General features: G+C 66.6%; 60 protein-coding genes and 1 tRNA gene (1 of these 61 running past the window's edge). 27 read left to right on the top strand and 34 right to left on the bottom strand.

Translation table 11 applies throughout. The features are described 5' to 3' along the window. The first annotated feature begins 28 nt into the window (after nt 1-28). The 8 genes from ACN0RJ_RS13685 (at nt 29) to rarD (ending at nt 7,116) form a co-directional block, all read left to right on the top strand. Nucleotides 29-370: a hypothetical protein gene (locus ACN0RJ_RS13685; protein ID WP_417724627.1), complete on the top strand. Its 342-nt coding sequence runs from the start codon at nt 29-31 to the stop codon at nt 368-370. A 129-nt stretch (nt 371-499) separates the two neighbouring features. Beyond that, entirely contained in the window at nt 500-838 is a 339-nt protein-coding gene (locus ACN0RJ_RS13680; protein ID WP_417724626.1) for a sarcosine oxidase subunit delta, read from the top strand. A gap of 25 nt (nt 839-863) precedes the next feature. Further along, on the top strand, nt 864-3,908 hold the full coding sequence (locus tag ACN0RJ_RS13675; protein ID WP_417720462.1) for a sarcosine oxidase subunit alpha family protein: 3,045 nt from the start codon (nt 864-866) through the stop codon (nt 3,906-3,908). Further along, nucleotides 3,901-4,467, top strand: a complete 567-nt coding sequence (locus ACN0RJ_RS13670; RefSeq protein WP_417724625.1) for a sarcosine oxidase subunit gamma — start codon at nt 3,901-3,903, stop codon at nt 4,465-4,467. The genes ACN0RJ_RS13675 and ACN0RJ_RS13670 overlap by 8 nt, the downstream gene beginning before the upstream one ends. A gap of 199 nt (nt 4,468-4,666) precedes the next feature. Continuing rightward, on the top strand, nt 4,667-5,266 hold the full coding sequence (locus ACN0RJ_RS13665; RefSeq protein ID WP_417724624.1) for a superoxide dismutase: 600 nt from the start codon (nt 4,667-4,669) through the stop codon (nt 5,264-5,266). A 191-nt stretch (nt 5,267-5,457) separates the two neighbouring features. Next, entirely contained in the window at nt 5,458-5,679 is a 222-nt protein-coding gene (locus tag ACN0RJ_RS13660; RefSeq protein ID WP_417720465.1) for a hypothetical protein, read from the top strand. Beyond that, nucleotides 5,679-6,134 carry a host attachment protein gene (locus tag ACN0RJ_RS13655; protein WP_417724623.1) on the top strand — a complete coding sequence of 152 codons (456 nt, stop codon included), beginning with the start codon at nt 5,679-5,681 and terminating at the stop codon, nt 6,132-6,134. Before ACN0RJ_RS13660 ends, ACN0RJ_RS13655 begins: the two co-directional genes overlap by 1 nt. Before the next feature lie 70 nt (nt 6,135-6,204). Beyond that, nucleotides 6,205-7,116, top strand: a complete 912-nt coding sequence (gene rarD, locus ACN0RJ_RS13650; protein WP_417724622.1) for an EamA family transporter RarD — start codon at nt 6,205-6,207, stop codon at nt 7,114-7,116. Here the strand turns inward: rarD and ACN0RJ_RS13645 are convergent. Then, entirely contained in the window at nt 7,059-7,610 is a 552-nt protein-coding gene (locus ACN0RJ_RS13645) for a TIGR00730 family Rossman fold protein (RefSeq protein WP_417720468.1), read from the bottom strand. The two genes, rarD and ACN0RJ_RS13645, sit on opposite strands and share 58 nt — an antisense overlap. Before the next feature lie 111 nt (nt 7,611-7,721). On the opposite strand from ACN0RJ_RS13645, the gene ACN0RJ_RS13640 reads away from it, so the two are divergent. The 5 genes from ACN0RJ_RS13640 (at nt 7,722) to ACN0RJ_RS13620 (ending at nt 15,188) form a co-directional block, all read left to right on the top strand. Next, nucleotides 7,722-9,443, top strand: a complete 1,722-nt coding sequence (locus tag ACN0RJ_RS13640; protein ID WP_417724621.1) for a LysM peptidoglycan-binding domain-containing protein — start codon at nt 7,722-7,724, stop codon at nt 9,441-9,443. Nucleotides 9,444-9,533: 90 nt separating this feature from the next. Then, nucleotides 9,534-11,345: an ABCB family ABC transporter ATP-binding protein/permease gene (locus tag ACN0RJ_RS13635; RefSeq protein ID WP_417724620.1), complete on the top strand. Its 1,812-nt coding sequence runs from the start codon at nt 9,534-9,536 to the stop codon at nt 11,343-11,345. Nucleotides 11,346-11,551: 206 nt separating this feature from the next. Further along, a complete protein-coding gene (locus tag ACN0RJ_RS13630) occupies nt 11,552-13,696 on the top strand; it encodes a malate synthase G (protein ID WP_417724619.1) in 2,145 nt (714 codons plus the stop codon). A gap of 148 nt (nt 13,697-13,844) precedes the next feature. Next, nucleotides 13,845-14,273, top strand: coding sequence for a GlcG/HbpS family heme-binding protein (locus tag ACN0RJ_RS13625; protein ID WP_417720472.1), 429 nt, complete (start codon nt 13,845-13,847; stop codon nt 14,271-14,273). A gap of 138 nt (nt 14,274-14,411) precedes the next feature. Further along, on the top strand, nt 14,412-15,188 hold the full coding sequence (locus ACN0RJ_RS13620; protein ID WP_417724618.1) for a gamma-glutamyl-gamma-aminobutyrate hydrolase family protein: 777 nt from the start codon (nt 14,412-14,414) through the stop codon (nt 15,186-15,188). A 77-nt stretch (nt 15,189-15,265) separates the two neighbouring features. Here the strand turns inward: ACN0RJ_RS13620 and ACN0RJ_RS13615 are convergent, their stop codons facing one another. The 3 genes from ACN0RJ_RS13615 to ACN0RJ_RS13605 form a co-directional block, all read right to left on the bottom strand. After that, on the bottom strand, nt 15,266-17,962 hold the full coding sequence (locus ACN0RJ_RS13615; RefSeq protein ID WP_417724617.1) for a Hint domain-containing protein: 2,697 nt from the start codon (nt 17,960-17,962) through the stop codon (nt 15,266-15,268). A gap of 207 nt (nt 17,963-18,169) precedes the next feature. Next, a complete protein-coding gene (locus ACN0RJ_RS13610; RefSeq protein ID WP_417724616.1) occupies nt 18,170-20,401 on the bottom strand; it encodes a molybdopterin cofactor-binding domain-containing protein in 2,232 nt (743 codons plus the stop codon). A 3-nt stretch (nt 20,402-20,404) separates the two neighbouring features. After that, nucleotides 20,405-20,863 carry a (2Fe-2S)-binding protein gene (locus ACN0RJ_RS13605; RefSeq protein ID WP_417724615.1) on the bottom strand — a complete coding sequence of 153 codons (459 nt, stop codon included), beginning with the start codon at nt 20,861-20,863 and terminating at the stop codon, nt 20,405-20,407. A 91-nt stretch (nt 20,864-20,954) separates the two neighbouring features. Here ACN0RJ_RS13605 and ACN0RJ_RS13600 point away from each other — a divergent pair, with 91 nt between their 5' ends. After that, complete coding sequence (locus ACN0RJ_RS13600) at nt 20,955-21,542, top strand: TetR/AcrR family transcriptional regulator (protein WP_417720477.1); 588 nt, start codon at nt 20,955-20,957, stop codon at nt 21,540-21,542. 145 nt (nt 21,543-21,687) lie between these two features. Here ACN0RJ_RS13600 and kynU read toward each other — a convergent pair whose 3' ends face one another. Beyond that, the gene (gene kynU, locus ACN0RJ_RS13595) at nt 21,688-22,881 is read right to left on the bottom strand and encodes a kynureninase (protein ID WP_417724614.1); all 1,194 of its coding nucleotides are present in this window, start codon (nt 22,879-22,881) and stop codon (nt 21,688-21,690) included. Continuing rightward, entirely contained in the window at nt 22,878-23,624 is a 747-nt protein-coding gene (locus tag ACN0RJ_RS13590) for an SDR family NAD(P)-dependent oxidoreductase (protein WP_417724613.1), read from the bottom strand. The genes kynU and ACN0RJ_RS13590 overlap by 4 nt, the downstream gene beginning before the upstream one ends. Before the next feature lie 354 nt (nt 23,625-23,978). Between ACN0RJ_RS13590 and ACN0RJ_RS13585 the strand changes: the two genes are divergently transcribed. Continuing rightward, complete coding sequence (locus ACN0RJ_RS13585; RefSeq protein WP_417720480.1) at nt 23,979-25,553, top strand: Re/Si-specific NAD(P)(+) transhydrogenase subunit alpha; 1,575 nt, start codon at nt 23,979-23,981, stop codon at nt 25,551-25,553. Nucleotides 25,554-25,568: 15 nt separating this feature from the next. Beyond that, nucleotides 25,569-27,002, top strand: a complete 1,434-nt coding sequence (locus tag ACN0RJ_RS13580; RefSeq protein ID WP_417720481.1) for an NAD(P)(+) transhydrogenase (Re/Si-specific) subunit beta — start codon at nt 25,569-25,571, stop codon at nt 27,000-27,002. A 173-nt stretch (nt 27,003-27,175) separates the two neighbouring features. Here the strand turns inward: ACN0RJ_RS13580 and ACN0RJ_RS13575 are convergent, their stop codons facing one another. Beyond that, nucleotides 27,176-28,780, bottom strand: coding sequence for a DUF1217 domain-containing protein (locus ACN0RJ_RS13575; protein ID WP_417724612.1), 1,605 nt, complete (start codon nt 28,778-28,780; stop codon nt 27,176-27,178). 190 nt (nt 28,781-28,970) lie between these two features. Here ACN0RJ_RS13575 and ACN0RJ_RS13570 point away from each other — a divergent pair, with 190 nt between their 5' ends. Continuing rightward, nucleotides 28,971-29,723 (top strand): heme-dependent oxidative N-demethylase family protein, encoded by a 753-nt coding sequence (locus ACN0RJ_RS13570; RefSeq protein WP_417724611.1) that lies wholly within the window; start codon nt 28,971-28,973, stop codon nt 29,721-29,723. Here the strand turns inward: ACN0RJ_RS13570 and ACN0RJ_RS13565 are convergent. The 5 genes from ACN0RJ_RS13565 to ACN0RJ_RS13545 all read right to left on the bottom strand — a co-directional run bounded on the left by ACN0RJ_RS13565 (nt 29,709) and on the right by ACN0RJ_RS13545 (nt 34,306). Then, complete coding sequence (locus ACN0RJ_RS13565; protein WP_417724610.1) at nt 29,709-30,656, bottom strand: hypothetical protein; 948 nt, start codon at nt 30,654-30,656, stop codon at nt 29,709-29,711. The two genes, ACN0RJ_RS13570 and ACN0RJ_RS13565, sit on opposite strands and share 15 nt — an antisense overlap. 148 nt (nt 30,657-30,804) lie before the next feature. Further along, nucleotides 30,805-31,629: a lytic murein transglycosylase gene (locus tag ACN0RJ_RS13560; RefSeq protein ID WP_417720485.1), complete on the bottom strand. Its 825-nt coding sequence runs from the start codon at nt 31,627-31,629 to the stop codon at nt 30,805-30,807. 110 nt (nt 31,630-31,739) lie between these two features. Beyond that, the gene (locus tag ACN0RJ_RS13555; protein ID WP_417724609.1) at nt 31,740-32,333 is read right to left on the bottom strand and encodes a hypothetical protein; all 594 of its coding nucleotides are present in this window, start codon (nt 32,331-32,333) and stop codon (nt 31,740-31,742) included. A 178-nt stretch (nt 32,334-32,511) separates the two neighbouring features. Continuing rightward, the gene (glnA, locus tag ACN0RJ_RS13550) at nt 32,512-33,918 is read right to left on the bottom strand and encodes a type I glutamate--ammonia ligase (protein ID WP_417720487.1); all 1,407 of its coding nucleotides are present in this window, start codon (nt 33,916-33,918) and stop codon (nt 32,512-32,514) included. 49 nt (nt 33,919-33,967) lie between these two features. Next, the gene (locus ACN0RJ_RS13545; RefSeq protein ID WP_417720488.1) at nt 33,968-34,306 is read right to left on the bottom strand and encodes a P-II family nitrogen regulator; all 339 of its coding nucleotides are present in this window, start codon (nt 34,304-34,306) and stop codon (nt 33,968-33,970) included. Nucleotides 34,307-34,479: 173 nt separating this feature from the next. On the opposite strand from ACN0RJ_RS13545, the gene ACN0RJ_RS13540 reads away from it, so the two are divergent. Next, nucleotides 34,480-36,081 carry an NAD(P)H-hydrate dehydratase gene (locus tag ACN0RJ_RS13540; protein ID WP_417724608.1) on the top strand — a complete coding sequence of 534 codons (1,602 nt, stop codon included), beginning with the start codon at nt 34,480-34,482 and terminating at the stop codon, nt 36,079-36,081. Between the two features lie 54 nt (nt 36,082-36,135). Here the strand turns inward: ACN0RJ_RS13540 and ACN0RJ_RS13535 are convergent, their stop codons facing one another. Then, nucleotides 36,136-36,633 carry a Hint domain-containing protein gene (locus ACN0RJ_RS13535; protein ID WP_417724607.1) on the bottom strand — a complete coding sequence of 166 codons (498 nt, stop codon included), beginning with the start codon at nt 36,631-36,633 and terminating at the stop codon, nt 36,136-36,138. Between the two features lie 134 nt (nt 36,634-36,767). Between ACN0RJ_RS13535 and ACN0RJ_RS13530 the strand changes: the two genes are divergently transcribed. After that, a tRNA-Leu gene (locus tag ACN0RJ_RS13530) sits at nt 36,768-36,851 on the top strand. 247 nt (nt 36,852-37,098) lie between these two features. Here ACN0RJ_RS13530 and ACN0RJ_RS13525 read toward each other — a convergent pair. The 20 genes from ACN0RJ_RS13525 to ACN0RJ_RS13430 all read right to left on the bottom strand — a co-directional run bounded on the left by ACN0RJ_RS13525 (nt 37,099) and on the right by ACN0RJ_RS13430 (nt 48,183). Continuing rightward, nucleotides 37,099-38,022, bottom strand: coding sequence for a cell division protein ZapB (locus ACN0RJ_RS13525; protein ID WP_417724606.1), 924 nt, complete (start codon nt 38,020-38,022; stop codon nt 37,099-37,101). Between the two features lie 135 nt (nt 38,023-38,157). Next, nucleotides 38,158-38,907 (bottom strand): hypothetical protein, encoded by a 750-nt coding sequence (locus tag ACN0RJ_RS13520; RefSeq protein WP_417724605.1) that lies wholly within the window; start codon nt 38,905-38,907, stop codon nt 38,158-38,160. Continuing rightward, a complete protein-coding gene (locus tag ACN0RJ_RS13515; RefSeq protein WP_417724604.1) occupies nt 38,900-39,235 on the bottom strand; it encodes a hypothetical protein in 336 nt (111 codons plus the stop codon). The genes ACN0RJ_RS13520 and ACN0RJ_RS13515 overlap by 8 nt, the downstream gene beginning before the upstream one ends. Then, nucleotides 39,232-39,417, bottom strand: a complete 186-nt coding sequence (locus ACN0RJ_RS13510) for a hypothetical protein (protein ID WP_417724603.1) — start codon at nt 39,415-39,417, stop codon at nt 39,232-39,234. Before ACN0RJ_RS13510 ends, ACN0RJ_RS13515 begins: the two co-directional genes overlap by 4 nt. Further along, entirely contained in the window at nt 39,414-39,686 is a 273-nt protein-coding gene (locus tag ACN0RJ_RS13505; protein WP_417724602.1) for a hypothetical protein, read from the bottom strand. The genes ACN0RJ_RS13510 and ACN0RJ_RS13505 overlap by 4 nt, the downstream gene beginning before the upstream one ends. Further along, complete coding sequence (locus tag ACN0RJ_RS13500; RefSeq protein WP_417724601.1) at nt 39,683-40,207, bottom strand: hypothetical protein; 525 nt, start codon at nt 40,205-40,207, stop codon at nt 39,683-39,685. The genes ACN0RJ_RS13505 and ACN0RJ_RS13500 overlap by 4 nt, the downstream gene beginning before the upstream one ends. Next, nucleotides 40,204-42,255: a DNA methyltransferase gene (locus ACN0RJ_RS13495; RefSeq protein ID WP_417724600.1), complete on the bottom strand. Its 2,052-nt coding sequence runs from the start codon at nt 42,253-42,255 to the stop codon at nt 40,204-40,206. Before ACN0RJ_RS13495 ends, ACN0RJ_RS13500 begins: the two co-directional genes overlap by 4 nt. Then, entirely contained in the window at nt 42,255-42,506 is a 252-nt protein-coding gene (locus ACN0RJ_RS13490; RefSeq protein WP_417724599.1) for a DUF2312 domain-containing protein, read from the bottom strand. Before ACN0RJ_RS13490 ends, ACN0RJ_RS13495 begins: the two co-directional genes overlap by 1 nt. Then, entirely contained in the window at nt 42,499-42,837 is a 339-nt protein-coding gene (locus tag ACN0RJ_RS13485) for a hypothetical protein (protein ID WP_417724598.1), read from the bottom strand. The genes ACN0RJ_RS13490 and ACN0RJ_RS13485 overlap by 8 nt, the downstream gene beginning before the upstream one ends. After that, entirely contained in the window at nt 42,827-43,027 is a 201-nt protein-coding gene (locus ACN0RJ_RS13480; RefSeq protein WP_417724597.1) for an HNH endonuclease signature motif containing protein, read from the bottom strand. The genes ACN0RJ_RS13485 and ACN0RJ_RS13480 overlap by 11 nt, the downstream gene beginning before the upstream one ends. A gap of 152 nt (nt 43,028-43,179) precedes the next feature. After that, nucleotides 43,180-43,710 (bottom strand): hypothetical protein, encoded by a 531-nt coding sequence (locus ACN0RJ_RS13475; protein ID WP_417724596.1) that lies wholly within the window; start codon nt 43,708-43,710, stop codon nt 43,180-43,182. Next, nucleotides 43,707-44,846, bottom strand: a complete 1,140-nt coding sequence (dnaN, locus tag ACN0RJ_RS13470; RefSeq protein WP_417724595.1) for a DNA polymerase III subunit beta — start codon at nt 44,844-44,846, stop codon at nt 43,707-43,709. Before dnaN ends, ACN0RJ_RS13475 begins: the two co-directional genes overlap by 4 nt. After that, complete coding sequence (locus ACN0RJ_RS13465; protein WP_417724594.1) at nt 44,843-45,115, bottom strand: hypothetical protein; 273 nt, start codon at nt 45,113-45,115, stop codon at nt 44,843-44,845. The genes dnaN and ACN0RJ_RS13465 overlap by 4 nt, the downstream gene beginning before the upstream one ends. A 10-nt stretch (nt 45,116-45,125) precedes the next feature. After that, nucleotides 45,126-45,932 carry a hypothetical protein gene (locus ACN0RJ_RS13460; protein WP_417724593.1) on the bottom strand — a complete coding sequence of 269 codons (807 nt, stop codon included), beginning with the start codon at nt 45,930-45,932 and terminating at the stop codon, nt 45,126-45,128. Next, complete coding sequence (locus tag ACN0RJ_RS13455; protein ID WP_417724592.1) at nt 45,929-46,336, bottom strand: HNH endonuclease; 408 nt, start codon at nt 46,334-46,336, stop codon at nt 45,929-45,931. The genes ACN0RJ_RS13460 and ACN0RJ_RS13455 overlap by 4 nt, the downstream gene beginning before the upstream one ends. 17 nt (nt 46,337-46,353) lie before the next feature. After that, on the bottom strand, nt 46,354-46,800 hold the full coding sequence (locus ACN0RJ_RS13450; protein ID WP_417724591.1) for a hypothetical protein: 447 nt from the start codon (nt 46,798-46,800) through the stop codon (nt 46,354-46,356). Beyond that, nucleotides 46,797-47,063, bottom strand: coding sequence for a hypothetical protein (locus ACN0RJ_RS13445; RefSeq protein ID WP_417724590.1), 267 nt, complete (start codon nt 47,061-47,063; stop codon nt 46,797-46,799). The genes ACN0RJ_RS13450 and ACN0RJ_RS13445 overlap by 4 nt, the downstream gene beginning before the upstream one ends. After that, nucleotides 47,057-47,275, bottom strand: a complete 219-nt coding sequence (locus ACN0RJ_RS13440; protein WP_417724589.1) for a hypothetical protein — start codon at nt 47,273-47,275, stop codon at nt 47,057-47,059. The genes ACN0RJ_RS13445 and ACN0RJ_RS13440 overlap by 7 nt, the downstream gene beginning before the upstream one ends. Nucleotides 47,276-47,387: 112 nt before the next feature. Next, a complete protein-coding gene (locus ACN0RJ_RS13435; RefSeq protein WP_417724588.1) occupies nt 47,388-47,558 on the bottom strand; it encodes a hypothetical protein in 171 nt (56 codons plus the stop codon). A gap of 256 nt (nt 47,559-47,814) precedes the next feature. Beyond that, nucleotides 47,815-48,183, bottom strand: a complete 369-nt coding sequence (locus tag ACN0RJ_RS13430; protein WP_417724587.1) for a helix-turn-helix domain-containing protein — start codon at nt 48,181-48,183, stop codon at nt 47,815-47,817. Between the two features lie 110 nt (nt 48,184-48,293). On the opposite strand from ACN0RJ_RS13430, the gene ACN0RJ_RS13425 reads away from it, so the two are divergent. The 5 genes from ACN0RJ_RS13425 (at nt 48,294) to ACN0RJ_RS13405 (ending at nt 50,865) form a co-directional block, all read left to right on the top strand. After that, nucleotides 48,294-48,581, top strand: a complete 288-nt coding sequence (locus ACN0RJ_RS13425; protein ID WP_417724586.1) for a hypothetical protein — start codon at nt 48,294-48,296, stop codon at nt 48,579-48,581. 2 nt (nt 48,582-48,583) lie between these two features. Then, nucleotides 48,584-49,324 (top strand): hypothetical protein, encoded by a 741-nt coding sequence (locus tag ACN0RJ_RS13420; RefSeq protein WP_417724585.1) that lies wholly within the window; start codon nt 48,584-48,586, stop codon nt 49,322-49,324. Nucleotides 49,325-49,520: 196 nt separating this feature from the next. Continuing rightward, the gene (locus ACN0RJ_RS13415) at nt 49,521-49,934 is read left to right on the top strand and encodes a hypothetical protein (protein WP_417724584.1); all 414 of its coding nucleotides are present in this window, start codon (nt 49,521-49,523) and stop codon (nt 49,932-49,934) included. Then, nucleotides 49,931-50,575 (top strand): MT-A70 family methyltransferase, encoded by a 645-nt coding sequence (locus ACN0RJ_RS13410; RefSeq protein ID WP_417724583.1) that lies wholly within the window; start codon nt 49,931-49,933, stop codon nt 50,573-50,575. Before ACN0RJ_RS13415 ends, ACN0RJ_RS13410 begins: the two co-directional genes overlap by 4 nt. Beyond that, nucleotides 50,572-50,865: a hypothetical protein gene (locus ACN0RJ_RS13405; RefSeq protein ID WP_417724582.1), complete on the top strand. Its 294-nt coding sequence runs from the start codon at nt 50,572-50,574 to the stop codon at nt 50,863-50,865. The genes ACN0RJ_RS13410 and ACN0RJ_RS13405 overlap by 4 nt, the downstream gene beginning before the upstream one ends. A 658-nt stretch (nt 50,866-51,523) precedes the next feature. On the opposite strand, the gene ACN0RJ_RS13400 is transcribed toward ACN0RJ_RS13405, so the two are convergent. Next, entirely contained in the window at nt 51,524-51,880 is a 357-nt protein-coding gene (locus ACN0RJ_RS13400) for an Arc family DNA-binding protein (RefSeq protein WP_417724581.1), read from the bottom strand. A gap of 80 nt (nt 51,881-51,960) precedes the next feature. On the opposite strand from ACN0RJ_RS13400, the gene ACN0RJ_RS13395 reads away from it, so the two are divergent. The 3 genes from ACN0RJ_RS13395 to ACN0RJ_RS13385 all read left to right on the top strand — a co-directional run. After that, nucleotides 51,961-52,122 carry an Arc family DNA-binding protein gene (locus tag ACN0RJ_RS13395; protein ID WP_417724580.1) on the top strand — a complete coding sequence of 54 codons (162 nt, stop codon included), beginning with the start codon at nt 51,961-51,963 and terminating at the stop codon, nt 52,120-52,122. A gap of 65 nt (nt 52,123-52,187) precedes the next feature. Further along, a complete protein-coding gene (locus ACN0RJ_RS13390; protein WP_417724579.1) occupies nt 52,188-52,631 on the top strand; it encodes a hypothetical protein in 444 nt (147 codons plus the stop codon). Continuing rightward, nucleotides 52,628-53,394, top strand: the 5' portion of a protein-coding gene (locus ACN0RJ_RS13385) for a phage antirepressor KilAC domain-containing protein (RefSeq protein WP_417724578.1). The gene runs 7 nt beyond the window's last position; only the first 767 of its 774 coding nucleotides appear in the window; its start codon is at nt 52,628-52,630; the stop codon falls past the right edge of the window. The genes ACN0RJ_RS13390 and ACN0RJ_RS13385 overlap by 4 nt, the downstream gene beginning before the upstream one ends.

The following is a 53,394-nucleotide window of genomic DNA, read 5'->3' as shown; positions in this document are numbered from 1 at the left end:
CGATACCCCATTGCACAGGAACGCACCCATGTCCGACCAGAGTTACGATCACCGCACCACCCGTGAAGCCTACATCCCGGCACGCGACCACACCACCACCACGACCACCACGACCGGAGGCGGAGGCAACTCCGGCATGGCGTTCATCCTTGGCGCGGTCGTCGTCGTTCTCGCGGTTGTGGCCTTCGTCGTCTTCGGCGGATTCGGCGGCGGCGAGACCGCATCCGGCGCCGGTGACAGCGATGTCACCGTCACCATCGAAGGCGCCGGCGACGCGGCACAGGGCGCTGCCGAAAGCATCGGCAATGCCGCCGAAAGCGTCGGCAATGCGGCCGAAGGTGCTGCCGAACAGGCGACCGACGGTCAGTAATTCTATCGCGGCGCGCCCCTCCGGCGCGTCCGCCCCTCATGTAGTGAACGGCATCGCGGCACCCGCCCGCGGTGCCGTTTCGCTGTCCGCACGGCCTTGCCGTCCCACCCTGACGAACGGAGCGGCCCCATGCTGATCCTCACCTGCCCCTGCTGCGGCATCGACGCCTGCGAAACCGAACTCTCGCCGGGGGGCGAGGCGCATGTGACCCGCGAAGGCCCGGGGGCCAGCGACGAGGCGTTCGAGGGCTATCTCTTCGACCGCATCAACGCCAAGGGCGTGAATTTCGAACGCTGGCGCCACGCCTACGGCTGCGGCAAGTGGTTCCTCGCGGCGCGCGACAGCGCGACGCTGGAGGTCTTCGGCACCTACCCGGCACAGAGCAAGGCGCCGCCGCAGGATCTCTGCGCGCGCATATCGGAAAAACGGCCCGGCTGGCGCTGGGGAAGCTTCGGGGACGGGCAATGACACGCAAGGATACGGGGGCACAGGCATGAGCACGCGTCTCGCCCGGGATGGGCGGTTCACCGACCGCAGCCGCCAGGTCAGTTTCACCTTCAACGGCAAGCGCCTGCGCGGCTTTGCCGGGGATACGCTGGCCTCGGCGCTGCTGGCCAACGACCAGATGCTGATGGGGCGCAGCTTCAAGTACCACCGCCCTCGCGGCGTGGTCGGCAGCGGCTCCGAAGAGCCGAACGCGCTGGTCGGGCTGGGCGAGGGCGCGCGCTACGAACCGAACCAGCGCGCCACCACGACCGAGCTGTTCGAGGGCCTGACCGCCGTCAGCCAGAACCATTGGCCGAGCCTCGAAACCGATGTGGGCGCGGTGAATTCGCTGCTGGCGCGGTTCCTGCCGGCCGGGTTCTACTACAAGACCTTCATCGGCCCGCAGGGGTTCTGGAAGCATATCTACGAACCGATCATCCGCCGTTCGGCCGGGCTCGGGAAGGCACCGCAGGCCGAGAGCCGGGACGCGGACAGCTACGAGCATTTCCACGCCTTCGCCGACGTCCTGGTGATCGGCGGCGGCGTCGCCGGGTTGCAGGCCGCGCGGGCCGCGGCCGAAACCGGCGCGCGGGTGCTGGTGCTGGAACAGACCGCCTTCTGGGGCGGGCGCGCGCCGGTCGACGGCGGCGAGATCGACGGCAGGGACCCCGACGACTGGGTTAATGACACCGTCGCCGCGCTCGACGCGATGGAGAACGTCACCCTCCGCCTGCGCTGCATGGGGGCCGGGGTCTACGATCATGGCTACGTGCTGGGCTACGAGCGCCTGACCGACCACGCGCCCGCCACTTCCGGCCCGCGTCATCGCCTCTGGCGCATCCGCGCGCGGCAGGTCATCACCGCGACCGGCGCCATCGAGCGCCCGCTCAGCTTTGCCGGGAACGATGTGCCGGGCGTCATGCTCGGCTCGGCCATCCGCGACTACGTGGTGAACTGGGGTGTCGCCCCCGGCGACCGCACGGTCGTGGTCACCAACAACGATGAGGGCTATGCCACGGCGCTGCTGCTCAAGCGCGCCGGGCTCGACGTGCCCGCGATCCTCGACGCCCGCCCGATGGGCGGCGGCAGGGTGATGGAAGAGGCCCGCCAACTCGGCATCCGGGTGGAACCGGGCCGCGCCGTCGCCAAGGTTCTCGGCGGCAAGCGGGTCGAAGGCGTCGCGACCTGCATCCAGGCCGGGCAGGGCGCCGTGCTCGAGGTCATCCCCTGCGACGCGGTGGCGATGTCGGGCGGCTGGTCGCCCGTGGTGCACCTGTGGTCCCATTGCGGCGGCAAGCTGCTCTGGGACGAGGCCGCCGCCTGCTTCCGCCCGGACCCGGCGCGCCCCGCCACCGGCCATGACGGTCTGCCCTTCGTCACCGCCGCCGGTGCGGCGAACGGCGATGTCAGCCTGGCGGAGGTGCTGCAAGGCGCCGACAGGGCCGGAAAATCCTGCGCCGAGGCGGCAGGCTTTGCCGCCGGGTCCGGCACCGCGCCCGAGGCCACCGGCACGCCCGAAGGCATCGTGCCCCTCGCCCCGGTCTGGATCATGCCGCAGGGCGCGCACCCGGATCTGCGCGCGAAGGCCTGGCTCGACTACCAGAACGACGTCAAGGTCTCGGATATCCAGCTTGCCGCCCGCGAAGGCTACGAAAGCGTCGAACATGCCAAGCGGTACACCACGCTCGGCATGGCGACGGATCAGGGGAAGCTGAGCAATATCAATGGCCTCGCCGTGCTGTCCGATGCGCTGGGGCAGCCGATCCCGCAGACCGGCACCACCACCTTCCGCCCGCCCTACACGCCGATCAGCTTCGGCGCCATCGCGGGCGAGGCGCGCGGCGAGATCTTTCAGCCCCTGCGCCGCACGCCCATCCATGCCTGGCACGAGGGCAACGGCGCGACCTGGGAGCCGGTGGGCCAGTGGCGCCGCCCCTATTGCTACCCCCGCGCCGCGGAGGATGCGCACCAGGCCGTCGCGCGCGAAATCAACGCCACCCGCCGAAGCCTCGGCATCCTCGACGCCTCCACGCTGGGCAAGATCCTCGTCAAGGGGCCGGATGCGGGCCGCTTCCTCGACATGATGTACACCAACATGATGTCGACCCTGCCGGTGGGCAAATGCCGCTACGGGCTCATGTGCAACGAAAACGGCTTCCTCATGGATGACGGTGTCGTGGTGCGCCTGTCCGAGGACAGCTGGCTCTGTCACACCACCTCCGGCGGTGCGGACCACATCCACGCCCATATGGAGGACTGGCTGCAATGCGAATGGTGGGACTGGAAGGTCTGGACCGCCAATCTCACCGAGCAATACGCCCAGATCGCCGTGGTCGGCCCCGACGCCCGCAAACTGCTGGAAAAGCTCGGCGGGATGGACGTGAGCAAGGAGGCCATGCCCTTCATGACCCTGGCCGAGGGCAGCCTCGCGGGGCTTCCCGTCCGGATCTACCGCATCTCCTTCTCGGGCGAACTCAGCTACGAGATCGCCGTGCCCGCCAACATGGGCCGCGCGCTCTGGGACAAGCTGATCGAGGCGGGCCGCGAATGGTCCATCACTCCCTACGGCACCGAGGCGCTGCACGTCATGCGCGCCGAAAAGGGCTTCGTGATGATCGGGGACGAAACCGACGGCACGGTGATCCCGCAGGATCTGAACCTCGGCTGGGCGGTGTCTAAGAAAAAGGCCGATTTCCTCGGCAAGCGCGCGCAGGAACGCAGCCACATGACCAGCCCCGACCGCTGGAAGCTGGTCGGGCTCGAAACGCTCGACGGCTCGGTGCTGCCCGACGGCGCCTATGCGCTGGCCGAGGGGCACACCAGGAACCACCAGCACGCCACGCAGGGGCGGGTCACCTCGACCTACCACTCGCCGACGCTGGGCAGGGGCATCGCCATGGGGCTGGTGCTGAACGGACCGGAGCGCATGGGCGAGGTACTGAGCTTCACCACCGAAGGCTACGACGCCCATTCCAACGACCCCGAGGTGGTGAAGGCGCGCATCGTCGATCCGGTGTTCTACGACAAGGCAGGAGAAAAGCAGGATGTCTGACGTGGCAACCCCGCTCGGCGGCGCAAGTTTCGACGGGCTCGTCCGCGTCGAGGATCTCGGCCCCGTCGGCCAGATCACCCTGCGCGGCGATTTTTCCTCCGCGCCCTTCCGAGATGCGGTGACGGATACCGCGGGGATCGACTTTCCCGCCCCGCGCTGCGCGACCTGGACGCCGGAACGCTCGGTGCTCTGGCTCTCTCCGGACGAACTGCTGCTGCTGCTGCCCTACGACCGGGCGGCGGCGGTCACGGCGGCGCTGTCGGACCGGCTCGCGGGGGAACATGCGCTGGTCGCGAACACCTCCGACACCCGCGCCCACCTGCGGCTCCGGGGCCCCGCGGTGCGCGAGGTGCTGGCCAGGCTCTCGCCCGCAGACCTCTCGCCGCAGGCGCTTCCGGTGGGCGAGCTGCGCCGCACCAAGCTCGCGCAGGTGGCGGCGGCCTTCTGGTTCCGCACGCCGGAGGAGGCGCAGCTCTTCTGCTTCCGCTCGGTCGCGGTCTATGCCTTCGACCTTCTGAAGAACGCCGCACAACCCGGTACGGAAACGGGATATTTCTGATCCTGCCCCGACGGGCGGACCGACGCGGCGGGGCTGTTCGCAGACGCAGCCCGCGCTGTGCGCCATCGCGCGCTCGGACCCCGCCGAACCCGGAACTCCCGACACGCCGCCCGCGTTTTGACTCCGACGGCAGCTTGACCTCGCGGCGCGCAGGTCTAGGAATGTCGCACAGGTTGCTCATCATTGAGAGGATATGACAATGGCATTCGAACTCCCCGATCTCCCCTATGCGCACGATGCGCTCGCATCCAAGGGCATGTCCAAGGAGACGCTGGAATACCACCACGACCTCCACCACAACGCCTATGCGACCACGCTGACCAAGCTGGTTGCCGGCACCGAGTGGGAGGGCAAGTCCCTCGAAGACATCGTCACCGGCACCTATGACAAGGGCGCCGTCGCCCAGTCCGGCATCTTCAACAACGCCTCGCAGCACTGGAACCACAGCCAGTTCTGGGAAATGATGGGCCCCGGCGAATCCGCCATGCCCTCCGAACTCGAAGCCGCGATCAAGGACAGCTTCGGCTCGGTCGAGAAGTTCAAGGAAGACTTCTCCGCCGCCGGCGCCGGTCAGTTCGGCTCGGGCTGGGCCTGGCTGGTCAAGGACACCGACGGCGGCCTCAAGGTCACCAAGACCGAAAACGGCGTGAACCCGCTGTGCTTCGGCCAGACCGCGCTGCTCGGCTGCGACGTGTGGGAACACTCCTACTACATCGACTTCCGCAACAAGCGTCCGGCCTACCTCGCGAACTTCCTCGACAACCTCGTGAACTGGGAAAACGTCGCCTCGCGCATGTGATCGCGCGCGACACCACCGGAACAGGAAAACGCCCCGCCTCCGCCGCGGGGCGTTTTTGCATCCCCCGGCATCTTCTGGCCGAAAATATCCCGGGGAGTCGCGTGAAACGCGACGGGGCAGAGCCCCACATGGCGGAACACCGACCCTCCCCGCGGCGTTGACCCTCCAGATCCACACAGAAGGAGGAAGACATGGCAGACCGTGTGAAATCCCGTGACGGCCACAGCGAAACCCGTGACCTGCTCGACGACATGCCCGACAGCGGCGCGGCGCAGCAGGGCCGCAGCGGCGGCGAACTCCAGCGCAAGGTCGGCACCCGCGACGAGGGCAAGCGCTACGACGAAACCTCCTCCGGCGCGACCCGCCCGCTAGGGCAGGACAAGAACGGCAGCGGCGACAAGGAGAAGGTGTGATGGCGATTCTCACAAACGGCACCTGGGTTCTGGTCGCGGACGGTGAAAAGGCGCTGTTCCTGCGCAATGACGTCGATGCCGAGAACCCCGACCTCAACGTCGTGCGAATCAAGCAGCAGGACAATCCGTCGGACCGCGAGCAATCCGCCAACCGGCCGGGCCGGATGAAGGACGGCGGGCCGGGCCAGAAATCCGCCTATGACGACACCGACTGGCACGAACTGGCCAAGGAGCGCTTTGCCGACGAGCTGGCCGACCTGCTCTATCAGCAGGCCCACAAGGGCGCCTACGAGCGCATCGTCCTGGTCGCACCTCCCGCCACGCTCGGCGAATTGCGCAGCAAGCTGCACAAGGAGGTGGCCGACAAGGTCGTCGCGGAAATCGACAAGACCCTGACCAACCATCCGATCGACAAGATCGAGTCCCTGCTCCACGACGCGCTCGAAAGCGCCTGACCGGAGCGACCCGCACCTGCTTGCCGCCCGCCGACGCGGGCGGTAAGCGTGTCGGGAAAGGACCTTCCCGATGACTTCATCCAGAGCCGGCGTGCTTTCGGCCTTTGCCGCCACGGTGATCTGGGGCCTGTCCCCGCTCTATTACAAGCTGCTCGCCGAGGTTCCCGCGCTCGAGGTGCTCGCCCATCGCACGGTGTGGTCCGCGCTGATCTTCACCGCGGTCCTCGTGGCGCAGCGCGACACCCGCCAGTTGCGCCATTTCGCCGATGCCCGCAGCTTCGTCGCGCTGGTCCTCGCCTCCCTGCTGATATCGCTGAACTGGGGGCTGTTCATCCTGTCGGTGCAGCTCGGTTGGGTGACCGAAACCTCGCTCGGCTATTACATGATGCCGCTCATCATGGTGTTCCTCGGCGTGGTGGTGTTCCGCGAGCGGCTGGACCGGCTGCAATGGGCCGCCGTCGGCCTCGCCGCGCTCGCCGTGGTGGTGCTGACCATCGGGCTCGGGCATCTGCCCTGGCTGTCGCTGACCCTTGCCGTCAGTTTCGCCTTCTACGGGCTCATCAAGAAGCGGCTCGCGGCGGGGCCGGTCGCCTCCGTCACGGCCGAGCTGCTGCTGCTTCTGCCGCTGGCGCTGGGCTACCTGCTCGTGGTCCACGCCACCGGCGGCGGCGCCTTCGGGCAGGATCTGCGCACCAGCTTCCTGCTGATCTTCTCCGGGCTCATCAGCGCCCTGCCGCTGATCTTCTTTTCCTCCGCCGCGCGGCGGGTGAACCTCGCCACGCTGGGTCTGCTGCAATACCTGAACCCGACGCTGCAGTTCTTCTGCGCCGTGGTGATCTTCCGCGAAGGGTTTTCCTCGGTGCAGGCCGTGGCATTCGGGTTGATCTGGACCGGCCTCGCGATCTATTCGACCCGCTCGATCCGTCAGGAAAAGGCGCGGCGCAGGATGTCGGCGGCCTCGCCCGAGGATGTGGCGATCTGAACGAAGTCGAGCAGCGAGGCATCGGCAAAGCCCGCCTCGACAAGATGCGTCAGAAGCCCGCGCAGCGGCTGCCAGAACCCGTCGACATCCAGCAGCACGATCGGCTTTTCGTGCAGGCCGAGCTGGCGCCAGGTCAGCACCTCGAAAAACTCGTCCAGCGTGCCCGCGCCGCCGGGCAGCACCACGATGGCATCGGCGTTCATCACCATGACCTTCTTGCGCTCGTGCATGGTCTCGGTGACGATGAACCGGGTCAGGTCGCGCTTGCCGACCTCCAGTGACAGCAGGTGCGTCGGGATGACGCCGAAGGTGTCCGCCCCTGCCGCCTGTGCCGCGCGGGCGACCGTGCCCATCAGCCCCACGTCCCCCGCGCCGTAGACCAGCCGCCAGTTTTCCGCCGCGATGGCGCGGCCCAGCGCCTCTGCGGCCTCGGCATGGGCCGGGTCATGCCCGGGGCGCGAGCCGCAATAAACGCAGACAGAGCGGGTGTGCATGGCAAGTCCCCTGACAAAATGGCATTTTGACCCCTGATAACGAGATTGTTATACCATCTCAACCGTGCCGCCTTCTGCCCGCGCCGGTGTATCTGGGGATGAAGGACAGCAATGCAGACCAAAGCTCTCGGCTGGGGAAGTCTTGGCGTCGTCGCGATCGCGGCGGGGCTGTTTTTTGGCGGTGTGATCGGCCCGAAACCGGGCGAGGTCGGCATCGTCGTCCCCGCCGAGGAGGCCGCATCGCAGGAGCCCGTCCCCGGTGCCGCGCCGCAACCGCAGGCCGCGGTCACCGCCCCGGATGCCCCCCGGGCGCCGGGCGATTCCGGCACGTCTCTCGTCGCGGCGGCGCCCCCTCCCGAAACAGCCGCAGCGGCGGAGGAGCCGCCCGCCGCGTCTGCGGAGTCCGATGCCACGGCCGGGACTGAACCGGAGGGGGAGGGGGCCGGCGCCGCCGTTCCCGCGCAGGACAGCGCTGCCGCCGAAGGCACGGCGCAGGCCGACAGCCCCGGTGCGGGGGATGCGGCAGCCGCGCCCGCCGCCGCCGCCGTTCCGTCCGATCCCGCCGGGACAGCCGATGCCGGGCCGGAGACGGACAGCGCGGCCACGCAGATCGCGCCATCCGATCCCGCCACCCCGCAGCCGCCGCGCTTCGACATGGTGCGGGCCGAGCCGGGCGGCCTCGTGATCGTCGCCGGGATCGCCGCCCCGGACGCGCGGGTCGCGGTGCTGCTCGACGGTGCGGCGCAACCCTGGGAAAAGACCGATGCCTCCGGGCGTTTTGCCAGCCTGCTCGACCTGCCGCCCGCCACGGTGGCGCGGGTGCTGCGGCTGCGGATGGAGGTCGACGGCAAGGAGGTTGAATCGCTCGAAGAGGTGATCCTCGCCCCGGCCGAACAGCCCGCCGGTGAGCCGTCCGCAACCGGAGAGCCGGTCGCCGTCGCCTCCGCCGATACGCCGTCCGTCTCCGCAGGCCCCGACGCAGCGACCGCCGACACCGCGACCACGGGCAACCCGGCGCCGGAACCGGCCGCTCCCGGCGCATCCGCTGCCGACACGCGCGTTGCCGACGACCCCGGGGCGGACCGGACCGCGCCGGACGTCACCGCCGCGACGGAAACCGGTTCCACCGCCGAAGCGTCGTCACCGGAAGCGACCGATGCTCCCGCGACACCTGACGCGCCCGCGCCGGAGGTTGTGACCGCCGCCCCCGGGCCGGTCGCGGAACCAGCCCCCGGCGGCGCCCCGGCCGTGGCCGATGCCACCGTGCCCGCCCCGGCGCCGGGTTCCGCGCCGCAAGCGCCCGCCGTGCTGCTGTCCACCGAGACCGGTGTCGAGGTCATGCAGCCCGCGCGTCCCATGCCGAAGGTGGGCGTGGTGATCGACGCGATCAGCTACGACGATGCCGGGGATGTCTCGCTCTCCGGACGCGGCACCGACGACGGCTTCGTGCGTATCTATCTCGACAACCGCGCCCTGACCGTGTCGCGCATCGCCGCCGACGGGCGCTGGTCCGCCCTGCTGCCCTCGGTCCAAAGCGGCACCTACACGCTGCGCGTCGATCAGGTGAACGCGACCGGCAAGGTCACCGCGCGGGCCGAGAGCCCCTTCCTGCGCGAGGACCCCGAGCGCCTCGCCGCCGCTGCGTCGCTGGCCGGCAGCACCGAGCAGCCGGTGTCCGCGGTGACGATCCAGCCGGGCAACACGCTCTGGGCGATCGCGCGCGGCCGCTACGGCGAGGGCATGGCCTATGTGCGCATCTACGAAGCCAACAAGGACCAGATCCGCAATCCGGACCTGATCTACCCCGGCCAGGTCTTCGGCCTGCCCGAGTGAGGCGGCCCGGCGCGCGGCGGGGGGCGGCGGTCTGGTCACCGGCGCGCATGCGGTCTATGTCCTGCCGGACGTCTTGCAGGATGATTGCCCATGCCCCCTGATACCGACACCGCCCGGATCGCCGAGGAAGAACGCCGCTCCGGGTGGCGCACGATCCGGCGCGTCGGGCCCTATCTCTGGCCGGACGGTCAGGGCTGGGTCAAGAAGCGGGTCGTCGCCTCGATGCTGCTGCTGCTGGTGGCCAAGCTGATCGCCGTCGGCACGCCGATCCTCTACAAGGACGCGGTCGACAGCCTCTCGGGCGAGGTGTCGGACCTGATGCTGGGCGCGGTCGGGCTGACCGTGGCCTACGGCGTGGCGAGGCTGATGACGGTCGGGTTCCAGCAATTGCGCGACGCGATCTTCGCCCGCGTCGGCCAGCGCGCCCTGCGGCGGCTGGCGCTCGAGACCTTCAACCACATCCACCGACTCTCGCTGCGTTATCACATCACGCGCAAGACCGGCGGGCTGAGCCGGATCATCGAACGGGGCGTGAAGGGCGTGGAGTTCCTTCTGCGCTTCATGCTGTTCTCGGTCGGGCCGCTGATCCTGGAACTGCTTCTGGTCGGGGCGGTGCTGTTCTGGCTGTTCGACGTCTGGTATCTGGCGGTCGTCGCCCTGACCATCGCGCTCTACGTCTGGTTCACCTTCAAGGTGACCGAATGGCGGGTAAAGCTGCGCCGGACCATGAACGAGCAGGATACCGACGCCAACCAGAAGGCCATCGATTCCCTGCTGAATTTCGAGACGGTGAAATATTTCGGCGCCGAATCCCGCGAGGCGGCGCGCTACGACTCGGCCATGCGCGGCTACGAGGCGGCGGCGGTCAAGACCACCACCTCGCTTGCCTTCCTGAACTTCGGGCAGTCCTTCCTGATCACCGGCGGGCTGGTCGCGGTGATGGTGATGGCGGCGCTCGGGGTGCAGAACGGCACGCTGACGGTGGGCGATTTCGTCATGGTCAATGCCTACATGATCCAGATCACCATGCCGCTCAACTTCCTCGGCACGGTCTACCGCGAGATCCGCCAGTCGCTGGTCGACATGGGAGAGATGTTCGACCTGCTGGACCAGCCCGCCGAGGTTTCGGACAAGCCCGGCGCGCCGCGACTGGCGGTGTCGGGCGGCGTGGTGTCCTTCGACGCGGTCGCCTTCGGCTACGACCCGGTGCGACCGATCCTCAAGGGTGTGAGCATCGAGGTCGGGGCGGGCGAGAGCGTGGCCCTCGTCGGCCCCTCGGGATCGGGCAAGAGCACGATCGGACGGCTTCTGTTCCGCTTCTACGACGTGGCGGGCGGGGCGATCCGCATCGACGGACAGGACATCCGCGACGTGACGCAGGAAAGCCTGCACGCGGCGATCGGCGTGGTGCCGCAGGACACGGTGCTGTTCAACGATTCCATCCGCTACAACATCGCTTACGGGCGCGACGGAGCCACCGAGGAGGAGATCGTGGCGGCGGCGCGCGCGGCGCAGATCCACGAATTCATCGCTTCGCTGCCCGAAGGCTACGACACCGCCGTGGGCGAGCGCGGGCTGAAGCTCTCGGGCGGGGAGAAGCAGCGCGTCGGCATCGCGCGGACGCTGCTCAAGAACCCGCCGGTGCTTCTGCTGGACGAGGCGACCTCGGCGCTGGATACCGAGACCGAGGCGTCGATCCAGACCGCCCTGAAGCGCGCGGGCGAGGGCCGTACCGTCATCACCATCGCGCACCGGCTGTCGACCATCGCCGATGCGGACCGGATCGTGGTGCTGGAACAGGGCCGCGTGGTCGAACAGGGCACGCACGAATCGCTGCTGGCGCGGGACGGCCGCTATGCGCAGCTCTGGTCCCGGCAACAGGCCGAAGACGTCGCCGCCTGACCAAATCTTTTGCAAAAAGATTTGCAAATTCCTTTCAAGGAATTTGGCGCGTCGCAACCGATGGGGCGCGCGGGCGTTTTCTGATGGACTGTCGAAGGCGTCCCGGGATTGGTCATGTTTCCTGACCGCCCTTGTTTCCGATAGGAAACGCGCCTAAAGGGGTCGGCGACCCCATACCATTGCATACCTTGACCAGGAGGCCCGCCATGACGACCCGTATCGACCGCCATGGGTTGCAGATCGACCCCGTGCTCCACGATTTCCTCGAAGAGAAGGCCTTGCCGGGCACCGGGCTCGATGCCGACGGGTTCTGGGCGGCGCTGTCGCAACTGGCGCATGAGTTCGGCCCGAAGAACGCGACGCTTCTGGCGCGGCGCGAGGAGCTTCAGGAAAGCATCGACAACTGGCACCGCGAGCATGCGGGCAAGCCGCATGACGCCGCGGCCTATCGCGCTTTCCTCGAGGTGATCGGCTATCTCGTGCCCGAGGGCCCGGACTTCGAGATCGAGACCACCGGCACCGATCCGGAATTCGCCTCGGTTCCCGGCCCCCAGCTCGTGGTTCCGATCACCAATGCACGCTATGCGCTGAACGCGGCAAACGCGCGCTGGGGGTCTCTCTACGACGCCTGTTACGGCACCGATGCCATGGGCTCCCGGCCGGCCGGGGGCGGCTTCGATGCCGCACGCGGGGCCGAGGTCGTGGCGACCGCGAAGGCGTTTCTCGACGCGACCTTCCCGGTGTCCGGCGGGGCCCATGCCGGGGCCTCGGGCTACGCGGTCGAGGGCGGGGCGCTGCTGGTCGGCGGGCGACCCCTCGTCGATCCGGCGCAGTTCGCCGGTTATCGCGGCGCGGCATCGGCCCCCGAGGCGGTGCTGTTGAAGAACCATGGCCTGCATGCGGAACTGGTCATCGACCGGGATCATTTCATCGGCAAGGACGATTTCGCCGGCCTGGCCGACGTGCTGATGGAATCCGCCGTCTCCGCGATCATGGATTGCGAGGATTCGGTGGCCTGCGTCGATGCCGCCGACAAGGCGCTGGCCTACGGCAACTGGCTGGGGCTGATGAAGGGCGATCTGGCCGACCGTTTCGAGAAGGGCGGCAAGACCGTCACCCGGACGCTTGCCGCCGATCGCAGCTACACCGCGCCCGACGGCAGCGCGCTGGAGTTGAAGGGGCGCGCGCTGATGCTGGTGCGCAACGTCGGCCATCTGATGACCAACCCGGCGATCCTGCTGAAGGACGGCTCGGAAATCTTCGAGGGTCTGATGGATGCGATGATCACCGCGACCATCGCCCTTCACGATCTTCAGAAGGATGGCGGGCCGCGCAACTCGGTGATGGAGTCGGTCTACGTGGTGAAGCCCAAGATGCACGGGCCAGAAGAGGTGGCCTTCGCGGACGAGATCTTCACCTTCGTCGAGGCGGCGCTGGGCCTGCCGCAATATACCGTGAAGCTCGGCATCATGGACGAGGAGCGCCGGACCTCGGTGAACCTCAAGGAATGCATCCGCGCGGCGAAGCACCGCGTGGCCTTCATCAACACCGGCTTCCTCGACCGGACCGGGGACGAGATGCACACCTCGATGGAAGCGGGCCCGATGATCCGCAAGGGGGAGATGAAATCGACGCCCTGGATCACCTCCTACGAGGATCGCAATGTCGATATCGGCCTGGCCTGCGGGCTGCGCGGCCGCGCCCAGATCGGCAAGGGCATGTGGGCGATGCCGGACCTGATGGCGGACATGCTGAAGGCGAAGATCGCCCAGCCGAAGGCCGGGGCGAACTGCGCCTGGGTGCCGTCGCCCACCGCCGCCACGCTGCATGCGCTGCATTACCACGAGGTCGACGTGCTGGCCCGCCAGGCCGAGATCGCCGCGGGCGGTGCGCGCGGCACGCTGGAGGATCTGCTGACCTTCCCCGTCGCCGCAGGGCAGAACTGGTCGGAGGACGAGATCCGCGAGGAGATCGAGAACAACGCCCAGGGCATTCTCGGATACGTGGTGCGCTGGGTCGACCAGGGGGTCGGCTGTTCCAAGGTGCCGGACATCCATGACGTCGGTCTGATGGAGGACCGCGCCACCTGCCGGATCTCGTCGCAGCACATCGCCAACTGGCTGCATCACGGGGTGGTCTCGGAAGAGGAGGTCATGGCGGTGATGAAGCGCATGGCCGAGGTCGTGGACGCGCAGAACGCCGGGGATCCGGCCTATGTGCCGATGGCGCCGGGCTACGACGGCGTGGCCTTCCGGGCGGCCTGCGACCTGGTGTTCGACGGGCGGGTGCAGCCTTCGGGCTACACCGAGCCGGTGCTGCACCGGCGCCGGCTGGAGTTGAAGGCCGGTTGATCGCGGCAGCAAGGGGCGGGTCGGGAGCGGAGCCGGACCCGGTGCCTGTACGGGGCGGGCGCGCCTGCGGCGCGCGGTCGGGGGCGCTGCCCCCGTCGCCTTCGGCGACTCCCCCGGGATATTTGTCAAACCGAAGAAGGAGAGGGACATGGCGGGAATTTCACTGAGCCGGGCGCGGACGATCATCCGTCGCGCGTTCGAGGCGGGCAAGGAGATGGGGCTGCAGCCGCTGTCGGTGATCGTGCTGGACGAGGGCGGCAACGTGCAGGCCTTCGAGCGCCAGGACGGCGCGGCGCCGGGGCGGTTCCAGATCGCGCTCGGCAAGGCCTACGGGGCGGTGATGCTGGGCATGCCCGGTTCGGCGCAGATGGCGCGGGCCGAGGCACAGGCCTATTTCATCGCGGCGGCCAACGGTGCCTTCGGCGGCAAGCTGATCCCGGTGCCGGGCGGCGTGCTGGTCAAGGATGCCAAGGGGCGCACGCTGGGCGCGGTCGGCGTGACCGGGGACAGTTCGGACAACGATGCGGCCGTGGCGAAGGCCGGGATCGAGGCCACCGGGCTGACCGCCGTGGTCTGAGGACTGCCGGTCTCTGCCTGATTGTCGGGCAGAAATGCACATTTGTCTCTGCACCGCGGCACAGAGGCAAAACGGGAACCTTTCGAAAAGGTTCCCGTTGCATTATGTAGGCGGGGGACAGACTTGAAGAGGTTCTGAATGGCCCGCCCCGTCGTCGGCATCATCGGCAACCAGCACATGCTCAACGACACCTATCCCGCCTTTGCGGGGGGTGCGATGAACGCCGAAGCCGTATCCTGCGTTTCCGACTGCCTGCCGCTGCTCATCGGTGCCGACCCGCGTTTCGTCGGGGTCGACGAACTGCTGGAGGCCTGCGACGGCTTTCTGCTGACCGGCGGCCGGCCCAACGTGCACCCCGAGGAATACGGCGAGGAGGCGACCGAGGCGCATGGCGCCTTCGACCGGGCGCGCGATGCCATCGTCCTCCCGCTGGTGCGCAAATGCGTGGAACGCGGTCAGCCCTTCCTCGGCATCTGCCGCGGGTTCCAGGAGGTGAACGTCGCTATGGGCGGCACGCTCTATCCGGAGATCCGGGATCTGCCGGGGCGGATGAACCACCGCATGCCCCCGGACGGCACGATGGAAGAGAAGTTCGCGCTGCGCCACAAGGTGACGCTGAAGGAGGGCGGCATGTTTCACCGCCTGTTCGGCGCGACCGAGGTCATGACCAACACGCTGCACGGGCAGGGGATCAAGACGCCCGGCGCCCGGATCGAGATCGAAGGCCATGCGCCGGACGGCACGCCGGAGGCGATCCACGTCAAGGGCGCGCCGGGGTTCACCCTTTCGGTGCAATGGCACCCCGAATGGGATGCCGCCAACGATCCGGTGTCGCGCCCGCTGTTCGTCGCGTTCGGCGACGCGGTGCGCGCCTGGGCCGCCGGCAAGCGCATGCCGCGGCGCATCTCGGCCTGATAGCCGCAGGCCGCGCCCCGGTTGCGGGCGCCGGGATGTCCTGACCGGATCTCGCGGGACGCGCCGCGGTGCGCCGATCAGGCGGCGGTGTCGTAGGCGCGGTGATGCCTGCCGGTGTCGAGCAGGGCCCGTGCCTCGTGCCGCTTCAGGCAGAGCCGGGCGGTGCCTCCGTAGCGCGTCGGGTCGGCGCGCAACTCCGGGAAGGCGGCGAACAGATCCTGCCGCGAGGCATCGGAGAGCGCGGCAAGGCCGCGCGGGCCGGGGTGGAAGCTTTCGGTGGCCATGCCTTCGGCAATCAGCACCTCGTGGCGGTCGGTCATCAGGTGCAGGTAGGTGACCATGCCGCCCGGCACCGCCCGCGCCAGCCCGCAATCGGCCAGGTGGGTTGCGGAGACCAGCACCTCCGGCGTGCCGAAGAGAAGTTCGGCGCGGTGGTCGCAGATCAACATCCGGTGCTGGGGCGACACCAGCAGCGGCGCCCTCGCACCCTGCAGGCCGGGCGCCACGCGGATCGGGGCGAAGGCGCCTTCGGCCCGCACCCGGCGCGCACCGATCCAGCGCAGCGGATGCAACCCGCTGTCGCGCGTCACCAGGAGGTCGCCGACCGACAGGGACTCGACCGGGCGGTAGCCGGTGGCGGTCAGGAGGCGGGTGCCGGGGGTGAAGCAGATGATGCTGTCGATGTTCGAGAAGCTGACCAGCGTGCCGTCGTACATGTAGGCGCTGCCGGTCAGCTCTCCGCCGTTGTCGGAGGTGATGGTCAGCGTGGTGCGGTCGACCAGCCCGTTGAGGTTCAGGATGTCGCCGCCGGATTGCCCGGTGGTCAGCCCTTCGATGTAGATGGTGCCCGGTCCGCCGCCCTCGGCCAGATCCACCAGGGTGATGACGTCGTCGCCGTCGCCGCCGATCACCGTGTCGCCCTTGCCGGCGAAGATCGTGTCGTTGCCTGCGCCACCCTCGAGGCGGTCGGCCCCGGTGCCGCCCGCGATCACGTCATCGCCGTCACCGCCGTAGAGGCTGTCGTTGCCGTCGCCGCCGAGCAGGGAATCGTCGCCCTCGTCGCCGTGCAGCCGATCGTCGCCGCCGAGGCCCGAGAGCGTATCGTTGCCCCCGCCGCCGTAAAAGACGTTGGTCCAGGCGATGCCGTCGTCGATCCCCTGCATGTCGTAGCCGGTGAGGCTGTCCGCGAATGCCGAGCCGATGAGGCCGTCGATGCCGGAGCCGCCCGCGTCGCCCTGCGCATGGCCGCCCGAGAAGGTGCCGGTGGACAGGTCGACCGTCACCCCCGCATCGGACCCGGCGTAGCTGGCGTAATCCATGCCCGCGCCGCCGTTCAGCGTGTCGGCCCCGGCGCCTCCCTCCAGCGTGTCGTTGCCGTTGCCTCCGTTCAGCAGGTCGTTTCCGGTGCCGCCGTTCAGGGAATCCGCGCCCTCTCCGCCGTCGAGCGTGTCGTTGCCCGCGCCGCCCAGAAGGGTGTCGTCCCCGGCGCCGCCGATCAGGGAGTCGTTGCCGGAATTCAGCGCCACCGCGTCATAGTGCAGATCGGTGACCCAGATGCCCTGGGTGTTGCCCTGACCGTTGGCATAGACGATGCGGATGGACGAGACCGGCCCCGCGATCTCGACCAGCACCGAGCCGCCCGCCTGCGCGGCGGTGTCGGCGACCTGGTTGGCGGTGATCGTGTTGCCGGACACGGTGTCGCCGCCCGACGGCGTCAGCGTGACCGTGACCGGGTTGCCGTTGGCGTCATAGGCCAGGACGGTGACGATGTCAGTGTGGTTGTTGGCGCCCCAGTCGATGTCGTTGATGCGGAAGCTGACGTTGCGGACCGAGTTTTCCACCTGCGCGCCGCTCGACGCCGAGAACGAGATCTGCGTGGTCGAGGTCGCGCCGTCGCCCTGGCCGTAGAGGTAGAGCGAGGAATAGCCGGGATAGGTCTCGCCGGCCGCGTGATACTGCGCGTCGTCCGTATCGACCTGGTAGGTGGGGTTGTTGTTGCCGTTGTTGGTGAAGCCGACCGTGACGTCGATATTGCCGGTGTCGCGGGTGAAGCCTCCGGCAAGGTTGGTGCCGTTGTTGCCGAGGCTCGACCATTGCAGGGTCTCGGCGATGGTGGCCGGGCTCTCGGTGCCGTAATCGCCATAGACCAGGTCGTTGCCGTCGCCCGCGTCAATCGTGTCGTTGCCGGTGCCGCCATAAACCGTGTCGTTGCCCGCCCCGGCGGAGATGCTGTCGTTCACCCCGAGCGGGTTGGTGTCGATGCTTTCGCCCTGCGCGTCGGCATAACTGCCGTTGATGAGGTCCGCGCCCGCGGTGCCGTTGACCACCCCGTCCTGGTATTCGGTGTAATTGAAGGCGATGTCGCCCCGCGCGGCGTTCGGGTTGCTGTCGTAGTCCAGCACCTGATAGCTGCGCCCGGTGACGAGCTGGTATTCGGACAGGGTGTAATGCCCCGAGGCGGCGCCGTTCTCGACGTCGAACTCGGCCAGTTGAAAGACCTTGCCGGTGACGGTGTCGCGCAGGGTCCAGACCGATTCCGCGTCGACGGTGGTGTTGATCGACGTGCCCGCGGCGGTGGTGACGGTGGCGGTGGCGCTTTCGCTCCCGGCGCTGTCGTCGTCGAGGGTGAGGCCCTCGATACCGCTTTCGTTGTCGGTGATGGTCGCGCTGCCGGTGCGGGCGGTCGGACCCGACCACACGAAGGTGGAGTTGGTCCCCGTCGACAGGATCGTCCGCGGATCTATCGTATAGAAGCTGACTGAATACGTCGCCATTACGAGACTGCTGACCACTCTGACCCGGTGATCCCGTCTTGCGCGGGACCTTCAGGGGCAAAGCTCTACAGGCCCTCGATGGCGCCAATTTGATGCGAACTTGGTTAAAATACGGCTTGAAGGCCTCCGGGCGGTCGGTGGCGGAACGCCGTGCGGGGCCGCGCCCGCCCCGGAAAGGGCAGGGCGCGGCCCCGGTGCGGCAGGGGGTCAGACCGCGAAGCTCACCACCTTGTTCAGCGGCAGTTCGCGGTGGCGTTCGCCGGTCAGGTCGAAGATCGCATTGGCCAGCGCGGGCGCGGCGGGGGGCGTTCCGGGCTCGCCGATACCGCTGATATGCGCGCCGTTTTCCAGGACGCGCACCTCGACCTCCGGCATCTGGCCCAGCCTGAGCGCGTCGTGGTCCCAGAAATTCATCTGTTCGACCATGCCGTCGGCAAAGGTGATCTCTTCCATCATCGCCGCCGACAGACCGTAGACCAGGCCGCCCACCAACTGCTGCTCGATGATGCCGGGGTCCAGCGCCACGCCCACATCCGCCGCCATCCAGGCGCGGGTGATGCGGATGTCGCCTTCCTCGTCCGCGACCTCGATCACGCAGGCGACCGGGGTGCCGAAGCTGTAGCACATGGCGATGCCGCGCCCGGTGCCTTCGGGCTTGTCGGGCCAGCCGGACATCTCCTTGACCGCCTCGATCACCTCCCGCGCGGGGTCCCAGTCGGCGGCGGCAAGGCGGAACTCCAGCGGGTCGGCCCCCGCGGCATGGGCCATCTCGTCCATGAAGCTTTCGTGGAAGAAACCGTTGTAGCTGTTCCCGACCGAGCGCCAGAAGCCGACCGGAACGTTCAGGTCGGGCGCCACGTGGCCGCGCGCGCGGTAGCCGGGGATCTTGTAGGGCTGGTTCCAGAGGCCCTCAACATGCACCTGATCGGGACCGCCGGGGGCAAAGCCCATCCAGCGGTTCAGCGCCTGCCGGGCGGTCGAGGGGCCCGCCACGGCGGCGTCGAACAGCACCGGCGCGCCGTCCTTCACCGCACCGCGCATCCGGGCCAGCGCGCCGGGGCGGTAGAAATCGTGGGTCATGTCCTCTTCGCGCGACCAGACGGTCATCACCGGGACGCCCGGCAGCGCCTTGGCGACGCGGGTCGCGAGGACCGAAAAGTCCAGCTCGCCCCGCCGTCCGAAGCCGCCGCCCATGAGCGTGGTGTGCACCGTCATGCGCGCCTCGTCGATGCCCGCTTCCTCGGCGCAGGCGCGGCGCACGAAGGTCGGAAGCTGGTTGCCGGACCACAGCTCCACCCCCTCGGCGGTGACGCGCGCGGTGGCGTTCAGCGGCTCCATCGTGGCATGGGCGACGAAGGGCACGCGGTACTCGGCGCGCAGTTCGGTCGCGCCGGCGGGCAGGCTGTCGGGCTTGCCCTCGTCCCGCAGGGTCGAGTCGGGGTCGAGGTCGAACGCCGCCGCGATCTCGTCGAAGATCGCCTCGGTGGTCGCGGCATGGGGGGCGGGGTCCCATTCCACCTCGACCGCGTCGGCGGCCTGCATGGCAAGCCAGGTGTTCGAGGCGATGACCGCGAAACCGTCGCCCAGATCGACGACCTTCTCGACGCCGGGCATCGCCTCGGCGTCCCGCGCATCCATCCGCGTCATCCCGGCGCGGCGGGGCGACATGCGCAGGGCGGCGTATTTCAGCCCCTCGGGGCGCACGTCCATCGCGTATTCCGCGGTGCCGGTGCTCTTGCCCACCATGTCGATCCGGGGCAAGGGCCTGCCCAGCAGCTTCCACTCGGAGCGCTCGCGCAGCAGCACCTCGCGCGGTTCGATCCCCGCCGCCTCGGCGGCCAGGTCGGTATAGGCGAGCGTGGTGCCGTCCGGGGCGATCACCGCGCCGTTCTCGGTGCGCAGCCGGGCGACGTCGACGCCGAGACGGTTCGCGGCGGCGCCCTTCAGCATCTCGCGGGCCGCCGCGCCGGTGGCGCGCATGCGGTCGTAGCCGTCCTTCATCGCGGTCGACCCGCCGGTGACCTGCATCTCGAACACCTTGCCGAGATGGCCCGCGACCTCGCCCATCTTGTGGGCAAAGGCGCTCTTGTCATAGGGCTTGCCCGGCAGGGCATCGGCCATCATCGCGCTGTTGTAATAGGCCTGCGCGGGCGGCCCGTGGATCACCCGCACGTCTTCCCAGGCAAGGTCCATCTCTTCGGCGATCAGCGCGGCCCAGGTGGTGTGGGTGCCCTGTCCCATCTCGGCGCGGGGAGCGATCAGCGTGACGCCGTCACCGTCGACGAGCACGAAGGCGTTGAGCGCGGTCTCGCCCTCGGCCGGTTTCAGCGGGTTGGCGGCGGGCCGGGCCACGTACCAGGCGCCGATCGCGACCCCGCCCGCGATGGCGGCGGTCCCGAAGAGAAAGGTGCGGCGGGCGATCTTTCCGATGCTTGCCATGGCTCAGCTCTCCATTCCGGCGGCCGACCTGATGGCGGCGCGAATGCGGGGATAGGTGCCGCAGCGGCAGAGGTTGCCCGACATCGCCGCGTCGATCTCGTCGTCGGTGGGCTGCGGGGTGGTCGCCAGAAGCGCCGAGGCCTGCATGATCTGGCCGGACTGGCACCAGCCGCATTGCGCGACCTGATGGTCGATCCAGGCCTGCTGCAGCCGTGACAGGAACTCCGGGGTGCCGGTGCCCTCGATCGTCGTGACCTCGCCCCGGACGTCGGAGAGCGTGGTCTGGCAGGAGCGCACCGCCTCGCCGTCGATCATCACGGTGCAGGCACCGCAGGCCGCGACACCGCAGCCGTATTTGGTTCCGGTGAGGTTCAGCGCGTCGCGCAGCACCCAGAGCAGGGGAACGTCGCCGGGCAGGTCGACATCATGTGTGCGGCCGTTGACGGTGAGGGTGGTCGGCATGGGAAACTCCCGGCTGTGATTTTTGACATTATCAACGAGTTTTGTCAGAGTGTCAATTGACAGATTTTCGGGAAAGTGTCAGACAGTCCGCATGAGCGATGCGCAGCCCGATCCCGATCCGAAGCGCGCCGCGATCCTGGCTGCCGCCATTCGCGGATTCGCGGCCTACGGATTCCGGCGCACCTCGATGGAAGACATAAGCCGCGGGGCAGGAATGTCCCGTCCGGCGCTGTATCTTCATTTCGACAACAAGGAGGCGATCCTGCGGGCGCTGGTGGCCGAATACTATGCCGATGTCGCGCGGGACGTCGCCGCGGCGCTGGCGCAGCCCGGCGCGCCCGAGGCGGTGCTGACCCGGGCCTTTGCGGCGCAGGCGGGCGAGATGGCGGAACTTCTCATCGCCTCGCCGCACGGGGAGGAGCTTCTGTCGACCTCGCATGCGCTGAGCGCGGATCTCTCGGCCGAGGGCGAGGCGCGGCTCGCGCGGCTCTACGCCGGATGGCTGGCGCGGGGCGTCACCTCGGGGGCGCTGCGCCTGGCGGCGCCGCCCGAGATGGTGGCGGATGCGATGCTGGCGGCGCTGAAGGGGGCGAAGGTGCCGCCGTTTTCGGCCTACAGCGCGCGGCTCAAGGTGCTGGCGCAGATGTTCGGCCGGGGCATGACCGCGACGCGGGGCTGATCCGGCGGTGCGCCTTCGGCGCGCAGGTTTGACGGGGGGCCTGCGGCCCCCGCGCGTGGCGGCCTGACGCGCTTGCCCGGATCGGGCGCGGGTTGCCTTGCCGGAAAGGGCGTATTTGCGACAAGAAGAAGCCCCGGGGGCGGTGTCAGGTGACGGCCCGGCGGCGCCGGTAGCGGGGATTGTCCCACAGCGCGCCGCGCAGGGTGCGGGCGAGGGTCTCCACCGCTTCGCGGATGTCGTCCTCGGTGATGTAGAGCGGCGTGATGCCGAAGCGCATGATGTCGGGGGCGCGGAAATCCCCGATCACGCCCTGGTCGATCAGGGCCTGGATCGTGGCGTAGCCCTGCTCGAAGCGGAAGGAGACCTGGGAGCCGCGTTTCTCGTTGTCGCGCGGGGTGACGAGCCGCACGCCGGGGCAGTGGGTTTCGACCTCTTCGATCATCAACCCGGTGAGCGCGAGGGAGCGTTTGCGGATGTCGCGGATGTCGACCCGGTCCCAGATGTCGAGCGCGGCGTCCAGCGCGGCCATCTGCAGCACCGGGGGCGTCCCGACGCGCATCCGGTCGATGCCGTCGCCGGGGCGGTAGCTTCTTTCGAAGGCGAAGGGGTGGGCATGGCCGAGCCAGCCCGACAGCGCCGGTTCGGCCGCCTCGGAAAGGTCGGGCGCGACGTAGATGAAGGCGGGAGCCCCGGGGCCGGCATTGATGTACTTGTAGGTGCAGCCGACGGCGAAATCCGCAGCGCCCGCGGTGACGTCGACGGGCAGCGCGCCGGCGGAATGCGCCAGGTCCCAGATCACCAGCGCGCCCATCTCGTGTGCCTTGCGCGTGAGCGCGGCGAGATCGTGGCGCCGCCCGGTGCGGTAGTCGACCTCGGTCACGAGAAGGACCGCGACCTCTTCGGTGATCGAGTCCTCGAGTTCGTGCGGGCGGGCGAGGCGCAGCTCGTGGCGGTCTCCGGTCAGGCGGACGAGCCCCTCGGCCATGTAGAGATCGGAGGGAAAATTGCCGGAATCCGACAGGATCACCCGCCGGTCCGGGCGCAGGTCGAGCGCGGCTGCCAGGGCCTGGAAGACCTTGATCGACAGCGTGTCGCCGACCACGGTCTGTCCCGGCGCCGCGCCGATCAGCGCGCCGATGCGGTCGCCGAGGCGGCGGGGCATCTGCATCCAGCCGCAATTGTTCCAGCCGGTGATGAGTTGCTCGGCCCATTCCTCGTGCAGCATGCGCTCGATGCGGGCGGGGGTGGCCTTGGGCATCGGGCCGAGCGAATTGCCGTCGAGATAGATCATGCCGAGGGGCAGGTGGAACTGCTCGCGGGTCCAGGTGAAATCGGTCAAAACTCTCCTCCGGCGATCTGGATGGCCTGGCCGTTGATGCTGCCCGAATCGGGACCGCAGAGCCAGAGGGCGGTTGCCGCGATCTCGTCGGGCGCGATCAGGCGGTTGTGCGGGTTGGCGCCGTTCACGAGACGGGTGGCGGCGTCGCGGTCGAGACCGTCGCGCGCCATCACCCGTTCGATGTTCCGCGCCACGTGCACCGTGTCCACGTAGGCGGGACACAGGGCGTTGAAGGTCAGCGGCTGGCCGAGGTGATCGGCGGCGAGCGCGCGAATCAGGCCGACGAGCCCGTGTTTCGAGGCGACATAGGGCGCGCAGCGTTTCATGCCCCGGATGCCGGCGACGGAGGCGACCGCGATCACCCGGCCCCAGCCGGCGCGCGTCATGCCGGGAAGTGCTTCGCGGATGCTGAGGAAGGCGCCGTCGAGGTTGACCGCCATGGTGCGCCGCCAGGCGTCGAGGCCGGTGTCGGGGATCAGCCCCTGTTCGGCATGGCCGGCATTGGCGACCAGCACCTGCACCGGGCCGAGCGCGGCGACGGCGCGGGCGATGCCGTCGCGCACGGAGGGTTCCGAGGCAACGTCCATGACCAGCGGATGCAGGCCGCCCCCGGCCCGTTCCAGCACCTCGGGACGGCGGCCGGCGATGGTGACGGTGGCACCGCGCGCGGCGAGCGCGCGGGCGATGGCCAGGCCGATGCCCGTGCCGCCTCCGGTGACCAGCGCGTGTTTGCCGTCGAGCATGCCATGCCTTTCCTGTCGCCGCCGACCCTGACGCGGTTTTGCGGGACAGGCAAGGCGATGGCGCCGCGCGGCGCCCCGGCGGGCGGCCCGGTGCCGGAGCGCCGCGCCGCGGGATATTCGGGGCCAGAAGAAATCCGGGGGTATGGCTCCGGCGCCCGCCGTGATACGCAAGTTTGTTGCGGAATGTCGCGGCACCCAGCAATTTATGCGAAGGTGGCTTTGACTCCTGCGCGGGATGTGATTTACCCCGTGCGGTGCGGTTGTGGCCCGCCTCTGCTGCCTGTAGACGAACTGCAGGCTGCGGTTGACGCTGCGGGAAGGAATCCTTTTGAAAGGCCAAGGGGGACGAGAGACGTGAAGATAGGGACGCCAAGGGAGATCGCTTCGGGCGAGAACCGGGTTGCGATGACGCCGGATTCGGCGGTTCAATTGCAGAAGCTGGGGTACGAGTGCCTGATCGAGTCGGGCGCTGGCGAAAAGGCGGGATTTTCGGATGCGCTTTACACCGCGGCCGGTGTGTCTGTCGTCGAGGGGGCCGAGGCGCTCTGGGCGCAGTCGGACATCATCGCCAAGGTGCGCATCCCCGAGATTTCGGAGCTCGAGCGGCTGACGCCCGAGAAGACGCTGATCACCTTCTTCAACCCCGGCGGCAATGCCGAGGGGCTGGAGCTGGCGAAGGCCAAGGGCGCCAACGTCATCGCGATGGAGATGGTGCCGCGGATCTCGAGGGCGCAGAAGATGGACGCGCTGTCCTCGATGGCGAACATCGCGGGCTACCGTGCGGTGATCGAGGCGGGCAACAACTTCGGCCGCTTCTTCACCGGGCAGATCACCGCCGCGGGCAAGGTGCCGCCGGCCAAGGTGCTGGTGGTGGGCGCCGGCGTGGCTGGGCTTGCCGCGATCGGCACCTCGACCTCGCTCGGGGCGATCACCCATGCCTTCGACGTGCGTCCCGAAGTGGCCGAGCAGGTCGAATCGATGGGCGCGCAGTTCGTCTATCTCGACTTCGAGGAAGCCCAGCAGGACGGCGCGGCGACGGGGGGCTATGCCTCGGTTTCCTCGCCCGAGTTCCGCGAGGCCCAGCTGGCGAAGTTCCGCGAGCTGGCCCCCGAGATGGACATCGTGATCACCACCGCGCTGATTCCGAACCGCGAGGCGCCCAAGCTCTGGCTGGCCGACATGGTTGCGGCGATGAAGCCCGGTTCGGTCATCGTCGATCTTGCCGCCGAAAAGGGCGGCAACGTCGAGGGCACGGTGATGGACGAGAAGGTCGTGACCGAGAACGGCGTGACCATCATCGGCTACACCGACTTTCCCTCGCGTATGGCGACGCAGAGCTCGACGCTCTACGCCACCAACATCCGCCACATGATGACCGACCTGACGCCCGGCAAGGACGGCAAGGTCGATCACAACATGGAAGATGACGTGATCCGCGGCGCGACCGTGGCCTACCAGGGCGAGATCACCTTCCCGCCGCCGCCGCCCAAGACCAAGGCGATCGCGGCCGCCAAGCCGAAGGAGAAGACGCCCGAGCTGACGCCCGAACAGAAGCGCGCCGCCGAGGTGGCCGCCTTCAAGGCGCAGACCAGGTCGCAGGTGACGCTGCTTGCCGTGGGCGGCGCGCTGCTGCTGGCGGTGGGGCTGGTCGCCCCGGCAAGCTTCATGCAGCACTTCATCGTCTTCGTGCTGTCGGTCTTCATCGGCTTCCAGGTGATCTGGAACGTCAGCCATTCGCTGCACACGCCGCTTATGGCGGTGACCAACGCAATCTCGTCGATCATCATCCTCGGTGCGCTCATGCAGATCGGGTCGGGGTCGTGGCTGGTGATCATCCTCGCCGCGCTCTCGGTGTTCATGGCGGGGATCAACATCTTCGGCGGCTTCCTCGTGACGCGGCGCATGCTCGCCATGTTCCAGAAGTCGTAAGGGGGGACAGGTATCATGGAATTCGGATTCACCACGGCGGCCTACGTGGTCGCGGCCGTCCTCTTCATCCTCTCGCTGGGCGGGCTTTCGGGCCAGGAAAGCGCCAAGCGGGCGGTCTGGTACGGCATCGTCGGCATGGGCCTCGCGGTCTTTGCCACGCTGATCGGGCCCGGCTCGGGGCTGTGGCTGCTGTCGCTGATCCTGATCGCGGCGGGCGGCATCATCGGCACCTATGTCGCCAAGAAGGTCGAGATGACCGAGATGCCGCAGCTCGTGGCGGCGATGCATTCGCTCGTCGGCCTCGCGGCGGTCTTCGTCGGCTACAACGCGCATTTCGAACTGGGCAGGGTTCTGGCCATGGACGAGAGCGCGCGGGCGGGTCTGCACGGCTTTGCCGAGCTGCTGGCCCACAAGTCCGGCGTCGAGCAGAACATCCTGCGGGTCGAGCTGTTCCTGGGCATCTTCATCGGGGCGGTGACCTTCACCGGCTCGGTGGTGGCCTACGGCAAGCTGGCGGGAAAGCTGACCTCGAAGGCGGAAAAACTGCCGGGCGGGCACATGCTGAACGCCGCGGCGGCGCTGATCTCGCTGGTCTGCCTGTTCTGGTACTTCGGCACCGGCGGCTTCTTCCCGCTGTTCCTCATGACGCTGGCGGCGCTGTTCATCGGCTACCACCTGATCATGGGAATCGGCGGCGCCGACATGCCGGTGGTGGTGTCGATGCTGAACAGCTACTCGGGCTGGGCGGCGGCGGCGATCGGCTTTTCGCTGGGCAATGACCTGCTCATCGTGGTGGGGGCGCTGGTCGGCTCCTCCGGTGCGATCCTGAGCTACATCATGTGCAAGGCGATGAACCGCAGCTTCGTGTCGGTGATCCTCGGCGGCTTCGGCGGCACGGCGGGCCCGGCGGCGGAGATCGAGGGCGAGCAGATCGCCATCGACGTCGACGGTGTCGCCTCGGCGCTGGACGAGGCCGACAGCGTGATCATCGTGCCGGGCTACGGCATGGCGGTGGCGCAGGCGCAGGCCAACGTCGCCGAACTGACCCGCAAGCTGCGCGCCAAGGGCAAGGAGGTGCGGTTCGCCATCCACCCGGTCGCGGGCCGTCTGCCGGGGCACATGAACGTGCTGCTGGCCGAGGCCAAGGTCCCCTACGACATCGTGCTGGAGATGGACGAGATCAACGAGGATTTCCCCTCGACCGACGTGGTGATCGTGATCGGCTCGAACGACATCGTGAACCCGGCGGCGCAGGAAGACCCGAACTCTCCCATCGCCGGGATGCCGGTGCTGGAAGTCTGGAAGGCCAAGCAGGTCTTCGTGTCCAAGCGCGGCCAGGGCACGGGTTACTCGGGGATCGAGAACCCGCTGTTCTACAAGGACAATACCCGCATGTACTACGGCGACGCAAAGCAATCCATCGGCGACCTGCTCAACAAGATCGGGTAAGTCGACGGATCGTCATGACGGGGGCCCTGCCGGAAACGGCGGGGCCCTTTTCGTCTGCGGCACCCGGGGCCCGGCGCCGGAACGAGGGGCGCTGCCCCTCGCGCTCCCCGGGATATTTTTCAACCGAAGAAGGCGGGGGGAGTTTCGGGGGCCGTCGCGATCGGTCCCGGCGGTCAGCCGCGGGACAGCAGGCTCAGGACGATGCTGGCGCTGCTGGAAGTGGCCGAGGATTGCAGATTGCTCTGCATGAGGTAGCGGCGGCGCAGATCCTCCATCCGGTCGGGATCGGTGAAATCCTCGAGGGCGGAGGTGCCGAAGTAGCTTTCCGAGCGGTGTTTGAGTTCCTTGAGCTGGCGGTCCACGTCGAGCGTGCCGAAGCTGTCGGGGAGCTGGAACACGGTTTCGAACACCTCGCGCAGGAGGTTGGAGGCCATGACGCCGTACCAGCGGGAATCGTTGCCCTTGGCGTTGCCGATCACCTTGCCGAGGTCGCGCTCCATCGACAGGGCGACCCGCATGGATTCGTCGCTTTCGCCGATGCTGATCTCGAACTGGCGGTCGAGGTAGTTGGTCACGACCTGGTCGGCGAATTCCGGCGGGTAGATCCTGTCGGTGTTCGGCTCCTCGATGCGGAAGGCATCGGCGAGGGCGAGGTAGCGGCCGTCGGTGACGCCGTGGATCATCGCGGCGGGGTCCGATCTGTCGGAGTTCAGGATGCGGTTGACATAGCCTGCCTGGTTGCTGCGCGAGGGCAGGCCGAAGAACTTGTAGGTTTCCAGCATCAGCTTGATGTCGCTGAAGAAGTCGTTGGACGTCGTGACCGGCTCGGATCGGGCATTCAGCGTGGTGACGAAGGATTGCAGGGTGCTGGTGAAGGGCTCCTCGGCGAGGGCGGCCTGCGCCATTTCGTGGAAATCGAACACCCCGGCGAGGGCGGCATAACGCTTGTCCTCGAGCTGGTTGGCGAAGGAGGTGGAGTCGTTGAGGTTCGAGCGCAGCACCGAATCGAGGAAGTCGGGGCGGTAGACGTCGTTTTCCAGCCCGAAGACGCGCAGCGCCTCCGTCAGGAGGGTTTCATCCTCCAGCAGATCCTCGGGCGTTTCGAGCGTGGCGGCGGCATCGGCGAAGACCGAGGCGAAGCCGTAGACGGTATTGCGATCCTTGACCTTGTCGGAAAGGTCGAAGGCTTCGGCAAGCTCGGCATAGCGCGGATCGGCGAGGCGGCGGGCGAAGGAGGCGGGATCGGTCGGATCCGATTCCAGCACCTTCTTGAGGAAGAAGGTGTTGCCGATGTCGCCTTCGAGATCGAAGGTCTTGAGCGTCGCACGCAGCAGCGACGTGTTGCCGAGCAGGTCGTCGGCTGTGCGGATGGCGGCGAGGTCCCTGGTCACATCCTCGGCCGATTTGCCGTCGGGCAGCTGCGGCCCGCTTTCTCCGGCAAAGTTGAAGGCCTTGGCGAAGGCGAGGTAGCGCTTGTCCGCCAGGCGGTTCGCCAGCGACTTGCTGTCGGCGAGGTCGGAATCGAGGATCTTCTTGATGAAGGCCTTGTTGTCGAGATCGTCCTCGAGCCCGAAGGCGCCGAGCGCGACCCGGAGCATCGCGCGATCCTCCATCAGTTGATCGGAGGTCTGGATATCCTTCAGTTTTTCGCGGAAATGTTCGGTGTCGCGCGCCACCTGCGGGGAATTGGCCAAGGCCGCCTGCTGCGTCGCGCGGGTGCGCAGCAGGAAGTTGTAGCCCGCGATTCCGGTGCCCAGCGTGGTCGGAGAGAAGGTCATGGGACTGTGATCCTTTCGCGGCTGGCGTTGCCGGGGGCCGGGGGCGGCGCACATCGGGTTTCGGGCGCGAGACTACGCGCGTTGCGTTAAGGGAGTGTTCAAGCGGGCACGGTCGCTTGCGGCGCTCCTGCGGATCGGGCAACACTTCGGTCGGAGCGCCGAGCGGGCGGAACGGGTGAAGGGACCGGCCATGATCCTCCAGACTTCCTTGCCGTACGATGTCCATGCGCTGCGTCCGCTGCCGGGAATCGCACCGCTGGACCCGGCCGACTGGCTGCTCGTCGACGAGGTTCACGCGGCGCAGATGGCCGAGCGCGAGCGGCTGATGACGGAGCGGCGGGAGGAGGTGATCGCCCTCGATCCCGGGGCCATGCCCGCCGCGCTGGAGCTGCTCGACACGGTGCTGGAGCATCTGCCGCCGGGGCATGTGCGGGAGGGTGACGCGGTGCGCCGGCCGGACGGGGTTTCGGTGCGGCTGGATCGGGACGATCCGATGGCCACGCTCGGGCGGCTGGTGCAGGAGGATCTCTGCATCATGGAAAGGCACGGCGAGGAGCACGTGCTGACCGGCGCGGTGCTGTGCTTTCCCTCGGCCTGGCGCTTGCACGACAAGTTCATGCGCCCGCTGGTCGCGATCCATGCGCCGGTGGCGCCTTATGACGAGAACATCGCGCGGCGGGTGCAGCGGCTGTTCGACGGTATCCAGCCGGGGCGCCCGCTGTGGCGGTTCAACGCGCTCTGGTATCACGACCCGGCGCTGTTCCAGGCCAGCAAGGCCTTCAAGGAGCTGCGCAAGGAGAGGGAGGCAGAGGCGCCCTTCATGCGGTCGGAGCGCCAGTGCCTGCTGCGCCTGCCGAAGACGCGCGCGGTGGTGTTTTCGATCCACATCTACGTGCTGGCGCGCGCCTCGGTCCCGGAGTTGGCGGCCCTAGGGCAGGATTGAGGTCATCGCGCCGGACAGCATGTTGGTGTTTTCGAGCACGACGAACAGCGCGGTGAGCGACAGCGCCTGCGTGGCGAGCCGGAAATCCATGCCGCGCACGAGCCCCACCACCACCAGCGAGGCGGCGACCGGCAGCGACAGGGTGGCGAGGATGCCGGCCATGAGCCAGCTTGTCAGCGCCATGCGCCGCCGTTCGGGATCGGAGCCCGCCAGCAATCCGCGAATCCGGTCGAGGAGGCCGCGGCGCACGGGGCGGGGCTGCGGCGGCTCGGCGGGGGAGTCGGCCACCACGACGGCGGCCTGCGGTTCGGCTTCGTCGTCGAGAAGCTGGTCGAGGGTGCGCATCGTCACCACCTGCGGCGCGACGGGGGCCTCCACGCGGGACTTGCGGCGCTCGCTCGGCGAGAGGGCAAGACCGCCGGGCAGGTCGGCGGCGACCTTTTCCATCGCCTCGCGGATGCTTTCGGCAAGGGCCTGTTCGTCCTTGTGACTGATCGGGGCGAGATGCTTGCGGCGGGGCGAGACGTAGGAGCGCAGGCGGATGAAATCCGCGGCGCTGATATGCACGTCGGGGCTGCACCATTCCACCGATTCGGCCGGGCTGAACTGCAGGATGTCGAGCACGACATCGGAGAGGATGCGGGCCACGTCCTCGCCCCGGGGCACGCCGCCGCCGCGGGCGATGGCGCAGATCGCGATGCGCGGCCCGGCGGCGCAGTCGGGCTGCGGCACGACGAGCAGGCCGTAGCGGTCCCCCATCACCGCCGCACGCTTCCGGGAGCGGCGGGGCCGTTGTTGGGAGGCGCAATCCAGCCGCAGCAGGACCTCTTCGGCGGCATCCAGATAGGGGCCGGTTTCGACAAAGTCCGCATCGGGCAGGATGAGGCCCGCATAGGGGTACTCACCAGTCAGCATCTTGAGCTCCAGTAGCAAGAACGTCTGTCAAGGATGGCCGGGGAATACGCTCAAATTTGGACGGAACCGTGAACGTTAAGGGGCGGCAGGCAGGATTGCTTCCGCGACGGGAAACGGCGGATCCGGGGGGATCCGCCGTTCGGCCGTCTCGGGTTTTGGCGCGGGCCTAGTTGGCGATGCGCTCGGCGGCATAGGCGATGGCGCGCTGGTAGTTGCCGCTATCGTTCCAGGCCGCGAGAACGCCCGCATTTGCGGTGCCGGGGCCGAAGGGCTGACCGGGGCGCCATCCGTTCTGGCGCAGCAGGTTCGCGGCGGAGGCCAGCGCGTCGACCGCGTTGTAAGGATCGGCGCGGCCGTCACCGTTGCCGTCGACACCGAAGCGCACCCAGTTGCCGGCGAGGAACTGCATGTGGCCCAGCTCTCCCGAGGGGCCGCCGCGTTCGCCGGAGTTGATGATGCCGCGGTCCGCCAGGTTCAGCGCGGCGATGGCGTCGCGTTCGAAGCGGGGATGGCGGCGGCAGTAGGAGGCGAGGGTCACGGCGCCGTCGATGATCGGCGTCTTGCCGAGATAGCCGCCCCAGCTGGTTTCCAGACCCCAGATCGTCACCAGAACGGAGCCGGGCACGCCGTAGCGCTGCTCGATCGCGGCGAAGGTACGGGCGTTCTTGCCGAGCTTGGATTTGGCCTGGTTGATGAAGCCCTGCGCCGAGCCGCCCGAGCGTTTGGCGAGGAAGGTCGCCGGGTCGCCGTGCAGCGTGCCGGTCTGGCTGGAGGGGTTGGATTCGAATTTCCAGGTGATCCCGGACAGGTTTGCGCCCTGCAGCGCCTGCAGGCCGCGCTGGCCCACCCCCGCCCTCTGGGCATCGGCGGCAAGGCCCTGTTTGTACGCACCGAAGGCGCCCTGGCTGGTGATGCACTGGGCGGCCTGAACGGTTCCGGCGGCGGCCAGGCCGAGGCACATCATGGCGGCGAACGTGAAGCGGCGGGACATGTGAACTCTCTCCGAAAATGATCTTCGGCAGAGACGGTAGCCTGTTGCCGCCCTTGTTCAATGATAAATCAACGCGGCGGCGGAGAGGCGCCGGTATCCCGCGAGCCCGCTCAGGGCAGGGGGCGGGTGCCGGGCGCGGTGCCGATGCCCTGCTTTTCCAGCACGCCGAGCAGGTTGCGCGCGATCGGGTCAGAGGTCTTGAGCGCCCGCAGACGTTCGGCCGCGACGGCGGGCGACATGACGGCGGTCTGCGACTCGGTCATGCCGCCGGGCAGCAGCATCTCGAGCCCGGCGGGCAGACCGGCAGAGGCGGCGGGGCCGGAGTCCTGCAACCGCGCCAGCGCGGTCTGCACGTCCGTCGCGGCGCCGGGCCGGGCGGCGGTGCCGCCGGTGCCGGGTATCGCCCTCGGCTTGCCGAAGGTCGCGAGCGACCCCAGCCCCGGAAGGATCGTGCGCAGACCGTACCCGGCCCCCCCGAGCGCCATCGCCAGCGACAGCATGGAGATCACCAGCATCGCCGGTCCGAAGCCGCCCCGGCGCGGAACGCGGTCACGGGCGCGGCGGCCGCGCAGCACCGCGTCTACCAGCGCCTCGCCATCCGCCGGGGGCAGATCCGGCGGGGTCTCGGGGCCGGAGGGCGGCCGCGAGGGCCGGCGTTTCTCGATTCGTGCCAGTCGTTGCTGAAAGCTGTCGGTGCCCTGCATCTGTCTCTCCGGGGTGGTGTCGGTCCGGTCATGTCCGTCGCCACCATGGCAGCGCCGTCCGGCAGCAATGGGGCGGGGGGCGGGCAAAGACCGGGCAATCCGTTCCGCGGCGGGCAGGGCCGGAAACGCAAGAGGGGCGCTCCGAAGAGCGCCCCCCGTCCGTCCGGCCAAGGCCGGATCAGCAGCTGTAGTACATCTTGAATTCGGCCGGGTGCGGCGTCATTTCGTACTCTTCGAGCTCTTCCATCTTCAGGTCGATATAGCCTTCGATCTGCGACTTGGTGAACACGTCACCGGCCAGCAGATAGTCCATGTCGGCCTGAAGCTCGGTCAGGGCTTCGCGGAGCGAACCGCAGACGGTCGGGATCTCTGCGAGCTCTTCCGGCGGAAGGTCGTAGAGGTTCTTGTCCATGGCTTCGCCCGGATCGATCTTGTTCTTGATGCCGTCGAGGCCGGCCATCAGGAGCGCCGCGAAGCACAGGTAGGGGTTCGACGCGGGATCGGGGAAGCGGGCTTCGACGCGCTTTGCCTTGGGGTTCTCGGTCCACGGAATACGGACGCAGCCCGAGCGGTTGCGTGCGGAATAGGCGCGCAGCACCGGCGCTTCGTAGCCCGGAACCAGACGCTTGTAGGAGTTGGTGGACGGGTTGGTGAAGGCGTTCAGCGACTTGGCGTGCTTCAGGATGCCGCCGATGAAGTACAGCGCTTCCTGCGACAGGTCCGCGTACTTGTCACCCGCGAAGAGCGGCTTGCCGTCCTTCCAGATCGACATGTTCACGTGCATGCCCGAGCCGTTGTCGCCCTTGATGGGCTTCGGCATGAAGGTTGCCGACTTGCCGTAGGCATGGGCGACGTTGTGGATGATGTACTTGTACTTGAGCAGATCGTCGGCCTGCTTGGTCAGCGACCCGAAGACGAGGCCGAGCTCGTGCTGGGCGGTCGCCACCTCGTGGTGGTGCTTGTCCACCTTCATGCCGATGCGCTTCATGGTCGACAGCATCTCGGAACGGATGTCCTGGCTGTCGTCCGCCGGGTTCACCGGGAAATAGCCGCCCTTGTAGCCGGGACGGTGGCCGAGGTTGCCCATCTCGAATTCGGTGTCGGTGTTCCAGGCCGCGTGGTCGGCATCGACCTCGTAGGACACCTTGTTCGGGGTGACGGAGTATTTCACGTCGTCGAACAGGAAGAATTCGGCTTCGGGGCCCCAGTAGGAGGCATCGCCGATACCGGAGGCGATCAGGTAGGCCTCGGCCTTCTGGGCGGTGCCGCGCGGATCGCGGTCATAGGCCTCGCCGGTGTCGGGCTCGACGACCGAGCAATGGATGCAGAGCGTCTTTTCGGCGTAGAACGGGTCGAGGTAGACACTTTCCGTATCGGGCATCAGTTTCATGTCCGAGGCTTCGATCGACTTCCAGCCCGCGATCGACGAACCGTCGAACATGAAGCCTTCTTCGAGGAAATCCTCGTCGACCTCGTCGGCGATGACCGTCACATGCTGCAGTTTGCCCCGCGGGTCGGTGAAGCGGATGTCGACATAGGCGACCTCCTCGTCCTTCATCAACTTGATGACATCCTTGATGCTCATTCCCTACTTCCCTTTCTGTAACTTGGTCCTGTTGGAGCTTCGGCCGGGTTCAGAGCGCGTCCGAACCGGATTCGCCGGTGCGGATGCGGATGGCCTGTTCTACGGGGCTCACGAAAATCTTGCCGTCCCCGATCTTGTCGGTCTTCGCGGCGGAAATGATCGCCTCGACGGCGGCGTCCACCTGCTCGTCGTCGAGCACCACTTCGATCTTCACCTTGGGCAGGAAATCGACCACGTATTCCGCGCCCCGGTAGAGCTCGGTGTGGCCCTTCTGGCGCCCGAACCCTTTGACTTCGAGCACGGAGAGACCCTGAATGCCTGCGTCCTGAAGGGCTTCCTTAACTTCATCAAGCTTGAATGGCTTGATGATCGCCTCGACCTTTTTCATGGCCAGTTCTCCTCGTAATCCCGTGTCGGACCCTGCCAGATCACTTCTATCCGACAGTCACAATCGGATAGGGTGCGGGCGCAAGGGCTCCGTGAGGGGTTTTGTAAACCTTGCACAAATTTTGCGCAATCCGCCTCGTGAATGGGCGAAAATGAAACGGGAGGAAATGCCTCATGTCGGAGCTTCTGACGGTCGCCGGGATGCGGGATCTCGAAGCTGCGGCGATGGCCTCGGGGGCGGTCGCCGGTCTCGACCTCATGGAGCGCGCGGGCGCGGGCGTCGTCGGGGCGATTCTGGCCGAGTGGCCGGAATACGCTCGCGGCGCGCCCTCGGCGGTGGTGCTCTGCGGGCCCGGGAACAATGGCGGCGACGGCTTTGTCGTGGCGCGACTGCTGGCGGGGCTCGGCTGGTCGGTCGAGGTTTTTCTTCACGGCAGGGCGGACCAGTTCGGCCCGGATGCGCGGGCGAATGTCGAGCGCTGGACCGGGCCGGTTGCCGGGTTCGACGCGGCGGGCGGGGGGCGGCGCCCGGACGTGCTGGTGGATGCGGTTTTCGGCATCGGGGTGTCGCGGCCGATTCCCGACGCGGTGGCAGCGGCCTTTGCCGCCGTGCGGGCACGGCCGGGGACGGCCCCGATGCGGACCGTTGCGGTCGACTGCCCGTCGGGTTTCGACCTCGACCGGGGGATCTTTCTGTCGGCACCCGGCTCCGCAGAGAAAGGCGGGGCGCGGCCGCCGCAGGCGGATCTCTGCGTGACCTTCCACCGTCCAAAGCCCGGCCATGTCCTGTCGGAGGCGGCGGGGCGCGTGCTCTGGGTCGCCGATATCGGCCTGGGGGAGGGGTTCTCGACCGCGGCAGGGCAATTGATCGCCCGCCCGCCCGCGCCCGGGGCGCTACGGTTGGTGACGCCCCGGATCGACGAGGACAGCACCCTCGCCGACTGGTACCGCCACGTCGCCGGCCCGGAGGCGGGGGCGCACAAGTACGATCGCGGGCATGTGCTGGTGCTGGCCGGCGGCGTCGGGCAGGGCGGTGCCGCCCGGATGGCGGCGCGCGCAGCGCTGCGGGTCGGCGCGGGCCTTGTCACGCTGGGCGTGCCGCAGGCCGCGGTGTTTGAAAACGCGGGGCGGCTGGACGCGGTGATGCTGCGGACCGTGGTGGAAAGCTACGATCTGCGCCGGATGCTGACGGACGAACGGCTGCGCTGCGTGGTGCTCGGGCCGGGGCTGGGGCGCAACCGGGCGCAGGATCTCGTGCCCGCCGCGCTCTGGGCCAAACGGGCGACGGTGCTGGATGCCGATGCGCTCACCGCCTTCGAGGACAACCCGCAGCTTCTGTTCAACCACCTGCACGAGGCCGCGATCCTGACCCCGCACGAGGGCGAGTTCCGCCGCCTCTTTCCCGACCTCTCGCTGGCGCCGGACGGTCTCGGGCGGATCGAAGCCGTGCGGCAGGCGGCGGACCGGGCCGGATGCACGGTTCTGCTCAAGGGGCCGGCGACGGTGATCGCGCGGCCCGACGGCTGCGCCTCGATCCATCCGGCGCTGCGGGATCGCGCGGTGCCGTGGCTGGCGACGGCGGGGGCGGGCGATGTGCTGGCCGGGATGATCGGCGGTCTGATGGCCGCGCGCCCGGTGGACAGGCTCGACGTGGTGTCCTGCGCCGAACTGGGCGTCTGGCTGCACGCCGAAGCCGCCCGCGCCTTCGGTCCGGGGCTGATCGCGGAGGATCTGCCCGACGCCCTGCCGGGGGTCTTCCGCGGCATGGGATTGTGACGCGGCGCGAGGGGCACGCGCGCCGCTATTACAGGAAGAATCGCATCCCCGGCGTCAGGCGGGGATTGAGACCTTGCCGGAAGAGGCCAGTTCAAGCCCGCCCGCATAGATGACATGCGGCGCGTCGAAGCTCAGCTCGAGCAATCCGACCTCGTGATGTCCGATGTGGCGCACATGGGTGCCGTCGACCAGGCGCGACACCGGCACGAGAGCCCTGGAGGCCCCGAACAGCGCCGCCGCCCGCCAGTCCCGAAGCAGGATCTCCTGCTCCGCCGGCAGGCGGAGTTCCCCGTCGGGCCGCCCCTTGCCGAAAACCGACGCGGTGAGCGCCACCAGCCCGACCCTGCGGCGCGAGAACCGCGCCGCCCGAAGCACCGCCGTGCCGCTGTCGCGGGTGATGACGCGATCGCCGAGGCAGAGCGCCTCCACCGGCAAGGCTCCGTCCAGCGTCAGGACGATGGTCCCGGCGAGAAGCGCGTTCAGCGGCTTCGGAGAATCGATATGGCGCGCGGGAAGCCTCCCGTCGTCGCGCCGGACCGTTTTCGGTTCCATGGGCGCAGTCCTGCTGTGTTCTGCCTCGTCAGTTCTGGCGAAAATACGGCAATATTCGGTAAATGTCCCACCTTTTCCGCGCGATATTTTCTTCTCGCCAGAGGGGCGGAGCTTTGCTAGGTATCCGCTCCGATGCGGGTGTGGCGGAATTGGTAGACGCACCAGATTTAGGTTCTGGCGCCTTTGGCGTGGGGGTTCGAGTCCCTTCACCCGCACCATTCACATTTGAAAAGACACGAAAATTTCATCCTTTGGGATCTGGTCCCCCAGATGGTCCCCCAGGCGCCAAGATGAAATTCTTGACCTCCTGCACGTCGAGGAACGTCATGTTTCCCTTCTTGTGGAGGTGAATGTGCCCCGCTTTTGCCCAGCGGTAGATCGTGACGCGGGACACGCCGAACAGATTCGGCGCGTCACCTGGGCGGCACGTCTGGCGCCCGCTGACTTGTGCGCTTGGTGAGATCATCACTTCCCCTCCCCAATGGCGCGGCGGGCGGCGCGCGCGTCCCGTGCAGTCTGTCCCGATGGCGGATCCGCCCGCAGGTAATCGAGGTCAGGATGCAGCGGGTCGATCAGGGCCAGCAGGAACGAACGGGCGAGCGCATGGGCGTTCTGCCCGCCGGGCATACCTTGCTCGTATGCATATGCGGCAAACGAGGAGGCCAGCGCGACAGCCAGGGCCACCTCCCGTTCCGCCTCGGTCGGCTTCGTGCCGCTCATGTCCTTGTCGTAGCAGGCGAGCATCACCTTCGCCGCCTCTGCTGCCGTGGTGGGCTGTGAAGACACGACACTTACCGCCGGCCACCCATGAAGATCGCACATCCGTTCGGCAACACATGCGGCACACAGGTATCCGCCCTCGTCGCCGGTCGGGCTTATCTTGGCCCAGTCTTCATTCGAGACAGTGGCGTCGACCAGAACAGGCCTCTCGCATATCTGGCAGGGCAGGGTGTCGCTATCGAGGGATTGATCGTGGAAGGGGAGCCAACCGATGACGGTCCCGCCCCCAGCGGTGAAGCAATCATGCTCCCAATTCCATCCCGCCATCTGCCACACATCCTCTCCGGTATCGTCGAGGGCGTTGAAGCCGATGGTCCATGCCTCGGCGCTATCTTCCAGCGGGAACCAATTGTCCTGATCGTAGCGAACCAGAAGCCGGAGCATGGTGCCGTCTTTTGGCGCGCTGGACATGGGAAGCGGCCTCACCACCACCCGCCTCGCGGCAAGCTGCGCCTCCAGGGCGGTGATACGGGCCTGATCTGCATCGTGGCGCGCATCGAACTCCGTCAAAATCCTGCGAACACGTTCATTCTCGGGGCCGAGCTGCTCGACTTGCCGCGTCAGGCTCTCGTTCTGCATTTGCAGCGCCTTCATCATCACGTCGCTCACTTCGCTCTCCTTTCACGGATGGTTTGACGGTCAGGCGCGTTTTGGCATGGGCACATTTCGTCTGACCCGCCGCACGGGCACCTTCCCGCCTGCGCGAGCATCTCGACTTGCGAAGGCGCATTCTGCACAGGTTCTTTAGTCGTTCGGGTCGTGGATCTGCTCATCCGCTCTTTCCTTTGCGGCGCGCTCAGTCGGAACAACGACATGCTCTTCGTTGCGCTGGTGGCTGAAGGTTCTCGATGTGAACACAAGCCCGTGGGCGGCCTGCCACTCGTCGCAGGCTCTTGAAATCCGATCCTGCAGGTCTTCGGCCTGCGCGGCCGTCGCCTCGAACCACGGGCCGTCATCGTTTTCAGACAGCACCCGGTCACTGTCCGCCAGCCACTCGTCGGCGCGCTCCAGAATGGTTTCCAAGCCGATCCAGTCGGCCAGCCGCAAGGGGTCTTGGCGGGCCTCTGCAATGTGAAAGGAGTGCGTCCAGACAGGATGGCCCTCGCTGGTGTCCAGAAACTCGGCGGTGCCATCGTCCATCATGTCTTGGATTGCGGCTTCGCGGGTCGGGCAGGGGCCAACGGTAAACCACTCATCCCCGACCCCGGCCCACCAATGCCACCCGCCTTCTTCCGGCGCCTCGGCCGATGTGACGGCGGGCGGATCCAAGATGTCGTTCGCCCTCTCGTCGGCAGAAAGGTCCGCGTCAGATAGGGGGCTTCGATCCGCTTCGATGGCGGCCATGATCTTTTGGACCTCGGGGAACCCGCCGAGTTCTTCGGCCGCTGCTTCGGCGCTTCCGATGTCGAACACCAAGAGGCGAGCCAAGAGGGTGGTCAATCGCTGTGCACGCGCCTCGACGCTCACGCGCCAGTGCTGGTCGTGTTCAGACATCAGGCTCTCCTTCTGGCAGGGTCGCCAGCCAATTGTTGACTTCGGACGCGGTCAGCCCGCCCTCGAACGCCGGGCGCTGGGCGGGCTCCTGACGCGACGAATGCACTGAGACCTGGCTTGCGGGTACCTTTTCCCGGCCCGCACGGCCGTCGTTCCGGGCGTTCTCGATCAACTGTTTGCAGGCGGCGTTGGTGGCCGGATAAACCGTGCCGGTCTTGCCGCCGTTGCCTCCGAATTTGGCAGGCATCTGGTCGATGATCTTGTGCAGGACTTCCTTCCGGGCGTTGGTGAGGGGCGCCCACATCCACTCCATGTCGGTGGCGCTCATTCGGACGTCTCCCCGGTGTCCCAAGGTGCCCCGCCCTTGACGGAGACGGGAACCTTGCCCCCGGCGCCGGAGTAGGCGACCACATGCGGCACCTGGACGGTGCGCTTGGGGATGGGTTGCTTCTTCACCCTGGGCTGCTGGCGAAAGTCCTGCATCTTGCTGTTGGCGTCGCGGATGGTCATGCCCGTGCCATCCTTCTGGCGCTGGGCGCGGCGATCAGGATGTCGATCTCAACGCGGGCGTTTAACTCGCTGGTGCGCTCGATTTCACCGCGGCAGACCCATCCTGCGTTCTTGCAGATGCGCTCCACGACATGCCGATCGACACTCGTTTCGTGGGCGATGTCGGCATAGGTGCAGTCCCAATCTGCCGCGGTGCCCGAGCGCCACACCATGTACCTGTAGATGCGATTGCGGCGGTGCGTCCCGCCGAGAAGGTGAAACGGGGTCATGTCCGCTCCTTGCTTTTGAGGTGATTGAGGAAAGCAGGATCGCGCCAAGCCAGCTTGAGGTGGCCGACGACGCGCCGTCCCGCGATCCGAAGGTTGAAATCCGTGTCGGTCCTGCTGCCGCCGACCAAGGCGCTCAAAACCTTCGCGCCTGGCGGGAAGCGGATAGGGTCGTCTTTGGCCGCCCGAAGGCGAGGGCAGGCATGGCGCGCAAGTTCCGCACAAGCGAAGTGGACCGGCGCCTCCGTGGACATCCACCATCCTTCGCGGCGTTCTCCGCGCGGGAACCACCAGCGATTGCCGGGCTCCGTGCGCTCTCCGCAGACGGTGCAGCGAAATTCGGCGATGCTCTTGCGCTGCCTGACCATGTGGGGCTGCGCAAAGATCGGTCTGCCCTGTCCCGGCAAGAAGGGGGACCAGATAGCGAGGCTTCCGCTCGCATAGCGGCATGGCCGCACCTCATACCTGACTTCGCCTGACCAGGCCGCATTCCACGGGACGTCTTTGCCGATGACGAGGGTCATGCCACCACCTCGCGAACCGCCATGTGCCCGCAGTTCGCGCCGGCCAGCGCGGCCGCCACATCGGGGCACACGCTGTTCCCGACGCAGGACACCTGCACGTCCTTCGCGAACGGCTCGAAGCGCCAGTCGCCTTCTTCCTCGTGCCAGATGCCTTCGATCACGTAGTCGGGCGGGAAGCCTTGGGCGTTGAACAGTTCGCGCGGGGTCAGCATGCGCATGCCCACGTCGACGATCACGAAGGTGGTCTCGCCGATCTCGACCGTCACGAACTCGCGCTCGTCCCAGAGGCCGTGTTCCCGCAGCAGATCGGCCACCTTGCGGGCCTTGGCCTCGTGTTCCCGGCTGAACGGGGGCGCGGCGACTTCGGCCTCGATATGGCCCATGCGATCCTTGACGGTGACCGTGTGCATGGGGTCGTCCATCTCCGCGCCGTCGCCGGTGCCGTAGTATTTGGCGAAGAAGGCCGCGACCGGGTTCTGGTGGCTGCCGGTGCCAGTCACGGTCGACATCGGCATGCGCGGATCGTGACCGGCGTTCCTAGCCATGCGCGGCCCGCCGTTCTGCTGGGCGAGGAAGGCGGCCACGGGGGCATGCTTGGAGCCGCCCGCGACCACGGTGCCCAGCGGGCGCGCCAGATCCAGCGCGCGGGGCGCCTGACCCTCACGCTCGCCATAGCCGGTCTGGATCATGGTCGCGGCGATGACCGCGTTCTGGTCCTTCTTGCTGGCGCAGATCGTGTGGTGCGGATCTTCGATCGAGCGACACGCGCCGCCTTGCTGGGCGTAGGTCAGAACCGGCGCGATCAGGGCGGTCTTTCCACCACCATCAGCCATGATGGTCGGCGCAGGCAAAGCGATGTCCGCGCCGTTGGAGGTCCCGAAGTGCCGCATCAGGGTCGGCGCGACCACGGCATGCGAGATGCCGCCTGCGGTCACCACGCCGTAGGGATCGCTCACCGGGTATTCCCGCCGTCCGCCGCTATCGCCGTGCGCGATGCTGGCGAGAAAAGGTGCCGTCTCTCCGGCTGTCACGCCAGAGCGAAGCGGCGTCCCTCCATAACCTCTTATCGTGTCGGTTATGCATACGCCGGTTTCCTCCGCATGACATGGCGCTGCAGCAACCGGAAAGCCGCCCACCATTCCTGACGCCCTGATGGGCGAATTGGTTGAAACGAGATAGGGCCGCTCGGCGTCGATCACGTAGCGCCGGAGGCCGCGCGCCACGCGGGCCATCGTGTTCCGGGCCAGAGGCCGCACCGCGTTCAGGCCGTGCTTCTCGCGGATCTCCGCCTTGGTGTCGAAGATGGACGGGCAAGGCAGGGTCCAGTCGATGCATTCCGCCGCGGTGCGCCACGGCAGCAGCTTCCCGGTCTTCACGCCTTCGCTGTCCGGCGCTCCATGTGTGGGCTCGGGCCAGATGATCGGGCGCTTGTCGAAGCGGATGATGACGAACAGACGCTTGCGGATCGTCGGCGACCCGTAGTCGCAACCGCGCAACTCGCGCAGTTCGATTCTGCCGCCGAGCGCTCGGATGCGCTTGCGCCACAGGGCGAAGGTCTCGCCCTTGCGGTCGGGGCAGGGCATCAGCCCGCGCTCGGTCTCGACCAGCGGTCCCCAGTCTTTCCACTCCTCGACGTTCTCCATCATCACCACGTCGACCTTGCCGCCGCTCTTCTGGATGCGCTCGATCCAGCCGGGGATGATCCACGCCAGGTCGCGGATGTTGCGCGCCACGGGCTTGCCGCCCTTTGCCTTGGAGAAATGCTTGCAGTCCGGGCTGAACCACATCAGGCCGATGTGCCGCCCTGCCAGATGGTCGAGCGGATCGACGCGATAGACGTTCTCGGACAGGTGCAGCGTGTCCGGATGGTTGGCGGCATGAAGCGCCAGCGCGGCCGGGTTGTGGTTGATGGCGATGTCCGGGCTGCGCCCGAGCGCCATCTCGATGCCCGTGCTGGCCCCGCCGCCTCCGGCAAAGCTGTCCACGATCAGCGGCGGTCGGGTATCCTTCGGGGTCGGGCATTCCGGCAGGTCGAAGGTGTCGCGCATCAGGACATTCCCAGCGCGGACTTATACATTTCCAGCACCGCCTCTTCCTCGGCGATGTCGTCCTTGTCGCGCTTGCGCAGCGCGATGACCCTGCGAAGGGCCTTGGTGTCATAGCCACGGCCCTTGGCCTCGGCCATCACCTCTTTCTGCTGGTCAGCGACTTCCTTCTTCTCGATTTCGAGCCGTTCGAAACGCTCGATGAACGAGCGGAGTTCGCCCGCCGCAACGCCGTAGCTGGTTTCCTCAGACATTTTCCGCCATCCCTTTTTTCCTTATGGTTTTCCCGCCCTTCCGGGCGGCGATGTTGCTCCATCGGTCGGCTCTCGGCCGCGCCAGTTCACGCCGCAGCCAATCCTCGACCCATTCGTGGTCGCGACCGGCAAGGAAGCAGACCAGCCGAAAATCCGGCCCGCCGACCCAGCGCCGCGCCATCTCGACATCGAGGCTCCGGCTCTTCACCGTGTCTTTCTCGCGGCAGATGAGGCGCAGCTGCTCTCCGAGGACGGCAAGCCACAGCCGCCGGTGCGGACAGTCGCCAGCGACGTCGTTCGCCTGTTCCGCGTTTCCAATCTCATGGGCCATTTGGGTCGCCCCGCGCCGCCTCGTCCCGCCGCCGCTGGTTGGTCTTGTGGGTGACCATTTCGAGGTGGGCCGGGTTCACGCACATCCGGTTGCGGCATCGGTGGTCGATCTGCTTGCGGCCGGGAATGTAGCCGAAGTGGTGTGTGAACATGACGCGATGCACAGCAACGGTTTGCCCGGAAAGACACATCCTGGGATAACCGCCGCCGCGCCCGCTCCCAGATCCGGGGCCGGTCCAGAGCCAGCAAGGCGTACCCTCAAATGGCGCCCCGAGAACAACCCTCTCGACAATGCGGCTGAATATCAGTCGGCGGCGCGCTTCACCCTCACTCAAACCCACCATCACTTGTCGCCGCGCATCCGGCGGGCCACGGCCACGGCTTCATTCATTTCCTTGAATATCTCGTCGCGGATTTGCTCAGGCAGGCGGTTCAGGGCGTTGCGCACCACCCGGATGCATACTTCGGCCTCGGCTTCGATATTCTCGCGGTGCGCCTTCGCACGTTCCGCCCGACGATCTTCTGCAGCCTGCCACTCGCGCTGGTTTCTCTCGCGGTTCCGCGCGGACTCTGCCTTGCGATCCGCGTCTGCCTGATTTCGCCGAGTGCGATCCAGTCGCGCCCGATGGCGCGACACCGCGGCGCGGCGGAAGCGCTTCATTTTCAGAGCAGCCAGTGCCCGTTGTGGCCAGGTGTGGTCATTGACCGAAAAGGAGGTGATCCCCTTTTCCTCAAGCGCAAGCTGTTCCTCGATCATCTTGATCTCGGCAGCGAGTGTGGTGCGGAGGTCATCGCAGGAAGCAACGTCGTCAGGCAGGTCTTCCGGCTTGATCTTGCCTCTCTTCAAGAGGTCTTCGAAGGTGCCCATGGTCATACCCTCATCGGCATCAGAACCTTCGTGAGGTTCGGATCTTCGGTGAAGAAGCGACCGGGGGCGCCGGAGTCTGCCGCCTCCATGCGGATGACGTCGAAGCCAGCGCAGATGTCGGCGAGATACTTGGCGTTGAAGCCGATGGGGTCGCCTTCTCCGGTGACAGGCAAGGACACTTCGGTCAGCCCTCCGGCGTAGTCCGGAATGCCGCCCCGATAGATCATCACTCCCTCGGACGGCGCGATCTTCACCGCCCTCGATCCGTGCTGATCGTCGCCCGCCTTGGTGAGCCGCGCCATTCGACGGAGGGCCGTCGCAGTCAGATCGGCTTTGATCCTGCCAGTGCCCTCCCTGGGGATCACGCGCTGGTAGTCCGGAAAGGTGCCGTCGATCATCTTTCCGGACAGGCGGAAGCCATCGCCGAACAGGTGAAAGCGGACACGGTCCCTATTCATCCCGAGGCGCACCTCGCCGTTGCCGTTGGCAGGAAGGAGAGACATGAAGAGGTTCACCGCCTTGGAGGGGATGATCCCGTCTTGGTCCTTCCATTTCAGGGCGGTTTCGTATTTGGCGAGGCGGTGTCCGTCCGTAGCCACCATAGCCAAGGTCTCGCCGCCTCTGTCCCGCGAGGGATGGAAGTACACACCATTGAGGTAGTAGCGCGTCACCTCCGTGCTGATGCAGCCCATGACGTGCTTCAAGGGTGCCCGCATCTGCCCCGTGGATGTCATGACCTCCTGACCGGGCGCGAAGCCCGTCATCACCGGGAAGTCGTCCACCGGAATGATGCAGCGATACTTGGCCTTGGCCTCCCACGCCTCGACGGCGATGATGTCGCCGCTTCCGGGGTGCGAGATTGTTACCGTGCTGTCGGAGATGCTCGCGAGGCCGTCGAGAAATCGCGGGGAAATGAGGATGCAGCCGACGCCATCCGTTTCGGCTTCGACGTCGACCGCCAGTTCGAAGTCCAGATCGGTGGCGACCAGGGTCAGCTTGTCATCGACAACGCGCAGCCGGATTGTGCTGAGAACCGGGATGGTGGTGCGGGTCTCCACGACGAACATCATCAAGCGAAGGGCCTTGCGAAAGACCTTGGCATTGACGCGGGCGCTCCACGGGGTTTTGGTCTCCTTGCTCATCCGTCTGCCTCCGGGAAGAGGGCCTTCCTGACGTCCTTGATCCCTTTGCGGGCGATGAGGCGCGCGCGTTCCGCGCCGCTGTCGTGATCCTCGAGGCTGATGATCGAGGTGAAGCGGCTGTGCGCCATGGCGAGCGCGTCGTAGGGGTCGTGCAGCGTGGGCAACGCCTCCCCCATCTTGCGGAAATGCCGCGTGGCGAAGAAGCTGCCGACGACGCCGACGACGGCGAAACTGCCGGCGCCAGCGAGGAACCAAAGTGTGGGGGTCATGTCTGTCTCCTCAGTGTTCGATGAAGGCGATGCCGGTGTTCCCGGCCCAGCACAGGCCGCAGCTTCCGCAATGGGTCTGCCGCAGAGGCTCGCTGATTGCGTGGCGCTGTTCGGGGCACACGGTCATGTCGCCGATCCGGGTTTTCTCGGTCGGGAAGTCCAGCGTGATCGCGCCGTGATCTCCGGTCTGGCCGCTATGACGAACCCATGCCCGCCCGGTCTCGGCTAGGGACGCCACCGCGCCGCCAATTGCAGTGCTGGAGCGGTGCGCCGTGAAGATGAACAGGTGAAGGCCGGAATGAAGATCCAGCATCGCGCGCCAGAAGGATGCGTATTCCTCGGTCGGAAAGTCGCCGACGACATGCAGCCGGATCAGCACCTTGCGGTGAACATGGATCAGCGCCTTGATTTCACCGCGCAAGCCACTCAGCAGGTCGGGGGAGTACGCCCAGCGCCTCGTCCGGTGCAGGGCGTTGCCATAGCAGCCCCGGTAGATCGGGCAGGAGCGGGGGCAAGTGGCGCGCTCTTCCAGCGCCAGGGTGTAGATCCGCGCGCCCTTGAGATGGCCGACGAGGACATCGCCGCCGATCTTCGAATTGAAAGCGCCGTCCTTGAGGATGGGTTCCCCGTCCATTCCGCTCCAGACCTTGAGGGTCTGCGGATGCATCGTGCCCGCCATGTCCTTCGGCGCGTAGATGCGAACAATACCGCTCGGCACCGGACCTTCGGTGATCCGTCGCCGATCGCGCATCGCTTGCACCTGGTTGCGCTTGCTCTCATTGCGCGCCGCGCGCTGGGCATTGGCCTTGTCGGTCATGGCTTCCACCCCGGCCGCACGACGCCGCCCGTTTTCCGGTCCACGATTTCGCCATCAGGCCGCTTCATCAGCGGCCCCTTGTCGAACCCCCGGCTTGCGATCTTTTTCTTGAAACGCGGCTTGGCGGTGCCGTTCCGTTTGGCCTCGCCGCGCCGGGCCTTCGCCATCGCGCGCCGGTCGCGCCGGGTCTTCTTCTTGTGGCAGGATATGTGCGCCGGTCGCCAGTTGGAGGGGTCGTCGCCCCCGCCCAGCGCCAAGGCGTGAATATGCTCCACCTCGAAGCCTTCGGCCTCGCCACGGCGAATGCGCGCCAGGTTGATCGGCTCATTGCAGAGATAGCAGACCCCACCATTGGAATGGAGGACGTCGAGGCGCTGGGCGGGGGTCAGCTTCTTGCGGCGCACGGGGGGCTGATCCTCCATCACAGCACCGGTGTGCAGGCGGCGCTATCGGGCGCCGGTGCGAGGTCGGGGTCGAACTCGGAAAGGATGACCCCTCGTATCGCACCCAGATGCAGGCGTACCTCCTCGCGAACAGAAATGCCGTCGGGGCGGATTTCGTCGGATGGGTTCGTCTCCCCGACGAGGTCAGACACCCGATTGACGGTATTCGTCAGTTCGTCGCGAAGCCTTGCTTGGCGGCGCCTCTCGCTTTGCAGTTGGTCGTCCTTCACTTGGCGTTGCACGAACCCGATCTTCTCGCGAAGACGAGAAATTGCTTCGGTTCCGAACGGCCCGAAAGCCGCTGTGTCGCCGCCGCCTGCCTCAAACCCCGCCGCCCAGCACAGTAGGTCTGACAAGCGGTCGTGAAGTTCTTGTGCCTCGCCCTCAGATAGGCGCAGAACGATGGTCTTGGGTAAGTTCCTCACTGAACCACCTCCCAAAGGTAGCCCGCTCCGACGAACAGATGGTTCGACGGGCCCGCGCCCTGATCGTCGCCGGTGGGAACCATCCGCGACCGAACGCGCGGCGACTTCCCGTCCGGGCCGGAAACCACCGTGTAGGTCTCCCCCTTCACGAACCGGGCGTTCTTCCCGCTGTCCTTTTCGAAGCCCGAACTGCCGAGGCATCGCACGGTGTCGCCCGGCTTCGCCTTGGCAGCGACCAGACCTGTTGCGGAAATCTTCACCACGCAGCCCTCCCTGTCCCCACCAGTTCGAGCATGACGGCGGTGTTGGCTGCGGCCTTGGCCGCTATGCTCAGGGTCGCCAGTGCCAGACCGGCAAGCACCAGAGCGACGATGACGCCGAGCGCGATCTTGTGTGCGTCGAAAATCAGGCGGTCGAGGTCGTCGGCCCGGCGCTCGCTGGCCTGGGCGTCTTCCATTTCAGGGATTGTGGGCATTTATGCCTCCGATGTTGAGGGTGGTCTCCGACGTCTCGGGCCGTGAGTGGCAGGGAGGGACGTTGTCCAAGACGTCGGAGAGGGCGGCGCAGGGAGGCGCGCCGCCATTCGATCAGCGGTCGTGAAGCAGCGCGAACTCACGGGCAAAGTTGCGGTCAGCGGCTTCGTCGCTGTTCTCGGCGAGGTAGTTGCAGGCCTCGCGAATTTCTTCTTCGGTGTGCTGACCGGGCAGGGCGAGAACGCCTTTAGCGTGGGCCAAGGGGTCCGAGATGATTGAGCTCATATCGTGGATTCTCCGACATTCATGCTCAATATTATTGAGGCATAGCGCGGAGGATCGCAACACAAATATCAAAAATATTGACCCTGACGCCAACCAGATACACAACGACCGGGTGGGGGCATCGCGCAAAATGCCGATACCGCGCGTGTTTGGCGCTGCTCAGGGGATTGAGAGATGAGTGAGTTTTATTGGAGAATTTTGGTCGCCGCCGGGGTGCTGGGCGTCGATTTGGACGCCCTGCTGGTGTGGGGCCGCGTCAGGCTTCGCGCGAATCGGCGCTCTCGCCGGAAAGTTCCGTGAGGGCTAGGAAAAGGGGCTCCTGCACGTCCGACGGAAGCTGCGCGTACTGCCCAAGGATCAGGAAGTTCGCATCGAGCCGGTGTTCCAGGCTGAGATAAACGATCACGGCGCGGCTCGGAAAGGACCGCGCCTTTTCCATGTTGATGATCTGCGTGGCGCCGACGCCAGCCGCATCGGCGAGTTGCTTTTGTGTCAAGCCGCAGGCGATGCGGGCGGCCCGGAGGCGCACCGCCGCCGCCTCGTTGTCCGTTTGGCCTGTTCGGGCGAGGGAGCGGCGCTGATCGCTGCTGGTTGGAACCATTGTGAGAACATCCTTCAAAAACATACCAATATCCTATGCTTAGGGCGCTCTGGCCGATAGTTGTGAAAAATTGATGCCCGGTAGGCGGCTTGTTGAATTTGCTAGGTCAATATTTTTGATATATGGGGGAAAGCATGACCGACACCAACCCCCACCCCGACGAAATTGAGGACGTGGTTAACGAGCCAGTCCCCCCAGGGAACCCCCGCGACCTTGCGGATGCGCTAGGCGTCCCCGAGATGGCCCGAGTTCTCGAAACCACACCGTCTGCCATCTACAACTACCTCAAGGCAGACCTCTTGCCGGCCTACTGGTACGGGCCGCTCAAACAGCTTGGCGATAGCGTTGAAATCCAAGTGCCGATGGGCTTGTTCCGCTGGCACCGGAAGAGGCGCAGCGCCCCCGAGGCCGAGGACCAGTAGCCATGAGCCGCGCCTTCGGGATCATCTCGACCAGCATCTGGGGGTCAAGGCGTTTTCGCGGTCTGCCCTGCGAACTTGCCCGGCTGGTCTACCTGTACCTCCACACCAATCGTCACGGCACCAGTATCGGCGCATATCGCCTGCCCATCGCCTATATCGCCACCGACCTGCGCGTCCCCGAGGACCGGGCGAACATCGCCCTTGCTGCCGTCGTGCATGCGTCTCTCGCCAGGTATGACGAACTCGAAGAGGTGGTGTCGATCATCGGCTGGTGGGATCACAACCCCATCACCAACCGGAAGCACCTTCAGGGCGCGATCCGGGCGCAGCGTGAACTTCCCCGCACTTCGCCCGCCGGTGTCGTGTCTGCTGTCGAAATTGCCGGGTCGGCACTCGCGGTAGCCCGTCGCTGGGCTACCGACGAAAAGGGCAGGCGCGCGGCGGCCGAGGCGCTGGAAATGTGCCGGGAGATGCTGCTCGGTGTCGTGGATGACCATGGCATGCCTGCCTTGGCTGCGGCCGTGCAGACCCTTCCGCACCCGCTATCCGAAGAACTACCGATAGCCCTATCCATAGACCTATCCATAGGCGTGAACGGTTTTCGTGCTGAGACAGAGACAGAAACAGAGACTCAAACTCAAACTCAAACAGAAACTCAAACAGAGACGGAGACGGGGAAATCACCGCTTTCCGACGAAATCGCGGCGCTGAATCAGCGCGCAGGCGCGCGGTCGGCGAGATGAAGGCCGTCGCATCCCCGGACGGCGCGACCGTGACGCTCTCTGGAAGGGCTTGGTCCGAGACATTCGACGTCGGGCGACTGCCCGAGAGGATAGATTTCTACCGCTCCCTCGCCACGCGCCCGAAGTCCGGGCGGTTCTACATCCCCACGCTCCACGCTCTTGAGGCGGCTCGCGACCAGCTGAGAAAGGAAAATTCATGATCCTGTTCGACCAAGAGTGCATCCACGACCCGGAAAGCGGCGTCTTCGGGGATTGCGCTCGGGCCTGCATCCGCACAGTAGCCCAAGACCCCATGCCCCTGCTTCCGCACCCCATCGCTCCGAGCGGCGGGGAATGGAACCTCGAGTTTTTCGACACGCTTGAAGACCTGTACGGATGGGCGCACCAAACGATGGTCTATCATCCGACCAGGGACTTTGCGCCGCTCCCGCGGGTCATCATGGCCGCTGGGCCGACCGTGCGAACCAAGCCTGAAACAGGCGGGCCCCTTCACCTCGTCGTCTGGGATCGCTTGGCCGGTCGGATGGTTCATGACCCCCATCCCAGCCGCGCCGGCCTGATTTCGATAACCGCGGTCGATTGGCTGCAGCCTTTGGACCCCGCCACATGAGAGACCTGCTCTGCAACCCTTCGACCGGCCATCCTATCGCCTTCCCGGACATGCCCCAGATCGCGCGGGAGTTTGCCGAAATCCGCCCCTACGGCGGGGCCACGTTCATCAAGGCAGATCCGCCGTGGAAGCTTCGGGACTGGTCCGAGAACGGTGACAAACGCAAGACTCCGGATCACCACTACAAGACCCAGCCCCTCGACTGGATCAAGGCTCTTCCGGTAAGCGACCTGGCCGCGCCCTCCTGCATCCTGTTCCTTTGGGCGACACACCCGATGTTTCCGCAGGCGCTGGAGGTGATGATCGCTTGGGGCTTCGAGTACAGCACCTCCGGTGTCTGGGTGAAGCGGACGCGGCGCGGGAAGCTTGCGTTCGGCGGCGGGCGGCGCCTGAGATCCGCGAGCGAGCTATTCATCATCGCGACCCGTGGAAAACCGCCTGTCCGCGACCGCAGCATCAGGACCGTCATCGAGGGGCTGCGCCGTGAACATTCGCGCAAGCCGGAAGAGGCATACGAAATCGCCGAAATGATGGACCCGAGCCATCGCCGCGTTGACCTCTTCTCGCGGTGTGAACGCCCAGGCTGGCGCAGCTGGGGCGACGAAAAGACCAAATTCAACCACGAGGAAAGCGTATCATGACCGAGAAAGCCCAATGTGTCGTCCAGGTGTTTTTCACCCCCGAGACGAGACCGAATGACCGTGCCGTGTTCGAACTGGTCGAGACGGAGTTCGAAGACTTCGCCAGCTTCCTCGACGCCATTTCGGACCCCGACCGGCTCCTGTGCGTGTCGCGGCTCGTGACCTATCGCGGGGAGGAACACAACACCCGCTACCTGCAACGCCGAGAGGCCTTCGCATTTCGTGGACGCGCAGTCTCCCGCGCCCAGCTGCCGCGATACCGCATCTTGGAAATGGATGTCGCGGAATGAGCAACGCAATCCTCAATATCCGCTTGGGTAGTTGGCACTGGCAGCTTCTTCGGGACCGCCCCTATCTCCGTGTCTGCCACAACCCATTTCACGATGCGGCGCGAAAGGAGTCGGGCTGGAGGTGGTTCGAGATATATTGACAGGGGTATATTATACCAACACGCGTAGAGAGACCGCAGGGGGCCGCTTGTGATTTCCTGCGGGAGAGCAGGTCCGAGATGGAGGGACCGCCCGCAAGGCTATCCCCGTCGCTCCTGCGGCGTTCCATGGCTACGTGGCATTGCCGTGAAGCGACGGTGCCCGTAGTTGGTGGCTCTTTGCGCCTTCGAAGCGGTTCTAGTAGCAGAACTCGCCTGTGCTAACGCGCCATCGCATGCCACTTTGATCGACACCGCCCATTCCATAGAATATCGCGCCTGTGGCGTAATCCAGTTCGATCACGGAAGCTTCACCCCCGGACCAAAATATCACCAAATAGTTACTCGCATACGAGTAACTCGTGTACCCTGTCGCCCGGCTCAATTCGCGACCACCAAGAATACGACCGGAGACATGATACTCCCGACCTGTACCTAAATATTCCGCACAAATTTCCGTTGTGATGTCCACTTCTGCCGAGGCGGGTGCGGACATTAGCATGATCCACAAGTGCGCCCAGTTACCCTTTGGAGCGAAGATTGGCTTCATACTGCCCTTGGAGTTCCTTGAGCCTTTTGAGCCGCTCTCCCATGGTATCCTTCTTCACGGTATCAGCGTAGGCATCAACGATTTCCGTCACCGCCTTGAGGATTTCCCTATTTCGTTCATCCATGATTCTGAGGCGATCCCTGAACATCTGAATCGTCTCGTCGCTAATCTCAGGCTCCGGGCGAGGAAATTTCTCATCTAAGGCCGCCACGATTTCCGCGTTCATGGAACGATTGTTCGCTTCCGCAGAAGCTTTCACCCGAGCCTTGAGGTCGGGCGGCATTCGGAGGCCGTAGGGCGCCTCCTGTTTGGGTGCGGAATCACTCATGGCTACTATCTGTAGCAAAGCGGCTTGACAGGCAATGACTTCTATTAGAAGCTAACTTCTATCAGAAGAGAGGAGAGTAAATGACCCGAGAACAGCAACCCCCCTTCGGGCTTCGATTGCCGCCAGACCTCAAGATATGGGTGAAGATGATGGCAAGACAGGAACGTCGGTCGATGAACAACTTCCTCATCAACTTGGTCAGGCAGGCAATGGAGAGCGAAGTGGCTGCTTCAAAAAAGTAAAGGGTCACGGCGTCGGCAAACAGCCCGTGACCCTTCGTTGAAACCCGCTCAAAAGGGAATTCCTTATGAACATGACATCTCGTCGCGGACTTTTCAAGTCCGCACCGTTCGCGGCCGCCGCCGCAATCGCTTTACCCGCGCAGGTACTTTCACAGGCAGGACCGGACGACCCGGTGATCCCTCTCTATCGCGACTGGACCGCCGCTCGCTCGGAATGGCAGCGGTGCCTGTCGGAGAAGGCCGCAGTCGGCATCACGTCCCAGGCGGAGGCGCGCGAGGACCGCGCGTTCTGGGCATTGACCGGCGCTGTCCCCGTCAGCCGCGAAGGCATCGCCGCCCTCGCGCACGTCCTCTGGGACTTAGCCGGGCCGGGCTGCGATGAGGGTCACCCTGAGTTCGCGGAACGCAGCGCCGAACCCCAGAGCGCCATCCTGCTCAACATCTGGCGCGGCGCCTCGGGCAACGGAGGTTCCCTGAATGCCTTCCCTGCGCAGGAGGGCGGGCTGTGACCGTGAGCAATTTTCTTCAGATGGACGCATTCGTCCGAGACCGAGACCACGAAGACCGGCGCCAGCAGCCGGAACAGGAGATCCTCACCATGTCATCCCGAGAAATCGCACACCTCTGCGATAAGCGCCACGATCATGTGTTGCGCGACATCGAGAAGATGCTTCAGGATATTGCTCACCCCAATTTTGGGGCGAGCGACTTTCTTTCTAGCTATATCGACAGTACCGGCAGGCGGCTCAAAGAATACCGTCTACCGAAAGACCTGACGGTGACGCTGATCACGGGCTATCGCGCCGATTTGCGATATAGGGTGGTGAAGCGACTGGAGGAGATGGAAATCCGCCAGCGCAACACTCTGCCGGATTTCAGCAATCCCGCCGAAGCGGCAAGAGCTTGGGCTGACCAAGTGGAGCGAAATGAGAGGCAAGCCACGCAGATTGCGGGTATGCGCGAAGATGTGGCAGCCTACGACCGGCTGGCGCGGGCCGAGGGGAGCCTCAACATCACGGAGGCTGCAAAGAACCTCGGCGTTCGTCCGAAGGATCTGTTCAGTTGGCTGGCGCGCAACGGCTGGATATACAAGAGGCCCGGCTCACGCTTCTGGCTTGGTTTTCAGGAAAAGTGCAATCGCGGATTCCTTGAACACAAAACGACCACAGTCACTGGCTCCGACGGCATGGAGAAGATCAACGAACAGGTTCGAGTCACGCCGCGTGGTCTGACCTATCTTGCCAAGATGGTCCCCGGTGCATCCGCAGACGT

It is taken from the genome of Salipiger sp. (assembly GCF_048261495.1).
In the GTDB taxonomy this organism is placed as follows: domain Bacteria; phylum Pseudomonadota; class Alphaproteobacteria; order Rhodobacterales; family Rhodobacteraceae; genus Salipiger.
Note: the sequence above shows the minus strand (reverse complement) of the source record. Positions and strands in the feature narration are given on the sequence as shown.

Bases quoted from the DNA above. Each gene is read 5' to 3' on its own strand.
- ACN0RJ_RS13625 (WP_417720472.1), top strand. From the start codon at position 13,845: ATGGCGGGAATTTCACTGAGCCGGGCGCGGACGATCATCCGTCGCGCG.
- ACN0RJ_RS13490 (WP_417724599.1), bottom strand. From the start codon at position 42,506: ATGTCTGAGGAAACCAGCTACGGCGTTGCGGCGGGCGAACTCCGCTCG.
- ACN0RJ_RS13390 (WP_417724579.1), top strand. From the start codon at position 52,188: ATGAACATGACATCTCGTCGCGGACTTTTCAAGTCCGCACCGTTCGCG.
- ACN0RJ_RS13415 (WP_417724584.1), top strand. From the start codon at position 49,521: ATGATCCTGTTCGACCAAGAGTGCATCCACGACCCGGAAAGCGGCGTC.
- ACN0RJ_RS13560 (WP_417720485.1), bottom strand. From the start codon at position 31,629: ATGTCCCGCCGCTTCACGTTCGCCGCCATGATGTGCCTCGGCCTGGCC.
- ACN0RJ_RS13685 (WP_417724627.1), top strand. From the start codon at position 29: ATGTCCGACCAGAGTTACGATCACCGCACCACCCGTGAAGCCTACATC.
- ACN0RJ_RS13635 (WP_417724620.1), top strand. From the start codon at position 9,534: ATGCCCCCTGATACCGACACCGCCCGGATCGCCGAGGAAGAACGCCGC.
- ACN0RJ_RS13590 (WP_417724613.1), bottom strand. From the start codon at position 23,624: ATGCTCGACGGCAAACACGCGCTGGTCACCGGAGGCGGCACGGGCATC.
- ACN0RJ_RS13400 (WP_417724581.1), bottom strand. From the start codon at position 51,880: ATGAGTGATTCCGCACCCAAACAGGAGGCGCCCTACGGCCTCCGAATG.
- glnA (WP_417720487.1), bottom strand. From the start codon at position 33,918: ATGAGCATCAAGGATGTCATCAAGTTGATGAAGGACGAGGAGGTCGCC.
- ACN0RJ_RS13410 (WP_417724583.1), top strand. From the start codon at position 49,931: ATGAGAGACCTGCTCTGCAACCCTTCGACCGGCCATCCTATCGCCTTC.
- ACN0RJ_RS13405 (WP_417724582.1), top strand. From the start codon at position 50,572: ATGACCGAGAAAGCCCAATGTGTCGTCCAGGTGTTTTTCACCCCCGAG.
- ACN0RJ_RS13675 (WP_417720462.1), top strand. From the start codon at position 864: ATGAGCACGCGTCTCGCCCGGGATGGGCGGTTCACCGACCGCAGCCGC.
- ACN0RJ_RS13605 (WP_417724615.1), bottom strand. From the start codon at position 20,863: ATGCCGACCACCCTCACCGTCAACGGCCGCACACATGATGTCGACCTG.
- ACN0RJ_RS13435 (WP_417724588.1), bottom strand. From the start codon at position 47,558: ATGAGCTCAATCATCTCGGACCCCTTGGCCCACGCTAAAGGCGTTCTC.
- ACN0RJ_RS13495 (WP_417724600.1), bottom strand. From the start codon at position 42,255: ATGCGCGACACCTTCGACCTGCCGGAATGCCCGACCCCGAAGGATACC.
- ACN0RJ_RS13640 (WP_417724621.1), top strand. From the start codon at position 7,722: ATGCAGACCAAAGCTCTCGGCTGGGGAAGTCTTGGCGTCGTCGCGATC.
- ACN0RJ_RS13615 (WP_417724617.1), bottom strand. From the start codon at position 17,962: ATGGCGACGTATTCAGTCAGCTTCTATACGATAGATCCGCGGACGATC.
- ACN0RJ_RS13645 (WP_417720468.1), bottom strand. From the start codon at position 7,610: ATGCACACCCGCTCTGTCTGCGTTTATTGCGGCTCGCGCCCCGGGCAT.
- ACN0RJ_RS13655 (WP_417724623.1), top strand. From the start codon at position 5,679: ATGGCGATTCTCACAAACGGCACCTGGGTTCTGGTCGCGGACGGTGAA.
- ACN0RJ_RS13475 (WP_417724596.1), bottom strand. From the start codon at position 43,710: ATGACCATGGGCACCTTCGAAGACCTCTTGAAGAGAGGCAAGATCAAG.
- ACN0RJ_RS13440 (WP_417724589.1), bottom strand. From the start codon at position 47,275: ATGCCCACAATCCCTGAAATGGAAGACGCCCAGGCCAGCGAGCGCCGG.
- ACN0RJ_RS13620 (WP_417724618.1), top strand. From the start codon at position 14,412: ATGGCCCGCCCCGTCGTCGGCATCATCGGCAACCAGCACATGCTCAAC.
- ACN0RJ_RS13540 (WP_417724608.1), top strand. From the start codon at position 34,480: ATGTCGGAGCTTCTGACGGTCGCCGGGATGCGGGATCTCGAAGCTGCG.
- ACN0RJ_RS13485 (WP_417724598.1), bottom strand. From the start codon at position 42,837: ATGGCCCATGAGATTGGAAACGCGGAACAGGCGAACGACGTCGCTGGC.
- ACN0RJ_RS13660 (WP_417720465.1), top strand. From the start codon at position 5,458: ATGGCAGACCGTGTGAAATCCCGTGACGGCCACAGCGAAACCCGTGAC.
- dnaN (WP_417724595.1), bottom strand. From the start codon at position 44,846: ATGAGCAAGGAGACCAAAACCCCGTGGAGCGCCCGCGTCAATGCCAAG.
- ACN0RJ_RS13535 (WP_417724607.1), bottom strand. From the start codon at position 36,633: ATGGAACCGAAAACGGTCCGGCGCGACGACGGGAGGCTTCCCGCGCGC.
- ACN0RJ_RS13395 (WP_417724580.1), top strand. From the start codon at position 51,961: ATGACCCGAGAACAGCAACCCCCCTTCGGGCTTCGATTGCCGCCAGAC.
- ACN0RJ_RS13420 (WP_417724585.1), top strand. From the start codon at position 48,584: ATGAGCCGCGCCTTCGGGATCATCTCGACCAGCATCTGGGGGTCAAGG.
- ACN0RJ_RS13580 (WP_417720481.1), top strand. From the start codon at position 25,569: ATGGAATTCGGATTCACCACGGCGGCCTACGTGGTCGCGGCCGTCCTC.
- ACN0RJ_RS13680 (WP_417724626.1), top strand. From the start codon at position 500: ATGCTGATCCTCACCTGCCCCTGCTGCGGCATCGACGCCTGCGAAACC.
- ACN0RJ_RS13575 (WP_417724612.1), bottom strand. From the start codon at position 28,780: ATGACCTTCTCTCCGACCACGCTGGGCACCGGAATCGCGGGCTACAAC.
- ACN0RJ_RS13465 (WP_417724594.1), bottom strand. From the start codon at position 45,115: ATGACCCCCACACTTTGGTTCCTCGCTGGCGCCGGCAGTTTCGCCGTC.
- ACN0RJ_RS13510 (WP_417724603.1), bottom strand. From the start codon at position 39,417: ATGACCATCCGCGACGCCAACAGCAAGATGCAGGACTTTCGCCAGCAG.
- ACN0RJ_RS13500 (WP_417724601.1), bottom strand. From the start codon at position 40,207: ATGACCCTCGTCATCGGCAAAGACGTCCCGTGGAATGCGGCCTGGTCA.
- ACN0RJ_RS13430 (WP_417724587.1), bottom strand. From the start codon at position 48,183: ATGTTTTTGAAGGATGTTCTCACAATGGTTCCAACCAGCAGCGATCAG.
- ACN0RJ_RS13515 (WP_417724604.1), bottom strand. From the start codon at position 39,235: ATGAGCGCCACCGACATGGAGTGGATGTGGGCGCCCCTCACCAACGCC.
- rarD (WP_417724622.1), top strand. From the start codon at position 6,205: ATGACTTCATCCAGAGCCGGCGTGCTTTCGGCCTTTGCCGCCACGGTG.
- ACN0RJ_RS13425 (WP_417724586.1), top strand. From the start codon at position 48,294: ATGACCGACACCAACCCCCACCCCGACGAAATTGAGGACGTGGTTAAC.
- ACN0RJ_RS13630 (WP_417724619.1), top strand. From the start codon at position 11,552: ATGACGACCCGTATCGACCGCCATGGGTTGCAGATCGACCCCGTGCTC.
- ACN0RJ_RS13610 (WP_417724616.1), bottom strand. From the start codon at position 20,401: ATGGCAAGCATCGGAAAGATCGCCCGCCGCACCTTTCTCTTCGGGACC.
- ACN0RJ_RS13520 (WP_417724605.1), bottom strand. From the start codon at position 38,907: ATGTCTGAACACGACCAGCACTGGCGCGTGAGCGTCGAGGCGCGTGCA.
- ACN0RJ_RS13460 (WP_417724593.1), bottom strand. From the start codon at position 45,932: ATGACCGACAAGGCCAATGCCCAGCGCGCGGCGCGCAATGAGAGCAAG.
- ACN0RJ_RS13570 (WP_417724611.1), top strand. From the start codon at position 28,971: ATGATCCTCCAGACTTCCTTGCCGTACGATGTCCATGCGCTGCGTCCG.
- ACN0RJ_RS13555 (WP_417724609.1), bottom strand. From the start codon at position 32,333: ATGCAGGGCACCGACAGCTTTCAGCAACGACTGGCACGAATCGAGAAA.
- ACN0RJ_RS13670 (WP_417724625.1), top strand. From the start codon at position 3,901: ATGTCTGACGTGGCAACCCCGCTCGGCGGCGCAAGTTTCGACGGGCTC.
- ACN0RJ_RS13600 (WP_417720477.1), top strand. From the start codon at position 20,955: ATGAGCGATGCGCAGCCCGATCCCGATCCGAAGCGCGCCGCGATCCTG.
- ACN0RJ_RS13665 (WP_417724624.1), top strand. From the start codon at position 4,667: ATGGCATTCGAACTCCCCGATCTCCCCTATGCGCACGATGCGCTCGCA.
- ACN0RJ_RS13480 (WP_417724597.1), bottom strand. From the start codon at position 43,027: ATGTGTCTTTCCGGGCAAACCGTTGCTGTGCATCGCGTCATGTTCACA.
- ACN0RJ_RS13505 (WP_417724602.1), bottom strand. From the start codon at position 39,686: ATGACCCCGTTTCACCTTCTCGGCGGGACGCACCGCCGCAATCGCATC.
- ACN0RJ_RS13545 (WP_417720488.1), bottom strand. From the start codon at position 34,306: ATGAAAAAGGTCGAGGCGATCATCAAGCCATTCAAGCTTGATGAAGTT.